At 41.5% G+C, this 57,671-nt stretch carries 44 protein-coding genes and 2 tRNA genes (2 of these 46 running past the window's edge); 16 read left to right on the top strand and 30 right to left on the bottom strand.

Going from position 1 to position 57,671, the window contains the following annotated elements:
* Positions 1-28, bottom strand: the 5' end (the start) of a protein-coding gene (locus AB669_RS10035; protein ID WP_047799178.1) for an ABC transporter ATP-binding protein. Its footprint begins 1,733 nt before the window's first position; the window shows 28 of its 1,761 coding nt (coding positions 1-28); it begins with the start codon at positions 26-28; its stop codon lies off the left edge, out of view.
* Entirely contained in the window at positions 12-1,748 is a 1,737-nt protein-coding gene (locus tag AB669_RS10040; RefSeq protein ID WP_047799179.1) for an ABC transporter ATP-binding protein, read from the bottom strand. Before AB669_RS10040 ends, AB669_RS10035 begins: the two co-directional genes overlap by 17 nt.
* A 144-nt stretch (positions 1,749-1,892) precedes the next feature.
* Between AB669_RS10040 and AB669_RS10045 the strand changes: the two genes are divergently transcribed.
* On the top strand, positions 1,893-2,738 hold the full coding sequence (locus tag AB669_RS10045) for a S1 RNA-binding domain-containing protein (protein WP_047799180.1): 846 nt from the start codon (positions 1,893-1,895) through the stop codon (positions 2,736-2,738).
* 135 nt (positions 2,739-2,873) lie between these two features.
* Here AB669_RS10045 and AB669_RS10050 read toward each other — a convergent pair whose 3' ends face one another.
* The 4 genes from AB669_RS10050 to guaB all read right to left on the bottom strand — a co-directional run bounded on the left by AB669_RS10050 (position 2,874) and on the right by guaB (position 8,582).
* Positions 2,874-3,341, bottom strand: coding sequence for a MaoC family dehydratase (locus AB669_RS10050; RefSeq protein WP_047799181.1), 468 nt, complete (start codon positions 3,339-3,341; stop codon positions 2,874-2,876).
* Positions 3,342-3,413: 72 nt separating this feature from the next.
* Complete coding sequence (locus AB669_RS10055; protein ID WP_047799182.1) at positions 3,414-4,007, bottom strand: TIGR00730 family Rossman fold protein; 594 nt, start codon at positions 4,005-4,007, stop codon at positions 3,414-3,416.
* 167 nt (positions 4,008-4,174) lie between these two features.
* Positions 4,175-6,754 carry a TonB-dependent receptor gene (locus tag AB669_RS10060; protein ID WP_047799183.1) on the bottom strand — a complete coding sequence of 860 codons (2,580 nt, stop codon included), beginning with the start codon at positions 6,752-6,754 and terminating at the stop codon, positions 4,175-4,177.
* A 358-nt stretch (positions 6,755-7,112) separates the two neighbouring features.
* Complete coding sequence (gene guaB, locus AB669_RS10065) at positions 7,113-8,582, bottom strand: IMP dehydrogenase (RefSeq protein ID WP_047799184.1); 1,470 nt, start codon at positions 8,580-8,582, stop codon at positions 7,113-7,115.
* Positions 8,583-8,806: 224 nt separating this feature from the next.
* Between guaB and AB669_RS10070 the strand changes: the two genes are divergently transcribed.
* Genes AB669_RS10070 through AB669_RS10080 form a run of 3 tightly spaced genes read left to right on the top strand, consistent with a single transcriptional unit; the run spans position 8,807 to position 13,001 of the window.
* Positions 8,807-10,816, top strand: coding sequence for a DUF3857 domain-containing protein (locus AB669_RS10070; protein WP_047799185.1), 2,010 nt, complete (start codon positions 8,807-8,809; stop codon positions 10,814-10,816).
* Complete coding sequence (locus tag AB669_RS10075) at positions 10,816-12,708, top strand: DUF3857 domain-containing protein (RefSeq protein ID WP_047799186.1); 1,893 nt, start codon at positions 10,816-10,818, stop codon at positions 12,706-12,708. The genes AB669_RS10070 and AB669_RS10075 overlap by 1 nt, the downstream gene beginning before the upstream one ends.
* A gap of 5 nt (positions 12,709-12,713) precedes the next feature.
* A complete protein-coding gene (locus AB669_RS10080; protein ID WP_047799187.1) occupies positions 12,714-13,001 on the top strand; it encodes a pyrimidine/purine nucleoside phosphorylase in 288 nt (95 codons plus the stop codon).
* A 56-nt stretch (positions 13,002-13,057) separates the two neighbouring features.
* Here AB669_RS10080 and AB669_RS10085 read toward each other — a convergent pair whose 3' ends face one another.
* Together AB669_RS10085 and AB669_RS10090 are read right to left on the bottom strand one after the other, a co-directional pair.
* Complete coding sequence (locus tag AB669_RS10085) at positions 13,058-14,329, bottom strand: pitrilysin family protein (RefSeq protein ID WP_047799188.1); 1,272 nt, start codon at positions 14,327-14,329, stop codon at positions 13,058-13,060.
* Positions 14,322-15,566: a pitrilysin family protein gene (locus AB669_RS10090; RefSeq protein ID WP_047799189.1), complete on the bottom strand. Its 1,245-nt coding sequence runs from the start codon at positions 15,564-15,566 to the stop codon at positions 14,322-14,324. Before AB669_RS10090 ends, AB669_RS10085 begins: the two co-directional genes overlap by 8 nt.
* Positions 15,567-15,696: 130 nt before the next feature.
* On the opposite strand from AB669_RS10090, the gene AB669_RS10095 reads away from it, so the two are divergent.
* Entirely contained in the window at positions 15,697-16,821 is a 1,125-nt protein-coding gene (locus AB669_RS10095) for a CofH family radical SAM protein (RefSeq protein ID WP_047799190.1), read from the top strand.
* A gap of 85 nt (positions 16,822-16,906) precedes the next feature.
* On the opposite strand, the gene AB669_RS10100 is transcribed toward AB669_RS10095, so the two are convergent.
* Entirely contained in the window at positions 16,907-18,562 is a 1,656-nt protein-coding gene (locus tag AB669_RS10100; protein WP_047799191.1) for an FMN-binding glutamate synthase family protein, read from the bottom strand.
* A gap of 83 nt (positions 18,563-18,645) precedes the next feature.
* Here AB669_RS10100 and AB669_RS10105 point away from each other — a divergent pair, with 83 nt between their 5' ends.
* The 4 genes from AB669_RS10105 (at position 18,646) to nhaA (ending at position 27,090) form a co-directional block, all read left to right on the top strand.
* Positions 18,646-19,266 (top strand): L-threonylcarbamoyladenylate synthase, encoded by a 621-nt coding sequence (locus AB669_RS10105; protein WP_047799192.1) that lies wholly within the window; start codon positions 18,646-18,648, stop codon positions 19,264-19,266.
* Between the two features lie 430 nt (positions 19,267-19,696).
* Positions 19,697-24,889 carry a CehA/McbA family metallohydrolase gene (locus AB669_RS10110; RefSeq protein WP_047799193.1) on the top strand — a complete coding sequence of 1,731 codons (5,193 nt, stop codon included), beginning with the start codon at positions 19,697-19,699 and terminating at the stop codon, positions 24,887-24,889.
* 8 nt (positions 24,890-24,897) lie between these two features.
* Positions 24,898-25,818 (top strand): type IX secretion system membrane protein PorP/SprF, encoded by a 921-nt coding sequence (locus tag AB669_RS10115; protein WP_053058361.1) that lies wholly within the window; start codon positions 24,898-24,900, stop codon positions 25,816-25,818.
* A 120-nt stretch (positions 25,819-25,938) separates the two neighbouring features.
* Positions 25,939-27,090, top strand: coding sequence for a Na+/H+ antiporter NhaA (nhaA, locus tag AB669_RS10120; RefSeq protein WP_047799194.1), 1,152 nt, complete (start codon positions 25,939-25,941; stop codon positions 27,088-27,090).
* A 53-nt stretch (positions 27,091-27,143) separates the two neighbouring features.
* On the opposite strand, the gene AB669_RS10125 is transcribed toward nhaA, so the two are convergent.
* From AB669_RS10125 to trpD, 9 genes are all read right to left on the bottom strand, one after another.
* Positions 27,144-27,968 (bottom strand): hypothetical protein, encoded by an 825-nt coding sequence (locus AB669_RS10125; protein WP_047799195.1) that lies wholly within the window; start codon positions 27,966-27,968, stop codon positions 27,144-27,146.
* A gap of 247 nt (positions 27,969-28,215) precedes the next feature.
* Positions 28,216-29,622: a TolC family protein gene (locus AB669_RS10130; protein WP_047799196.1), complete on the bottom strand. Its 1,407-nt coding sequence runs from the start codon at positions 29,620-29,622 to the stop codon at positions 28,216-28,218.
* The gene (locus AB669_RS10135) at positions 29,609-32,803 is read right to left on the bottom strand and encodes an efflux RND transporter permease subunit (protein WP_047799197.1); all 3,195 of its coding nucleotides are present in this window, start codon (positions 32,801-32,803) and stop codon (positions 29,609-29,611) included. Before AB669_RS10135 ends, AB669_RS10130 begins: the two co-directional genes overlap by 14 nt.
* Positions 32,804-32,895: 92 nt before the next feature.
* Entirely contained in the window at positions 32,896-34,068 is a 1,173-nt protein-coding gene (locus tag AB669_RS10140) for an efflux RND transporter periplasmic adaptor subunit (RefSeq protein WP_231582660.1), read from the bottom strand.
* Positions 34,069-34,164: 96 nt separating this feature from the next.
* Positions 34,165-34,770 carry a TetR/AcrR family transcriptional regulator gene (locus AB669_RS10145; protein WP_047799199.1) on the bottom strand — a complete coding sequence of 202 codons (606 nt, stop codon included), beginning with the start codon at positions 34,768-34,770 and terminating at the stop codon, positions 34,165-34,167.
* Between the two features lie 286 nt (positions 34,771-35,056).
* Positions 35,057-35,824: a tryptophan synthase subunit alpha gene (gene trpA / locus AB669_RS10150; protein ID WP_047799551.1), complete on the bottom strand. Its 768-nt coding sequence runs from the start codon at positions 35,822-35,824 to the stop codon at positions 35,057-35,059.
* Positions 35,825-35,894: 70 nt separating this feature from the next.
* Positions 35,895-37,076 carry a tryptophan synthase subunit beta gene (gene trpB / locus AB669_RS10155; protein WP_047799200.1) on the bottom strand — a complete coding sequence of 394 codons (1,182 nt, stop codon included), beginning with the start codon at positions 37,074-37,076 and terminating at the stop codon, positions 35,895-35,897.
* Positions 37,077-37,168: 92 nt separating this feature from the next.
* Positions 37,169-37,801 (bottom strand): phosphoribosylanthranilate isomerase, encoded by a 633-nt coding sequence (locus tag AB669_RS10160; RefSeq protein WP_047799201.1) that lies wholly within the window; start codon positions 37,799-37,801, stop codon positions 37,169-37,171.
* Positions 37,801-38,787 carry an anthranilate phosphoribosyltransferase gene (gene trpD / locus AB669_RS10165; protein ID WP_047799202.1) on the bottom strand — a complete coding sequence of 329 codons (987 nt, stop codon included), beginning with the start codon at positions 38,785-38,787 and terminating at the stop codon, positions 37,801-37,803. The genes AB669_RS10160 and trpD overlap by 1 nt, the downstream gene beginning before the upstream one ends.
* Positions 38,788-39,069: 282 nt before the next feature.
* Between trpD and AB669_RS10170 the strand changes: the two genes are divergently transcribed.
* Complete coding sequence (locus AB669_RS10170; RefSeq protein WP_047799203.1) at positions 39,070-40,020, top strand: ion channel; 951 nt, start codon at positions 39,070-39,072, stop codon at positions 40,018-40,020.
* On the opposite strand, the gene AB669_RS10175 is transcribed toward AB669_RS10170, so the two are convergent.
* The 3 genes from AB669_RS10175 to recR all read right to left on the bottom strand — a co-directional run bounded on the left by AB669_RS10175 (position 40,004) and on the right by recR (position 42,460).
* Positions 40,004-40,840, bottom strand: a complete 837-nt coding sequence (locus AB669_RS10175; protein ID WP_047799204.1) for an alpha/beta hydrolase — start codon at positions 40,838-40,840, stop codon at positions 40,004-40,006. The two genes, AB669_RS10170 and AB669_RS10175, sit on opposite strands and share 17 nt — an antisense overlap.
* 142 nt (positions 40,841-40,982) lie before the next feature.
* Positions 40,983-41,789 (bottom strand): SDR family oxidoreductase, encoded by an 807-nt coding sequence (locus AB669_RS10180; protein ID WP_047799205.1) that lies wholly within the window; start codon positions 41,787-41,789, stop codon positions 40,983-40,985.
* Between the two features lie 53 nt (positions 41,790-41,842).
* A complete protein-coding gene (gene recR, locus AB669_RS10185) occupies positions 41,843-42,460 on the bottom strand; it encodes a recombination mediator RecR (RefSeq protein WP_047799206.1) in 618 nt (205 codons plus the stop codon).
* A gap of 174 nt (positions 42,461-42,634) precedes the next feature.
* On the opposite strand from recR, the gene AB669_RS10190 reads away from it, so the two are divergent.
* From AB669_RS10190 to AB669_RS10200, 3 genes are all read left to right on the top strand, one after another.
* A complete protein-coding gene (locus AB669_RS10190; protein WP_047799207.1) occupies positions 42,635-44,143 on the top strand; it encodes a sodium:solute symporter in 1,509 nt (502 codons plus the stop codon).
* Positions 44,144-44,161: 18 nt separating this feature from the next.
* The gene (locus AB669_RS10195) at positions 44,162-44,869 is read left to right on the top strand and encodes a TIGR00730 family Rossman fold protein (RefSeq protein ID WP_047799208.1); all 708 of its coding nucleotides are present in this window, start codon (positions 44,162-44,164) and stop codon (positions 44,867-44,869) included.
* Between the two features lie 156 nt (positions 44,870-45,025).
* Positions 45,026-45,520, top strand: coding sequence for a hypothetical protein (locus tag AB669_RS10200; RefSeq protein ID WP_047799209.1), 495 nt, complete (start codon positions 45,026-45,028; stop codon positions 45,518-45,520).
* On the opposite strand, the gene AB669_RS10205 is transcribed toward AB669_RS10200, so the two are convergent.
* Both AB669_RS10205 and AB669_RS10210 read right to left on the bottom strand, forming a co-directional pair.
* Entirely contained in the window at positions 45,517-46,107 is a 591-nt protein-coding gene (locus AB669_RS10205; RefSeq protein WP_047799210.1) for a DUF502 domain-containing protein, read from the bottom strand. The two genes, AB669_RS10200 and AB669_RS10205, sit on opposite strands and share 4 nt — an antisense overlap.
* Positions 46,108-46,170: 63 nt before the next feature.
* Positions 46,171-48,630, bottom strand: coding sequence for a bifunctional UDP-N-acetylmuramoyl-tripeptide:D-alanyl-D-alanine ligase/alanine racemase (locus tag AB669_RS10210; protein WP_047799211.1), 2,460 nt, complete (start codon positions 48,628-48,630; stop codon positions 46,171-46,173).
* Positions 48,631-48,691: 61 nt separating this feature from the next.
* On the opposite strand from AB669_RS10210, the gene AB669_RS10215 reads away from it, so the two are divergent.
* The 3 genes from AB669_RS10215 to AB669_RS10225 all read left to right on the top strand — a co-directional run bounded on the left by AB669_RS10215 (position 48,692) and on the right by AB669_RS10225 (position 49,498).
* On the top strand, positions 48,692-49,180 hold the full coding sequence (locus tag AB669_RS10215; RefSeq protein WP_047799212.1) for a regulatory protein RecX: 489 nt from the start codon (positions 48,692-48,694) through the stop codon (positions 49,178-49,180).
* A 93-nt stretch (positions 49,181-49,273) separates the two neighbouring features.
* A tRNA-Gly gene (locus tag AB669_RS10220) sits at positions 49,274-49,346 on the top strand.
* Positions 49,347-49,413: 67 nt separating this feature from the next.
* A tRNA-Leu gene (locus AB669_RS10225) sits at positions 49,414-49,498 on the top strand.
* A 54-nt stretch (positions 49,499-49,552) separates the two neighbouring features.
* On the opposite strand, the gene AB669_RS10230 is transcribed toward AB669_RS10225, so the two are convergent.
* The 7 genes from AB669_RS10230 to AB669_RS10260 all read right to left on the bottom strand — a co-directional run.
* Positions 49,553-50,104 (bottom strand): hypothetical protein, encoded by a 552-nt coding sequence (locus tag AB669_RS10230; RefSeq protein ID WP_047799213.1) that lies wholly within the window; start codon positions 50,102-50,104, stop codon positions 49,553-49,555.
* 290 nt (positions 50,105-50,394) lie between these two features.
* Positions 50,395-52,770 (bottom strand): glycoside hydrolase family 3 N-terminal domain-containing protein, encoded by a 2,376-nt coding sequence (locus AB669_RS10235; protein WP_047799214.1) that lies wholly within the window; start codon positions 52,768-52,770, stop codon positions 50,395-50,397.
* 12 nt (positions 52,771-52,782) lie between these two features.
* On the bottom strand, positions 52,783-53,853 hold the full coding sequence (locus AB669_RS10240; RefSeq protein ID WP_047799215.1) for a dipeptidase: 1,071 nt from the start codon (positions 53,851-53,853) through the stop codon (positions 52,783-52,785).
* 9 nt (positions 53,854-53,862) lie between these two features.
* Entirely contained in the window at positions 53,863-54,978 is a 1,116-nt protein-coding gene (locus tag AB669_RS10245; RefSeq protein WP_047799216.1) for a D-TA family PLP-dependent enzyme, read from the bottom strand.
* A 2-nt stretch (positions 54,979-54,980) separates the two neighbouring features.
* Complete coding sequence (locus tag AB669_RS10250; RefSeq protein ID WP_047799217.1) at positions 54,981-55,451, bottom strand: RidA family protein; 471 nt, start codon at positions 55,449-55,451, stop codon at positions 54,981-54,983.
* A gap of 19 nt (positions 55,452-55,470) precedes the next feature.
* Positions 55,471-56,787: a gluconate:H+ symporter gene (locus AB669_RS10255; protein ID WP_047799218.1), complete on the bottom strand. Its 1,317-nt coding sequence runs from the start codon at positions 56,785-56,787 to the stop codon at positions 55,471-55,473.
* A protein-coding gene (locus tag AB669_RS10260; RefSeq protein ID WP_197082393.1) for a glycoside hydrolase family 20 protein crosses the window boundary here: on the bottom strand, positions 56,788-57,671 show its end. Its footprint extends 1,417 nt past the window's final position; 884 of the gene's 2,301 nt are visible here — the last part of the coding sequence; its start codon lies off the right edge, out of view; its stop codon occupies positions 56,788-56,790. It lies immediately after the preceding gene.

The following is a 57,671-nucleotide window of genomic DNA, read 5'->3' on the forward strand; positions in this document are numbered from 1 at the left end:
GATTAAGCTGATTAAGATTGTAGTTCATAATTGCTGGTACTCTGTTGTGAATTGTAAATCTGGACGTATTCCGGACTGCTCTTAAGCAACTGCTGATGGGTTCCTGAAGCAATGACCTCACCCTGCATCAGCAGGATTACATTTTCGTAATGTTCAACTGAAGCTATTTTTTGAGTTACCGATAACAAGGTAAGATCAGGATAATTCTTCTGGATATTTTCCAGGATTCGTTTTTCCGTATTGGTATCAACGCGGGCAGTAAAATCGTCCAGTATTAAGATTTTAGGATTGATGGCTAAAGCTCTTGCCAGCATAATCCGTTGCTTCTGCCCCCCTGAAAGACTGTTTCCTCTTTCAGAAATAATGGTATTCAATTTCCCGGGCAAAGCATCGACAAAGTCTTTCAGTTCTGCAGTTTGAATGGCTTTCGCTAACGATTCATCTGTTACCGTATCACTAAAAGCAATATTTTCCCGGATACTCATATTAAATATAATGCTGTCCTGAAAAACAAATCCAACCTGTTTATGGAAACTTTCCTGATTGTACATATTAATTTCTTTCCCATCAAAAAGTATAACACCTGAGTCAGGACTTGTTAAGCCTGTAAGGATGTAAAGCAGTTGTGTTTTCCCTGCAGCCGTGGGGCCGATGATTGCAGTTCTTGAGCCACTCTTAGCACTTAAAGATATATTTTTGAGTATTGGTTTTTGTCCAAGAGATAAAGAAACATCTTCAATATTGATTTCACCCGTCAATTCATTAGTTAACATTCCCGGGTGTGCTACCGGTGGGGCATTTAACACCCCTTCAATTCTCTGGTAAGATGCGGTTGCCTGCGCAATAACATTGCTCATAAAACCAATCACCAGAATTGGGAAAATAATCAGCGACAGGTAACTGTTAAAGGCTGCAAACTCTCCCAGAGTCATCTTATCGGTAATTACGAAATGGCCGCCGAGCACCAGGATGGTTAAGCCTGATAAGTTAGCTACAAATACAATGATTGGAATCAAACTGGCAAACAGACGAAGAATAGAAAGCCCCAGATCACGGGCTTTCCCATTGGGATCGAGAAACTTGTTGTATTCCAGTTGTTGTGAATTAATTACCCGGATTAAAGCCGATCCAAGGATACTCTCGCTGATTACTTTGTTTAACCAATCAATTACCTCCCTGCTTTTAATAAACAATACCCTAACCTTTTTCAAAACATAGTAAAATGCTCCACCAATAACCGGCACTATAGCAATCACACACAAGGCCAGTTTCCAGTTTGTCATAAGCAATAATATACTGGCGCCAACAATCAGGAAAAGGGACGATGCCAGAGAAACAATAGCCTGCGATACAAACATTTTAATTGAATCGGCATCGGACGTGAGATTGGTCAGTAGCTTTGCCGGATTCGCTTTAGTAATATAGGCATGGCTTTGTTTTGAAATCTGATCGGATAGTTTGCTACGCAGATCTTTTGCTACTTTCTCCGAAGCGTAGGTTTGAACGATGCTTTGCAGATAGGTAAAAATGAAAACCAGCACTATGGCCGCAACAAACTGGTAAAGGATTTCATCTACATTGAAGGTTTTGTTTGTATAGGAGTCAATTCCACGGGCAATAATTTTAGGAAGTAATAAATTGATACCGTTGCTTAACAGGGCAAATAAAATCAATAGAAAAATTAAGCCTTTATACGCTGCAAGCAAACTAAAAACACCGGGTTTCTTAGCTTCTTTGGGTTTTGCCATGTTGTAGAATATACTTTGTAAAAATCAAATTTAACCCATTTATCTGAATAGTTTGTGGTTTAGTTTATTTTATAAAAATGCTATTCCAGCTAAACATTGCTAACTTTGCATTAAAACCATTGAAGAAAATGGTTAACCCATAATATGATAGAAATAGGAAAATACAATGAATTAAGAGTTTTAAGCAAAACTGAGGCTGGTTTAAACTTAACAGATGGTGATAAACTGGTCATCTTACCTTACCAGTACGTACCCGCCGGACTGGAAATAGGCGACAATGTCAGCGTTTTCGTTTACATCCAGAAAGATGGCCGTTTAACCGGCACTACTCAGAAAGCTTATGCTGAAGTGGGCGATTTTGCTTTTTTAAAAGTAGTTTCTGATGGTGAGGATGGTGTCTTTATGGATCTGGGGATTGATAAAGATGTTTACGTACCGAGCAGAGAACAGAAAAGGCCGATGCAAAAAGGCTATAAATATGTTGTTTATGTATACCTGGATGAAAATAACGACCGCTTACTCGCATCCTCGAAACTATATGATTTTGTTGAAGAAGAAGACTTCGATTTTGAAGAAGGTGATGAGGTGAGTTTATTAATTACGGAAGAAACAGACTTAGGTTTCAATGCCATCATCAACAATACCTATATCGGATTGCTTTACCATAACGAAGTTTTTGACAATATTCAAATCGGTGAACAACGTAAAGGATGGATCAAAAAGATCCGTGTAGAGGGCAAAATAGATTTGACCTTGCAGCCAAGCGGCTACGGACATATTCTTGATTCTAAAGAGATGATTCTGGCTGCCCTCAAAAAAAGCGGAGGCCTAATCGAACTCGGAGATAAAAGTTCACCAGAAGAGATTTATCACCGTTTTCAGATTAGTAAAAGTGCTTTCAAGAAAACCATTGGCTCGCTTTATAAAGAACGTTTGATTATGCTCTCTGATGATTCGATCAGGTTAATCACAGATGAGGAAGCAGATTAGTTTAAAGTAGCGTTAACCGGGTTGGTTAGCAAATACCGGGACCGGATGACGTAGAGCATATTATAAAGTATCAAGTATCAGGCAACAAATACACTGCATATCGCTTACTTGATACTTTATACTCAGTACCTGATTTTAGGAAATAGTAATAAAGTGATATAAAAATACCACTTCTCCGGTAAAAGCAGGTTTCTTCTGACCCTCTATTTCCATTTCGATACCCATATGTACCTTGGTTACACCACGTAAGTTCACGATTGAAGCAAGCTTCGCTTTTAACCTGATTTTACTGTTCACCAGAACGGGCTGTGCAAATCTTAAGTTTTCGATACCATAATTGATTTCCATTTTAAGGTTTTGAATATCAACAATTTCTTTCCATAAATAAGGAATTAAAGAAAGGGTAAGGTAACCGTGTGCGATGGTTCCACCAAAAGGTCCTTCATTTTTGGCTTTTTCCTCGTCACAATGAATCCATTGATGATCTAAAGTGGCATCTGCAAATTTATTGATCTGCTCCTGGCTTATGGTATGCCATGAAGAGATTCCGAGCTCCTTGCCCAGGTGTTGTTCAAATTCTGCGTGCGATGTAATGATTTGCATTGTGGTTATATTTTATCACCTGCACATGATGCATGGTGGTTTGAAAATTATTTGTTACTAATTGAAGGTTTTTTAGGTTAGATTCCGGTCCCTGAACCATACCTCATCCGGCACTGCCGAAAAGCTATCCATTTTGTTGATTAACTCAACAGCATCTTCTTCATTAAATACGAGGTCGCGGTTAGCCGGTTTTAGAAATTTACTTTGGACCATCATTTCCATCTGCGCAAATAAGGGATCGTAAAAACCATTTACATTTAAAACACCAATGGGCTTATTATGTAGTCCGAGCTGCAACCACGTTAACACTTCAAAAAACTCTTCTAATGTTCCGAACCCACCTGGTAAAATCACAAATCCATCGCTCAAATCGGCCATTTTTTGCTTTCGCTGATGCATATTTTCAGTTACGATCATTTCCGTAACACCTTTATGTCCAACTTCCTTATCAATTAAAAACTGAGGAATCACCCCCGTTACGGTACCGCCGGATGCTAACACGTCGTTAGCCAAAATCCCCATTACTCCAACACTCCCACCGCCGTAAACCAAACTGATGTCTTGTTTCACAAGTGTTTCTGCAAGTTGCTTAATGGCTGAACGCAATTGCTCGTCACCATTAAAATTAGAACCACAGTAAACACAAACTGCTTTAAGCTTATTCATTCAATAAAAATTTACCGAAGTTAATACTTTATCGCATTACTATAAATTTTAATTCTGAACAATACACCGCAAAAATTAACACGGTGTAAATGTCCTGTCAACAAAAAAGCGCCGGATAAACCGACGCCTTTAAACCAAATATAAGAGAAAAAAGATCCCGGCCTTTATTAGAAATTGTATCGGAAAGTAGCGCCATAAGTTCTTGGATCGCCAAGAACGCCTGCGTATAAGCCTGAGTTACCTGCAGCTGCCTGTAACTGCTCATAGTAGGTTCTGTTGCCAATGTTCCGGCTCCAGACAAATACAGAGAATTTATCAGATTTGAATCCCAATCTGCTGTTAAATAAAGCGTAACCCTGAACATTTAAAACACTTGATGGCGTTGGGTTCGAAGAGTATTCTGAACGGTAACTGAAATCACCGGCAATAAAATAACGACCTGGTTTAGTTGCCAGGTTTCCTGGAGTACTTAACTCTGTTCCTCCTGAAATATTCCATTTCGAAATCCCTGGCAAACGGCCGCCTGAAGCATCTTTAAATGCCACCTGTGTAGCCACGCCATTCACAGTTTCGGTGTGCCCGGTTTCTTCCAGCGGAAGTGGTGCATTGGTAAACTTTACATATTTACCGTCAAGATAAGCAACAGCTGCATTTAATGTTAAAAATCTTTCCAGCTGATAAGTTCCGTCAATCTCCAAACCTTTAACATTTACTTTTTCTGCATTAGCCAGATAACCCCTGTTTACGCCTAACTGTGGCGATTGTACGTTGGTTTGATAGTCTTTAATATCGGTATTAAATGCGGTGATATTTAATATAGCACCTTTAAACGGTTTGGTTTTAGCTCCCAGTTCATAATGTTCCACATACTCTGGTTTCACTACTGCCACTGATAAATCTGCCTGGCCGTTTGAAGTAGTTGGTAAACCACCAACGTTTACACCAACCGGTTTGTATGCTGTAGAAAATGTTCCGAAAACATTTAAACTGTGTGTCGGACGATAGGATACGGTAAAGTTTCCTGAAAGATTTTTATTGTCGGTACTGGTTACAAATTGCTGGTTGCTATATACTGCTGCTTTTAAAGCCAGTAGTGCTGCATCAGTTGTTTGCAAACCGCCATAAGTTACACGATTGTAGTCAACATCTTTTTTATCATAGGTAAACCTCAATCCGGGAAGCACGTGTAAGTGCTCCAGTACTTCCCAATCAACCTGACCAAAAATAGCCGTACTTAAAGATTTAATCACTGAATTGGTTTTTATGCCAAATCCGTCTAATAATCCTGGAGTAGAGTAAAGTGCTTGCGAACCGGTATTACTGGTTTGGACAAATCTCCACTGGTCTTTACCTACCTCTTCAGTTTGGTCCAAACCTTTCAGATTCTGGCTGAGGGCATATACTCCGATTACTCCGCTTAGCTTTTCGGTAATGTTACCGGCATACCTGATTTCCTGTGAATATTGGTCGTGGCGGGAGTTACCTTGCGATTTGGTCAATGCTGCCAATTCAGAAAAGTCACGGTCATTTGTCGGATCCCAGTTCCAGAATCTCCATGCTGTTGTTGAGGTTAATGTTCCGTTTCCGATTTTATAATCCACGTTCAATGAAATTCCCCCAATGGACTGGTTATGCCTCCATGCAGTGTTAGTATTAATTTCCCTTGCCGCAGGATCTACTTTTGGCTGCTGATATCCAAGATCAGAAACTATTCTCGCATACTGACGGTACGCACTTCTTTCTGTTGTAGTCACCCCGGCAATTACAAGTGGATAACCTGCAGGATGCTGAACACTTACATCACCGCTCAATAAAATTTTAAGCTTATCTGATGGGGTGTAGTACAGCTGACCTTTAAAGCCCAGGTTGTTCTGACCGCTGTATAGTCTTTCTTCCCTCGTGTTCCAGATCGTACCATCACGTTGGGTTCCTGAAATGGAAATTTTCGCTGCAAGATTTTTTGCAACACCACCTGATACCGAGGTTTTGGCCTGAATAAAATTGTAATTACCTACACTTACCTCAACTTTTGCAGTAGGTGTTTGCGTAGGTTTCGTTGTGGTGATGTTAAATGCACCAGCCGTTGTATTTTTTCCAAACAGCGTACCCTGAGGGCCACGCAGTACTTCAATTTGCTCAATATCAAGAAAATCGGTTGAAGTTGCTGCCGGACGGGCATGGTATACACCATCTACATAAAATCCAACTCCCGGATCAATACCATCATTGGTTAATCCAAAGGTAGAACCAAGGCCCCTGATGTTCAGGGTAGTGTTTCTGGCATTGGAAGCATATAGTTGTACCGATGGAACCAGCTCCTTCAACCGGTTAACGTTAAAGGCTCCTGAATTCTCAGCAGCCTGACCCCCTATTACCGTAATGGGGATAGGCACATCCTGCAACACCTCCGAACGTCTGCGGGAGGTTACCACAATTTCATCGAGTTGCGTATCTTCCAGAAGAACCAGTTCAATTGGTGTTTCCTGAAACTTCAAAACCTGAAAATCCTGTGCCTTATAACCAACAGAGCTAATCTGGATATAAAATGGTGGCTGCTGTTTTGCATCAATGGTAAAAGCACCATTGGCATCTGCACTTGTGGTAATATTTGTACCCCTGATTTTCACCGTTGCATTCGGGATGGTAATGCCATTGGCAGCTTTAATGATTCCCTTAATGGGCGTTTGTGCCGCAGCAATCCCTGCCGACAGTAAAAATATTAGAAGCGTTAGTATGTTTTTATTCATGATTGTTAAAATATGTTCGGTTTAGATATTTAATTATTGGCCCGTTCGTAAACGGATGTTAAGCACGCCTGAGCAGCAACAACAACGATTTGCAGGGAAGTAAATGTATTGGTTCATATTGGTTTAGATAAACTCTATGGATTTAGTCGACAAATATATTAAAAAAACACAATTGCCAAATTTTATTTTGCAAATATTTAATCAACAGGCATGGTAAGATGTTAATGGAAGCCAGGGATAGCGGACACTGGCGGGTAAATGGTGATCAAAAAAAAACGGAGACATCATCATGACGCTCCGTTCTTTATAACTATGATTATCCCGCTAAAGGACAATGAAACACTTTTTATGCTTTAAACTACCTCGTATAGTTTGGAGCCTCTTTAGTGATGGTAATATCGTGTGGGTGACTTTCACGCATCCCTGCAGCCGTAATCTGAACAAACTGAGCTTCTTGTAAAGCGTCAATACTTGCAGCACCACAGTAGCCCATACTGGCACGTAAACCACCGATATATTGATACATTACTTCTGCCAGCGTTCCTTTGAAAGGCACGCGTCCAACAATTCCTTCCGGTACCAATTTTTTAATATCGTCTTCCACATCCTGGAAATACCGGTCTTTAGAACCTTGCTCCATGGCTTCGATTGATCCCATTCCGCGATATGACTTAAATTTACGTCCCTCGTAGATGATCGTTTCACCTGGCGATTCCTCTACCCCTGCGAATAACGAGCCGGCCATAACCGTACTTGCTCCGGAGGCAATAGCCTTTGCAATATCACCCGTATGCTTGATACCACCATCGGCAATAACCGGAACACCAGTACCTTTTAATGCTTTAGCACATTCGTAAACAGCATACAATTGTGGAACCCCAACACCTGCAATAATTCTGGTGGTACAAATTGAACCCGGTCCGATACCTACCTTAACGGCATCAGCACCCGCTTCTGCTAAAAATCTGGCAGCAGCGCCGGTTGCAATGTTTCCAACAATAACCTGCAGGTCTGGATATTTTCCTTTAACTTCTTTTAATTTATCTACTACCCCTTTCGAATGACCGTGAGCGGTATCGATCGTAATGACATCTACACCTGCAGCTACCAGAGCGTCTACACGCTGTAAGGTATCAGCAGTTACACCAACCGCAGCGCCTACACGAAGGCGGCCACGTTCATCTTTGCAGGCAACGGGGTAATTTTTAACTTTTGAAATATCTTTGAAGGTAATTAAGCCGCTTAAATACCCGTCTTTACTCACTACCGGAAGTTTCTCGATTTTGTAATTCTGAAGAATCTCCTCAGCCTGCACAAGATTCGTTCCTTCTGGGGCAGTGATCAGGTTCTCTTTTGTCATTACCTCTGCAATTGGTCTCGACATATTTTTTTGAAAACGTAAATCACGGTTGGTAATAATCCCCACCAGCTTATTGTCGCTGCTTACCACCGGAATACCACCAATTTTATGTTCTTTCATAATTTTGAAAGCATCGGCAACTACGGCAGATTCAAGTAAAGTAACCGGATCCTGAATCATTCCACTTTCTGAGCGTTTTACTTTTCTAACTTCATCCGCCTGTCTGTCAATCGTCATGTTTTTGTGTAACATACCAATTCCGCCATTTTGTGCAATAGCGATAGCCAGTTCAGCTTCAGTTACCGTATCCATAGCTGCAGAAATCAATGGAACATTTAACTTGATTTTTTTTGTTAAAAAAGTGGATGTATTTACGTCGCGGGGCAGAATTTCAGAATATGCCGGTACCAGAAGTACGTCGTCATATGTTAAACCTGTAGCAATAAATTTTGTGGAGTCGAGTTGCATAGCAAATAAATTACGATTTATTATTTGCCAGGCAAAGATACGAAAAAACCAGGAAAATCAAAGTGTGGCAGTAAATATGGATAAATATTAGCGTCGGCTGACAATTCTGAATTATTCCTTATGGATTTACTACAAAACCGGAATCTAACCGAATAAAATGTCAAAACGCTATAAATCCTTAATAATGTTTTCTATAATTGTACTAACCATTCAAACTAATTAAAATGCAGAAAACCGCTCTCAAAGTTCTGATTCTACTGCTATGCGCCGGAATCAGTTACAGTAGCTTTGCGCAAACCGCAGCGCCAGTAAAACGCGAATTTAAATTCGGAAAATTATTACCTTCCGAATTCGATACCAAATCCACGGGAATAGATTCCGCAGCATCAGCCATCAAGTTGTTCGACGTTGGCGATTGTTATTTTGAATTGAGCTCTTCATCCGGCCAGTTTGTTTATGTATTTGAGCGCCATGTACGCTACAAAATCCTGAATAAAAACGGCTACGACCTCGCTAATTTTAACATTAACCTTTACAAAAGCAGCAGCTCAGCTAAAGAAGACTTAAGCTACATGGATGCCGCAACCTACAACATGGTCGACGGAAAAATGGTGACAAGTAAGCTGAATAAAGACGCAAAATTCACAGAAGCCTTCGATAAAAACCACGTGATCAAAAAGTTTACGCTTCCAAATGTAAAAGAAGGCTCGGTTATAGAATTTAAATACCGCATCAAATCCGATTTTATTTTTACACTCAGAGGATGGAAATTTCAGTCTGATGTACCTACCCTGTATACCGAATACAATGTACGGATACCTGAATATTTTAGTTATAAGCATAACTTCAGTGGTTACTATATGGTCGATCACCCGGTGCACCAAACTATTAATGCTAGTTATGCAGCCGGAGTATCATCCAATTCCACACTTGATAAATACAGCCTGAGCAATGTACCAGCGCTGAAAGACGAGCCTTATGTAACTACGATGGATGATTATATTCCCAAAGTCGAGTTCGAACTGAATGCCACAAATTTCCCTGGCCAGATGTATAAAGACTACACAGGTTCATGGTCAAAAATCATCACCGAGCTTGGTACCGACGAAAACTTTGGTGGCTATATTGACAAAAACTCCTATGCCAAATCGGTTCTCCCAGGTATACTTAAAGGTGAAAAAGATACCGTCGCCATGGTGAAACTAATTACCAATTATGTCAAATCAAACCTCAAATGGAATAAGGATTATTCAAAATACTCCACTGTAACCAACCCAAAATTAATATTCGAAAAGAAAACAGGAAACTCTGCCGACATTAACCTGGCACTTTTTAACCTTTTAAAAGAAGCAAAAATAGAAGCATATCCCGTACTGGTTAGTACCAGGGAAAATGGCGCACACCCAGGTTACCCGATCATCACTGCATTTGATAATGTAATTGCCGTAGCACAAATAAACAACAAACTTTGCTTTCTCGATGCAACAGATACCGACCTTCCGGTAGGCATGATCGATTATGAGAACCTTAATCATAAAGGATTTTACATAGATCTGGAGAAAAAGGGCGGTAATTGGCTGTCAACTGAGCCGGAAGCATCAAGCGAGAAGACATTTGCATATAGCTTCACACTTGATAAAGAAAACAAATTATCGGGCAAGATCAATCAGTATTCTAAGGGCTATTCGGCGCTTAGCCTCCGTAACCGATACCGCAAAACCAACAATCAGGAGGAATTTGTAAAGAATTTTAAAAAGGATAAAACAGGTTTGGAAATTACCAAATATGAAATCTTAAACCTTGATAATCTGGACGAACTGCTCACCGAATCAATGGATGTGGTAATTGAAGACAATGTTGAGGAAGCAGGCAACCTGGTTTATTTCAGTCCTTTGCTTTTCGAAAGGACCAAAGAAAACCTATTCAAGCATGAGGAACGAAAATTCCCGGTAGATTTTGCCTACCCTTTTAAAGAAAATTACAGAATCACATTGAACTTTCCTGAAGAGTACGAAGTAGAGAAACTGCCAAAAGGTGGCATTTACAAGCTGGCCGATAATAAGGGAACTTTTACAATTACCTATATCGCAGAAGGGAAAAGCCTAATGGTAAAAAGTGTCATCAACATGAACAAATCCCTATATAGCTCAGAAGATTATTTCGACCTGAAAGAACTGTTCAAGGCTATTGTAGAAAAACAAGCAGAGCAAATCGTATTCAAAAAGAAAGTATAATGAAAAAGATCATCAGCACTTTACTCGGCATTGCCTGCTTTAACGCAGTGTTGGCACAGGATTACGATGCAGCTAAAATCCCAGAAGAACTTAAGAAAGATGCCATTGCGGTAATCAGGAACGAGGAACAGTTTTTCGACATTAAAAGCTTGTCGTCAGGTCAGTATGATTATAAAGTTGCCATTACCATATTAACCAAAGCTGGAGATCAGTGGGCCGAAATGGATGAAGTATATGATAAGTTCTCAGAAATTTCGAATGTAAGAGCAACACTTTATGATGGCAATGGTAAGAAAGTTAAGGATTATAAATCTTCAGATATCAAAGATCAGAGCCTGCTTTCTGATTTTTCAATTTTTGAAGACAACCGAATCAAGAAACTCAAATTTGTTAGTTTGACTTACCCATACACCATTGAGTATAGCTATACGCAAAATTTTAAAGGGCTGCTCTATTTTCCGTCATGGCGTGACTTAAAAGGCTTTAACGTCTCCGTAGAAAGATCGGCTTACACCCTGCAAAAGAACAAAGGTTATGCGCTTCGTTACCTTACCGGATCGAATACCAAAACCGACTCAGCAACGGTGGGCGATAAGGTGCTGTATAAATGGAAAAGCGTGAATGTTCCGGCAATAACCAGCGAACCTTTAAGTACCGGTATTGATAACATTTGCCAATGGGTAAAAGCCTCGCCCGATCAGTTTGAATACGATGGATCGAGTGGTAACTTTAACAACTGGAAAAGCTTTGGCGCCTGGATTTACGGGCTGAATACAGGCGGTAATAAACTTCCTGAAGCTACCCGCGGAATGGTTCAAAACCTCATCAAAGATGCTAAAACACAACAGGAAAAAGTTAGGATTTTGTACAATCACCTGCAACAGAATACCCGCTATGTGAGTGTACAGCTGGGTATTGGGGGTTTCAGGCCGATTGTAGCTGAAAAAGTAGCTCAGGTGAATTACGGTGATTGTAAAGCACTTTCCAACTACATGAAAGCCATGCTGAATGAAGCAGGTATCGCGTCTAACCTGATCATGATCGGCAACGATATGCCAAGTTTAAACAAAAACTACTCCAGCATGGGGCAAGCCAACCACATGATTTTATGCATTCCTTCAGCTAAAGATACCACTTTCCTGGAGTGCACCAGCCAGTATAACCCAATGGGATTTATTGGCTACAGCAACGCAGACAGAAACGTGCTGATGATTACTGATGATGGCGGAAAAATTGTTCATACACCAATCTACACAGAAAAGGACAATTATCAGATCAGAAAGACCAAAATCAACCTTCAGGAAGACGGCTCTGCCATGCTCGAACTCAAATCAACTTATGGCAATGCCCAGTTTGAAGATAATTTCAGCTATACATTGATGGAGCCTGTAGAACTGAGGAAAAGACTTATTGAAAACAGTCCTGTTCCGGTGGCTGAGCTCGTTAGCTTCAGATATCTTCAACCTGATAAAAACCTGCCCGTACTTAATGAAGAAATGAGCATGAAAACCAATTCGCTAATTACCAGAGGTGGAGACAAAATGTTTCTGGTATTGAATCAGATCAATAGGAAAGAAAGTATACCGTTGAAAGTAGAAAACAGGAAAACGCCTTTTGCTGTACCTTTCAGCTACAATGATGAAGATGAAATTACCTATACCCTGCCTGCAGGTTATAAAGTAGAATTTATGCCTAAAGATATTGTAATCACCTCAGAATTCGGAACATATACGGCTAAATTCCTGACAAAAGATAATACGATCGTTTACACCCGCACACAAACCATGAGCGATAAGAAATACCCGGCTGAGAAGTACAATGAATATGTAGACTTCAATAAAAAAATATACCAGGCCGATAAACAAAAAGCAGTATTAGCTAAAGCACTATAAAGAATATGAGCAATATTAAAGAAAATCAATATTTCGACGGTAACGTGAAATCATTGGGATATGAATCTGCGGAAGGCAGATCTACAGTAGGCGTGATTAACCCGGGCGAATATGAATTTGGAACTGCACAAAAGGAAATGATGCACGTCATTGAAGGTGAGTTGACAGCACTTCTTCCGGAAAGCAACGATTGGAAAACTTTCAATGCAGGAACTCGTTTCGAAGTTCCTGCAAATTCATCCTTCAAAGTAAAAGCAACTACGCCAACGGCATATTTATGCCAGTATAGATAACTACTGTTTTTCAGCTAGTTTGCCTGATCTCCCGGCAAACTAGCTGATAAGCAAATCTATTTCTTTCCGATTACAACTTCGACAAAATCTTCAGTTGTAAGGTATTTATTGGCCAGTGCTTTGATTTCTTCGGCAGTAATGTTTTTTACAATTTGAATGTACCTGCTGTAATAATCGTAATCTAAGCCTGCAAAGTAGATATTTTTAAACTTATCTGCATGTGAAAACACATTTTCAAGACTCCCCAGCATTGAACCAAGCATATAATTTTTCACCAGATTAAGCTCTTCCTCCCCTACTAGTTCATTTTTCAGCAGGTCTATTTCCTTATAGATTTCAGTCAAAGCAGCTGCGCAAACATCTGCACCAACTTCAGTTGCGATAAACAGATAGCCGGCATCGCTCAAAGATGAAATCCCGGATCCGATACCATAGGTGTAACCCTTATCTTCACGAATGTTGTTCATCAGCCTGGATCCGAAATAGCCACCCAGAACCGTGTTCACAATCTGTAATCCCGGAAAATCTTCATGCTTGCGGTTAATGGCAATTTTTCCCATTCTAATGGCCGATTGTAATGCTTCCGGTCGTTCTCTGTAAACAAACTGTTTTTCAGAACTGGTAAAGCTAAAACTGTTTTTAACCGCAGTGCTCGGTGCCCAGTTGCTTCCAAACTCAGCATTTAAAAGTTTAAAACTTTCCGGTTCAAACTTTCCTGATACGATAATCGTACAGTTATTTGGCGCATAAGCTTCCTTGAAATAGTCAACCAGATCATCCCGTTTCAAAGCATCATAATCCCTGGCCTGAATGTCTACACCATAAGCGGTATCGCCAAACAAGGCATGTGCAAACTCTTTTCGCGACAAAACATCATTCTTTTTTAAATTCACCTGAAGCTTTTGTTTCTGGTTCTGAATATAAATGTCCAGTTCATGCTGGGGAAACTGACTTTCAGAAATAACTTGTTTAACAATTGGCAATACAGATGCCAGGTGTTTATTCAGGGTATATAGGGTTACGCTGGATTGATCCTGAAAATATTCAGTCTGGAAAAAAGCGCCATAAAAATCGATTTTCTCTGCGATCTCCTTAGAGGTTAATTTTTTAGTGCCGTTGTTAAGCATGGCGCTAACCGCAATAGCCTGCAGTGGCTTATCAATACTCCAGTTTACATTGTTAAAAATGAATTCAATCCTGACTAAATCCTGCTCTCCGGAATATACTGTAAAAACAGGGACGCCATTATCCAGCTGTTGTTTCTCAGGATGAATGAAATTTATAGTTGAAACCTGTTTAAAGTCAGGCGCTTGTTGTCGGTTAAGCATGCTCTTCTGTTAAATAGTACAAGGTTGATGATGAATTTTGATCAAAAGTATCCTTAGAAATTCTTTTGATGTCTTCTGCGGTAACTTGCAGAAAAGCCTCTGTTTCCTGGTTTAACAAGCTGGCATCACCAAGCAGTTCGTAATAGGCAAGGTTCATAGCTTTATCCAGCAAACCCATTTCAGAAAACACCAGAACTGATTCTACCTTATTTTTAACTTTAGTAAGTTCATTATCCGATACCAATTCTGATTTTAGTTTATCAAGTTCGGCCCAGATTGCCTTTTCTGCCGCCTCAACAGCTACACCTTCTACCAGTTTGCCTTCCACAATAAACAGTCCGGCATCCAGGCTGCTCGAAATATACGCATTGATATCACTGAACAGTTGTTGCTCTTTTAATAAACTCGTGTACAAACGTGACGATTGTCCGCGTGATAAAATATCCGACAGGAGGTCGAAAGCGTAGTAATCCTTGCTTAAACGCTCTGGCATTTTAAAAGCAATGTAAATGGCATTCAGCGGAACATTTGCCCTTACCGTTTCTGTTCTGGCTTCAGTCTGCACATCTTCCTGAATCAGGTTGCGCACATACTGGTTGCCTGCCGGGATAGGCTCAAACCACTTCTCCGCAAGCTTTTTAACATCCTCCGTTTTCACATTTCCCCCTACAACCAGAATAGCATTCTGTGGGGTGTAATGCTTTTTAAAGAATGCCTTTACATCTTCCATTGTTGCATTTTCAATATGCGATAGCTCCTTCCCGATAGTAGCCCAGCGATAAGCATGTTTTTTATAGGCCAATGGTCTCAATTTCAACCAAACATCTCCATAAGGCTGGTTGAGGTAACGCTGTTTAAATTCTTCGGAAACTACATTCCGTTGCGTTTCTAAACTTTTCTCCGAGAAGGCCAGACTTAACATCCTGTCGCTCTCCAGCCAGAATGCCGTTTCAATGTTCTCCGCAGGAAGGGTGATGTAATAATTGGTGATATCATTGCTGGTAAAAGCATTGTTCTCACCACCTACTCTTTGCAAAGGTTCGTCGTAATTTGGAATATTCACCGAACCACCAAACATCAGGTGCTCAAATAAATGTGCAAATCCGGTTTTTTCCGGATCCTCATCCCTCGCACCAACATCATATAAAATATTTAAAACTGCCATGGGCGTAGTGGCATCTTCATGCACTAAAACCTTTAATCCATTGGTGAGTGTAAAACGATTAAAATCTACCATATTATTTTTTAGAACCGTAAAGATATTATTTTAAGGCAAAACGAAACAGCTAAATGTGGCTAACCGTTTTTTTTACAAACCGCCAACCATACACCTTCCGCCTTCAAGCCCTTTTAACTATCTTTGTACCATGAATACAGCCGATTTACTACAGCGGGCACTACATTTTGAATTCCTGAGCCTTGAAGAAGGTGTACATTTATACCACCATGCCGACACAGCCTCTCTGATGTTCGTAGCTAACGAACTTAGAAAAATACAGGTTCCAGGCGGTAAAGTAACCTGGCAAATCGACCGGAATGTAAACACGACCAATGTTTGCATTGCAAACTGTAAATTCTGTAATTTTTTTCGCCGCCCGGGTCACGATGAAAGTTATATTACCGACATCGAAACCTATAAAGTGAAAATTGAAGAGACTTTTCGCTTGGGCGGTGATCAGTTATTATTGCAGGGCGGCCATCACCCCGATTTGGGCCTGGCATTTTATGCCGACTTGTTTAAAAAACTGAAAGAACTTTATCCCGATTTAAAACTTCATGCTTTAGGCCCTCCGGAAATTGCACACGTGGCTAAACTGGAAGGCATCAGTCATACCGAAGTGCTAAAAGTTTTAAAAGAAGCTGGCATGGATTCTTTACCAGGCGCCGGTGCCGAAATATTAAACGACCGTGTAAGGAGGTTAATTTCTAAAGGAAAATGTGGTGGTCAGGAATGGCTCGATGTAATGCGGGCTTGTCATCAGTTAGACATCACTACATCTGCTACCATGATGTTCGGCCATGTCGAAACCATTGAAGAACGCTTCGAACATTTAGTTTGGATCCGTCAGGTGCAAAGTGAAAAGCCTGCTGATGCTAATGGCTTCCTTGCCTTTATTCCATGGCCTTTCCAGGACGATGGCACATTATTGAAGAGATTACGTGGCATCAGCAATACGGTTACAGCCGATGAATATATCCGTATGATTGCGCTGAGCAGAATCATGCTTCCAAACATTAAAAACATACAGGCAAGCTGGCTAACTGTTGGTAAAACGACCGCGCAACTATGCTTACATGCCGGTGCCAACGATTTCGGTTCCATTATGATTGAAGAAAACGTGGTATCTGCAGCCGGAGCCCCACACCGCTTCACAGCAAACGGTATCCAGCAGTCCATAAAGGCCGCCGGCTTCCAACCACAGTTACGCGGACAGAAATACAATTACCGCGATTTACCGGAACATCTGGAAGAACAGGTTATTACTTACTAAGATATCTACATACAACAAGGCCCCTGAATTTAGCAATTCAGGGGCCTTATGATTTTCTAACAGCTCAACTCTAGTGTCTGAAATCTCAATTCTCACTCATCGTATCCCCATAAGGATTTGCGTGTGAATAATCAACAGCAGAAACCTTGTAATCCGTTGGCGCAAAGCTTTTTGAGCTACTTAAGGCCATACCTAACTCGAAACGAGTCGGATAAGGCGTTTGCAGTAAACTTCCTGCAGGAATATAAGGATAGGTTTCCAGATAGCTTTGCATCACACTCGAACTTACTCTTCTGTTGATATAAGCCCTGCTGAGCTGATGTGGCTCGCGCAATCCTGCAGCACCCAGCAATTCAACAGCACTGGCTACAGTTAAATTATGGAAGTTTTTAACCCTTACCTTTTTATCTTCTACCACAAGTCCCTTCATTAAACTCTGGTCTTGCGTGGCAACTCCTGTTGGGCAGGTATTGCTGTTGCATTCCAGGGCCTGAATACACCCCAGGGCAAACATCATTCCTCTTGCTGCATTACACATATCCGCACCTAAGGCAATATTTTTAACCAGGTCAAAACCCGTAGCCACTTTTCCTGAAGCAATAATTTTGATGTGTTTTTTAAGGTCAAAGCCATTTAAAACATCATAAACAAAAACAACTCCCTCACGTAAAGGCATACCCACAGAGTTTGAGAATTCCTGCGGTGCTGCACCTGTTCCGCCTTCCCCTCCGTCTACAGTAATAAAATCAGGATAAATTCCGGTTTCAATCATTGCTTTACATATTGCATAGAACTCGCTTTTACGGCCAATGCATAATTTAAAGCCAACAGGTTTTCCTCCGGATAAATCACGCAGGCGCTTTACAAATTCCAAAAGTCCGATAGGTGTGCTAAACGCAGAGTGTGCAGGCGGGGATAATACGTCTTTTCCTTCCGGCACCAAACGAATCCTGGCAACTTCGGCCGTAACTTTTTTGGCTGGCAACATACCTCCGTGGCCCGGTTTTGCACCCTGCGAAAGCTTAATCTCAATCATTTTTACCTGATCTGAGTGTGCACGTTCCGAGTAAGCTTCGTAGTTAAATGTACCATCATCATTCCTGCAACCAAAATACCCTGTACCAATTTGCCAGATTAAGTCGCCAGCTGGCTGACGATGATAATCACTGATACCACCCTCTCCCGTGTTATGGGCAAAATTGCCCAGTTTAGCTCCACCGTTTAAGGCTAAAATGGCGTTCTGACTTAACGAACCGAAACTCATGGCCGAAATATTATAAATGCTGGCAGAATAAGGTTGCTTACAATCTGGTCCTCCAACAATCACCCTCGGATCGGAGTTTAACTCATGGTGCGAAATCGCAGCGATGCTGTGACTCAACCACTCATAGTTGTTTTCATAAACGTTTAATTGCGTTCCGAAAGGAATCGTATCATTATCCGTTTTTGCCCGCTGATAAATCAGCGACCTGTTCAAACGGTTATAAGGCGTACCGTTTGTATCGCTTTCTACAAAATACTGGTATACTTTCGGGCGCAGTTCTTCCATAAAATAACGCAAACGGCCAAATACCGGATAGTTGCGCACAATACTATGCTTAGGCTGGTATAAATCATAGATTCCAAGGATCACGAAAGGACCTGTGAAGATGAATGTCCACCATAAAAAAGGATGGTATAAGCCCAGCATAATGGTAAGGGCGATTAGAAATGCGGCAATCGCGACGAAAGCTTTTCTCATAATGACAGATTAGCGTATGTTTTGTTAATACAAAGATTAGGATTATTAAACAACCAACACCATTAAATTGTTATTTTTACGCTATGCTTATTAAAATCTATCCGGAAAATCCAAATGAAAGGGCCATTGAACAGGTGGTAGACGTATTGAAAAAAGGTGGAATCATTATCTATCCTACCGATACCGTTTACGGTTTAGGTTGCGACATCACTAATCCCAAAGCCATTGAAAAGATTGCCCGCATCCGGGGAATTAAGCCGGAAAAAGCAAATTTCTCATTCATCTGCCATGATTTGAAACACATATCAGATTTTATTAAGCCTATCGACAACACCACATTCAGAGTACTAAAAAAAGCTTTACCAGGCCCCTTCACGTTCATTTTTAATGCAAATAATAACGTACCGAAGTTACTCAGCTCAAATAAGAAAACGGTTGGTATACGTGTTCCCGACAACAATATAGCGCGATGCATTGTAAAGGAACTGGGCAATCCAATCCTATCTACCTCCATTAAAGATGATGATGAATTGATCGAATATTCTACAGATCCGGAATTGATTCATGAAAAATATGAGAACCTGGTGGATTTGGTAATTGACGGAGGGTACGGCGACAATGAAGCCTCTACGGTGATAGATTGTACTACCGGAGAATTCGAAGTGATTCGTGAAGGAAAAGGAAATATTGAAGATTTTCTGTAATCCAGTCAGCTGTATTAGGATAAGTTATCAACACCATAAGGAAACACCAATAAAATAGCTAAATTTAGTCTTGAAAACAAGCATCATTGCCAAACTAACTGAAAATACCTATCATTAATACAATGTTAATACCCATTTAACAATCAAGACCTATTTTCACATCCTAATCATTCCCTATGGTAAAAAATAAGATCTAAAACCTAATCCAATACCGAAACATTTGCAGTATTAAGGCAAATTTATTTCAATATTTTTAAGATTTTATTCGGTGCTAAATGGAATGAAATCTGAATCGTCTAATAGTCACTTTAACACGCTTAATGGTAAAACTTTACTCCCTAAGTTAATCAAAGCCTGAGTTTTCTTTGGTGCATTCCATTTGCACCTTAAACTGATTTATCAAAACATTTGATATCCCTATAAAAATTGTATGAAAAAAATTTTACTTCTATTCTTAATTATTGTCTTTTATTTCCCAACGGTAACTATTGCGCAAATAGCTTCCTGGGATTTCACTGGACAAACTATGGTTGCGACCTCAACCGCTAACAAATTTGATGCAGGCTTAACAGCAGCTCCGGTTTTAACCAGAGGAACAACAGCTCCTGCAAGCGCAGGAAATAACTCTTTTAGAACTCAGGGATTTCAGAACAACGGAATCTCTACTACAAATACAGATTACTTCCAGGTTACCCTAACCGCTGCTGCTGGCAAACAAATTTCTTTATCGTCGCTTGATGCGCTTTTTGCAGGTACAGCAACTTATTATGCCAGTCCCGGTGTAAGCACTCAATATGCTTATAGTCTCAACGGCACCAGTTTTACGTTAATTGGAAGTCCAATCAGCATTACCGCAGCAACAGTAGCACCTGCAGCCTCACCAACCGTAAATCTTTCAGGCATTGCGGCCCTTCAAAATGTACAGGCAGGAACTACAATTACAATCCGTTACTATGCCAGTGGACAAACGTCTACAGGTGGCTGGGGATTTAATTCGCCAGCTGCCGACAGAGCCGGTTTCAGTATTGGCGGAACCATTACAGCATCTGGTACGGTTGATACGACCCCTCCGACTTATGCATCCGGATACCCGAAAACCTCTTTGATTAGCAGTACTACGGTTAACTTAACTTCTAACATTAATGAGGCCGGAAAAACGTACTACGTTCTCATTCCTGCTACAGGAACAGCTCCAACAACCTCTGCGCAGATTAAGGCTGGAAAAGATGGCAATAACAATGATGCATTCAAATCAGGCTCTTTTGCGAATACTCTTGGTGTCGATGCTTCCACAACAATCGCGGGCTTAACGCTTTCTACTGCCTACAGAATTTATGTTACTGCAGAAGACGCAGCCGCTACAGCTAACCTGCAAACCAGCTTTTCAACTTTAAGTTTTAGCACTTTGGGGGCTGCCGACGTAACACCACCAGTTACCGCAGCAACCTACCCTAAAACCAGCAACGTTACCACTACATCGGTTGATTTCACCAATAACATCAATGAAGCCGGGACGACTTACTATGTTTTGGCCTTAACAACAACCACTGCCCCGACTGCTGCCCAGGTGAAAGCCGGACAGGATGGAACAGGCGCAACGGCTTTAAAATCTGGAAGCTTCACCAACACAGCCAACACAGATGCTTCAGCATCCATCACAGGTCTTAGTGTCGGCACTTCTTATACCCTATACGTTGTGGCGCAGGATGCGGCTGCAAATTTACAAACCGTTGTTTCCAGTGTAGATGCTACAACAGCAAACCCTCCGCTGGTTAGTGCCCCGGTTATCATCAGTCAGTATTACGAAGGTACCTCAGTAAATAAATGGATTGAACTGACCAACCTGAGTAATGCACCTGTCAATACTGCTTCACCACTGCTAAAACTTGCTTTATATAACATTTCGGGAGACGCTGGAAACATTAACATCACCGGTACGCCATCTCAGATTGTCAACCTGAATTTCACGATACCTGCACAAGGTTCTGTCCTCCTGGGTAACACAGGCAATGGGACTGAAGTTACCTATTTAACTTCATCAAGTGCAATATTGAACAGCAACACGGTCATTAACTTTAATGGTAATGATGGTGTAGCTTTACTTGATGCCAATAACAATATTATTGATGCTTTTGGCCAGGGTGTTAACGCGAAGGATGTTTCCTACGTTAGAAGTTTAAATGTTACTGCTCCGGCACCTGTATTTTTAGAAAGTGATTGGACCAGAACACCAATAGCAACAGTTCAGAATGCAATTGACGATGACGATGCAGATCGCCTGGGCGTGCATTTTCCGCCAAATTTACCCGTTTGTTCGGCACCAACGGTGGCAGCCACTTCATTAGTTTTTACTGGTGTAACCACAGGAAGCATCACCGGAACTTTCGTAAAATCAACCGACGCAAATGAATACCTGATTATCAGGAGCCTGAATACCACATTAACTGCCCTGCCAGTAGATGGAACAGCTTATGCCATTGGCTCATCCTTTGGTGGTGGCATAGTGGTAAATAAAATTGTAGCCAATACCTTCACTGATAATAACCTTACAAGTTCAACGAACTATACCTATTTTATTATTCCGTTAAATAACCTCTCATGTACTGGAGGACCGAAATATCTGACCTCAAATATCCTTTCGGGTACGCAAACAACCAGAACATTATTGCCTTGTACAACACCAGCAGCTCAGCCAACTAATTTCACCATCACCTCATCCAATTACAATTTCATACAGGCAGCTTTTACGCCAAACAGCGCAAGCGATGAGTACCTGGTGGTAATGAGCACGGTTAATTCGTTATCAGCAAACCCTGTAAACCAAACCGTTTATAATGTTGGCGACATGATCGGTGGCGGTGTTGTTGTAAAACGTGGCGCAGGTGGCACATTTATCAGGAATGGTTTAACACAAAATACCAATTATTATTTTTTCGTTTATGCTGTAAACAGCGCATGCGCAGGTGGCCCGTTTTATTTAACTAGTCAACCTTTACAGGGAACCTTTAAAACGGGCATACTCGATGTAAATAAACTAAACTTCTACTACGGTAACTTACATAGCCACAGTAGCTATTCGGATGGAAATAAAGACGATTTAACTAAAAAACCGGAAGATGATTATGCCTTCGCAAAGAACTCAATGAACCTTGATTTCCTGGGGATATCAGAACATAATCATACACAGGCCGGAATGTCATTAGCAAACTGGCAGCCAGGAATTGACGCAGCTAAAAAGGCTACCACATCCAATTTTGTGGCATTACATGGTATGGAATGGGGTGTCATCAGTGGTGGTGGTCACGTCATCGTTTATGGTATCGACTCTTTGATCGGTTGGGAATCTGGAGAAAACCAGATATATGTGCCTAAAAGTGTTTATACGGGTAGTACCGGGCTGTTCAGAATTATCAACAGGCACGGCTTAAACGCAGTGGCAACATTGGCTCACCCGAATACAACAGATTTCAACAATATTTCAGCTACTTACGATTTGAGTGCCGACAGTGCAATCGTTGGAACCGCTTTGGAAAGCGGCCCTGCATTTTCCACCAATACTACCTACTCGGATCCGGCCAGCTCAATGAGTTACCTGAGCTATTATAACCGCATGCTGGCCAGAGGCTATCACCTGGGAGCAAGTATCGATCACGATAATCATAACTTAACATTTGGCCGGCATACCAGAGCCCGCCTGGTGGTGCTGGCGCCCGCCCTTACGGAGAATGATTTATTAGATGCTATTAAAAAAATGCGTTTCTATGCATCACAGGATTCGGCTGCTAAAATCGTTTTCACAATCAATAAACAACCGGTTGGAAGTGTATTCAAAACGGCAGGCGCACCTTTAATTGAAGTGAATTCCATTACAACCAGTCCGGTAACCAGCATTAAAATTCTTTATGGCACACCAGGCAGTGGTGTAAACCCGGTAGAATTAACAACAAGCTCTTCTACAAACTTGACCTACACGGACAATGCACTGGCAAATTTAGCTACAGGATATTATTACGCAGATATAGTAGAAGCCGATGGTAGTAGGATCATTACCTCACCAATCTGGTATTCTCGCGATGATGCCACAGTAAAGAAAAATCAGAATATCACTTTCACAGCTACTAAAACGGTAACCTATGGTGATCCCGATTTTGCTGCTGGTGCAACAAGTGATAACACGGCCATTAATATCACGTATACGAGTAGTGATACTAATATTGCAACGATAACCAACAGTGATGTGCATATTTTGAAAGCCGGTACAGTAACCATTACTGCCAATCAGCCTGGCGATACCTTTTTTAATCCTGCATTAGCAAAACAACAAATATTAACCATATCGCCAAAAACGATTACGGTAACTGCTGATGCAAAAACGAAAGTCGAATCGACCGTTGACCCGGCTTTCACCTTCACCTCAACCCCAACATTAGTTGGTGCCGATACCTTTACAGGTAACTTGACCCGGATTGGTGGAGAAACAGCGGGTGATTATGCGATTACACAAGGTACACTGGGGTTAAATACAAACTATGCCATTAATTACAGACCTGCAAATCTGCATATTTATGCTAAACCGGCTGCAACTTTGAGTGCCAGCGTTTCAGCTCCTTTGAACGGAACTGCGCCTGTAATCACCTTTACAGCTGCTGCTGGTACTGCACCCTTCACTTTTACCTATAACATAAATAACGGAAGCAGCAGAACGTTGACATCAACAACCAATACAGCAACCGTAACTGCACCCACCACAGCAGTGGGAACATTTGTTTATACCATAACCAGCATTCGTGATGCGTATAGTACCCAGGTACAAAATGTCTCTACTACAGTAACCATCCGTCCCTTGCCATTGGCAGCAGTTTCCGGAACTTCCTCCGTATGTAATTTCAGTTCTTCCCCACAAGTTACCTTTACAGGTTCAAACGGAACAGCTCCGTACACTTTCACTTATACAGTGAATGGCAGTAGCAACAGAACGGTAACTGCAAGTGGCACCACTGCAACAGTAAGTGTGCCGACAGGCTCAGCAGGAACATTTGTGTACAGCCTGGTAAGCGTTACCGATGCCTATGCATCCCAGACCCAAACGGGCACGGCCACAGTGGTGGTAAATCCATTGCCCGTGATTACCATTAACAGCAACAAAGGTATTTCAATTTCTAAAGGAGATGCCATCGTATTAACGGCAACAGGAGGAACACAATACAGCTGGACAGGTGCCGATGTGGTGAGTGGCCAGAATACCGCAGCATTAACCATCCGCCCCAAACAAAGCGGTACTTATAGAGTGGTGGTTACCAATGCAAGCGGTTGCATTTCCGATCAAAGCATTTCAATTACCGTAATCGATGACTATAAGCTGGAAGCCAGTACGCTGGTTACCCCTAACGGGGATGGCTATAACGATAAGTTCATCATTAAAAATATCGATTACTATCCAAACAATAAGGTAACCATTTTTGATAAAACCGGACGTGTACTGTACACCAAACAAACCTATGCCAACGATTGGGATGGAACAGTAAACGGAAGCCCGCTCGCCGAAGGAACCTATTACTACATAGTCGACCTCGGAACAGGTGTAGGCACATTTAAAGGATTCATCAACATTATCAGAAACTAATTACAGACATGAAAGCAATTACTCAAAACATAAAGCAAATAAGTCGCGTAACATTTCTATTTGCAGCAGGCACATTATTTTGTAACAGCGTAAAAGCACAGATCCTCCCTTTAAACGCACAATATTTCCAGAACCGTTACCTTATTAACCCATCTATGGCGGGTATAAATGAAGGTTTCAATATCAATGGGAGTTTCCGTAAGCAATGGTCTAACATTCCAGGGGCACCGCTTACCCAGAGTGTAACACTCGATGAGCAGGTAGGTAAAGTTGGCTGGGGAGCAAACTTCTACAATGAAAAAGCAGGTGGTATTCAACGCACTAAAATGGTTGGAACATTCGCCTATCACCTCCCTCTGAGTAATGAAGATCAAAAGCTGAACTTTGGTATTTCGTTTGGGGCCAGCCAGGACAGGCTGGATTTAAGCAGCGTTCGCAATAGCGATATCAATGATCCCTCCATAGCCCGTTTCAACGACAGAGGTTATTATTTCGATGGTGATTTTGGTGTATCCTACACCTCAAAAGGTTTAACCGTTGAAGGGGCTATTCCTAACATGCGTTCTGTTTTCAGGAACGACGACTTAAACATTGCGGATAAGCCTACATTTTATTCTGCAGTAGGCTATAAGTTTGGTCTAGGGACTGGAATCAATGGAATCAGTTTAGAACCCAAAGCTGTTTTCAGAGGCATTAAGAACTACAAAAATCTGTGGGATGCAGGATTGAACGCCAACTTCGCTAACGATAAACTGTATGTAATGGCGATGTACCACAACACGCAGAACGCAACAGTTGGGTTTGGAATGAACTATAAATCTGCTTTATATTTCATGGCTTACTATAATACGGCAACATCAGCAATTAGTGGTTATACCGATGGGGATTTTGAAGTGAATATCAGAGTAAATATAGGGAAAAAACCGTAGTCAACCTGATTATCCTAAAGCCGCAGATTCTCAGATTTTTAATCTATGGGTCTGCGGCTTTTTCATAAATAATCTTCCAATCTGCAGTCCGCACCTTAAATTTTGCCTATTTTTACGTCCATGGCAAAAGGGATTAACTTCGAGATATTCAGACGTTTTTTTAAATCAGGACAGGTTGGCGGTTTGCTGCTTTTGTTTTGTGTCGCCCTCTCCCTCCTGATCGCCAATAGTCCTCTACATGAAAGTTTTGAACAATTCCTGGCAAACCAAATAGGTTATGGAGCTATAAAGTTTAGTATTCTGGCCTGGATCAACGACGCCTTAATGGCTATATTTTTTCTCCTCGTCGGACTGGAAATCAAACGGGAACTCATCGGAGGTGAGCTCTCTTCTGTTAAAAGTGCAACATTGCCGGTAATTGCTGCTTTAGGTGGCATGATTGTACCTGCCCTGATTTATATGTTATTTAACCAGGGTACCCCATCTTCAGGAGGCTGGGGCATTCCCATGGCAACAGATATTGCTTTCGCCCTGGCAATTATAGCATTATTAGGGAAAAGTGTACCATCCGGTTTAAAAATATTTCTTGCTGCATTGGCCATTGTAGATGATTTGGGCGCTATTGTGGTTATTGCTGTTTTCTACACCAGTGAGATCCATTTCCTTTATCTGGCCATGGCTGGAGGAGTTTTGGTGATATTGATGCTGATGAATTATTTCGGAATTAAGCATTTAGTTTTTTACCTCCTGCCCGGCATATTTCTTTGGTATTTTATTCACCATTCCGGAATCCATGCTACCATCGCCGGTGTACTTTTGGCCTTCACCATACCCACAAACGACACAACGGAATTATCCCCTTTAGAGCAGCTGGAACATGCATTAACGGTTCCTGTAAATTACCTGATTATGCCTGTTTTTGCCCTGGCTAATACTAATATTACCTTTGTAAAAGGAATGCTTTCAGGTTTAATTTCTCCGCTGGGAGCAGGTATTCTAGCTGGCCTTTTCTTAGGAAAAACAATTGGCGTGACCACATTTAGCTGGTTAGTGGTAAAGTTAAAATGGGCAATTTTACCCCACCAGACAAACTGGAAACACCTGATCGGATTAGGAATGCTGGCTGGTATCGGCTTCACCATGTCGATATTTATTGCAATGCTATCTTTTGATGATGCTTTGCAAATTTCAGAGGCGAAATTTGCCATCCTAACTGCTTCGGTTTTATCAGGCACGGCCGGATTTTTATTTCTGAAACTATTAAGGAAATAAATTTTCGCGGTCTGCCTGTCTGCAATGTTCTGTATTAGACAATCTATTGGACCTCATTCCAAATTCAGCGAACTACCCCATGTCCCAACCCCTGTTTCTTCCGGGCTTTTCATTTTCTCCTCCTTCGCTTCAACAAAAGGTACTTCCACCCCTTCCTTCAAATGCAACGCGTGGGTGATCATACAACCGAAGTAACGCTTATCGTAACTTCGGGTACCTTTGGTATCGTGATAAATCCCGGCAGCAACAATTAAGGCCTTTTCGCCCTTGAGATCGACTTCCAGTTTTAAACTTATTTTCGGATCAATAGGTTTACCTGGCTCAATCACCAGATCATTCAGACGAATACATTCATACTGCCCGCCATCGTCCAGGTCATATTGAAATACCATCATCTGGATGTAAGTCCTTGTAGCATTTGGAACAAGTCTAAAAAAGTGCTCATCTTTTGGTTTCTCCCAAGTAAATGTAATAAAATTTGCCGGATCGATATTAACACCCAATCGCGCATAACAGAGCGAAGCAAACTTTCTGCCGGTATTAAATTGAAATCCTTCAAGCAACTTCAGGTTTCCCTGATTTAAATGCTTGTTGCCGAGCATTTCAGAAGGAATACTGTTGAATACGCGCGTAAAATTTTTGTTGAGCCGGTTGTGGAAGTCGTCGTTACCGTAATGTTTTACCAGGCTTTTGAAAGCCTTGCGTAGGTAGGAGGAATTGCGTGTAGCCTCACCAAAATCACGACCGCTTTTGATCGTGTTTTCAGAAAGCTTATAACTGGTGGCTTTTTTCCTCACCACCTGTTTCTTGCCCCTTGTGTAAAATACAAAATCGCTGAGTGATCCGCGAAATCTGTTCATCCCGTTTGCTATTGCCATATATTTTTTTGTAACTTAGCTTGAGTCAGTGGGATGATATTCTAATTTACCACTTCCTTCTCAAAATTCAAAAAAATATCACAGTTCTTTTACCGAAGAAAGACCGGACATGGTATAGCTATGGTTCCCGGAAAACATTCGGCTGCCTCCAAAAAAACAGCCGAACGTAACCCGAATATTTCCATAAGTTGGTAATATGTTTTCTGCCAGTTAAGTCAATACCCGCTGGAACAGCTAACAAGTAATCCTAATTCCAACCGCCACCTAAAGAGCGATACAAGCCTACAACAGCATTAAGCTGTTCAGTTTTGATGGAAGCCAGTTCCAGCTCACTTTGTAGTAAATTACCTTGTGCAGTAATTACTTCCAGATAATTTGCCATGCCGCTTTTAAATAGCAAGCTTGCATTTTTCGAAGCCTGTTGTAAAGTACGTGCACGCTTTTCAGCAATACTGTATTGAGATTTCAGCTTCTCCACTTTAGTCAGTTCATCCGATACCTCTCCTACTGCATTTAAAACAGATTGGCGAAATTGAATAACTGATTTCTCGCGGTCTATTTTAGCCAGCGCTAAATTAGATTTTAACTGTCCTCGCTGGAAAACAGGCTGAGTGATCCCGCCTGAAACCAATCCAAACAATGAAGCCGGCATACTAAACCAATTGCTGGCTTTAAATGAATTTACCCCACCGCTGGCTGTAATCACAAGTGATGGGTACAAGCTTGCTTTTGCTACACCAACTTTTGCATTGGCAACATTCAGTGCCAATTCGGCCGATTTGATATCTGGCCTGCGGCTTAACAATGACGAAGGAAATCCAGCGTTTAGTTCCTGAGGAATCAACATTTTATCCAGTCGGCTGGTACGGGTAATGGACTGCGGCAATGTACCTATTAAAACGCTCAGCGCATTTTCCTGCAAGGTTAAATTCTGCTCCAAACGGGGAATTAACTGTGCTGCAATCAATTGTTGCGCTTCAGCTTGCTGAATAGCAAGAGAAGTCACCTGCCCGGCATCAAATTGTAAATTGATGATCCTAAGGGTACTGTCACTCAGCTTCAGGTTCTTCTGCGCAATCTCCAGTTGAGCATCAAGCATCAACAAATTATAGTAGCCTTGGGCTACGTTGGCAACCAAACGCGTTTGAACAGCTTTGCGTGCTTCCTCGGTTTGCAAAAAACTGGCCAAAGCGCCAGCTTTTTGATTACGGATTTTACCCCAGATATCCGCCTCCCAAATCAGTCCTAAATTAGCACTGTAATCTTCAATATGGGTTGATCCGGTAAATTGGTTCAAACTTAACCCGTTTAAGCTGTTATCAGATGGGCGACTCGAACTCGCTGCAACCTGCAACTTTAATTCTGGTAAATAACCCAGTTTTGATTGCTTGAACAACACTTCGGCAGCATCGATATTTTTTAACGCAATCTGCATATCGTAGTTTTTAGCCAAAGCCGTATCGATTAAATGCTGAACCGTTAAATCATTAATGAAGCTCTTAAAAGGCAAATCGCCCACACTTGAAGAATCTTTTTGAATGGTGTTTCTGAATAGTCCCGGCACCACATTTGGCAGGGATACATCTTTAGAAACTGAACAGCCGCTCCAGATTATTGCAAGGAGCAAAATGGCAATAATATTAAACCGTTTCATAAACAACTTGATTTATAGGTGATTCCTGATGGTCATGAATTACCTCTTGTGATTTTTTTGAAAATTTCTCCTGGATAGCCTGGAAGATGACGAAGAGTACCGGAATAATGAACAGTCCCAGGATAACACCCGAAATCATCCCTCCGGCAGCCCCGATGCTAATGGAGTGGTTACCCTGAGCTGATGGCCCTGTGGCGCCCATCATGGGAACCAGGCCCACAATGAAGGCAAGCGAAGTCATGATGATCGGACGCAACCTCGATTTTGCTGCTTCTAAAGCCGAGGCAACTAAAGGCTGACCGCCTCTTCGCCGCTGCACCGCAAATTCAACAATCAGGATGGCGTTTTTAGCGAGTAAGCCGATGAGCATAATCAGTGCCACCTGAACATAAATGTTGTTCTCAATACCCGTTAATCCAATGGCAATGAATACACCAAATATTCCGGCAGGGATAGATAATATAACGGCTAAGGGAAGAATATAACTCTCATATTGTGCTGAAAGTAAGAAATAAATAAATACCAGACACAACAGGAAAATCACTGTCGACTGACCGCCTGAGGCGATTTCTTCACGTGTTTGTCCGGAAAACTCATAGCTGTATCCTGCCGGAAGTTGTTTCTCCGCAGTCTCTTCGATTGCCTTAATCGCATCACCCGAACTAAAACCTGGTTTTGGAATCGCATTAATCGAGATAGAGTTGAAAAGGTTGTAGCGAGAGGCGGTTTCTGAACCATAAACTCTGCTCAGTTTTACCAAAGTGTTAATGGGTACCATTTCTCCCCTGCTACTCTTTACAAAAACATGATCGATAGTGGACGGGTCTGCCCGGTCCTGAACATCAGCCTGTACAACAACACGGTAATATTTACCAAACCTGTTGAAATCAGATGCCTGCGCGCTACCGAAATACGTCTGCATGGTTTGCAAAATGTCTTTCACATTCACGCCCAGCTGATCAGCCTTTTCATCGTTGATATCCAGTTGCAATTGCGGATAATCCGCTTTGAAACTGGTAAAGGCCACAGCAATTTCCGGACGTTTCATCAATTCCCCGATAAACTGCTGAGAAATACCACTGAATTTATCCAGCTTACCCCCTGTTTTATCTTGAAGAACCATATCCAAAGCTTCCACATTACTAAAGCCTGGTACGGTTGGAAAACTAAATACAAAGAAACTGCCTCCCGAAATGGCACCAAGCTTACCACGAACCTGGTTCATAATTTCGTCGATATTCTTCACCGCCCCGCGTTCCTTGTTTGGCTTAAGCAAAACAAATACTACAGCAGATGAAGGGCTGGTTGAATTGGTTAAGAGATTAAATCCAGAAACTGCAGTCACATCTCTCGAAGCATCCAGTTTGCTTAATACATCCTCCGCTTGAGTCATTACTTTTTGTGTTCCATCCAATGATGTTCCGGACGGCGTATTCACTGCAATGGCAATAAAACCCTGATCTTCCGTCGGGATAAATCCTGCGGGAGTCGTTTTAACCATAAAAATGGTAACCAGGGTAATTAAAGCCAATCCACCCATACTTAACCACTTATGGCGAACTAGAAACTTTAATCCTCCAACATAACGATTGGTTAATGAATTGAAACTGTGATTAAATCCGTTGAAAAAACGCTGCTTAAAGTTTGGTTTTTCCTCAGGTTTATCACTATGGGTAGAATGATTATCTTTCAAAAACAAAGCTGCTAATGCCGGACTCAACGTCAATGCATTCACTGCAGAAATCACAATCGCAATCGCCATCGTAAACGCAAACTGTCGGTAGAAAACGCCTGTTGACCCTTCCATAAATCCAACTGGCAGGAATACCGCAGCCATTACCAGGGTGATGGAAATGATTGCCCCGGTAATTTCGTGCATAGCCTCGTGCGTTGCTGCTTTCGGACCTAAATGTTTATGTTCCATTTTGGCGTGTACGGCTTCCACAACTACAATTGCGTCATCCACCACAATACCAATAGCCAGAATTAGCGCAAACAGGGTTAACAGATTGATAGAAAATCCAAACAACTGCATAAAGAAGAATGTACCCAGAATGGCTACCGGAACAGCGATCGCCGGAATCAAGGTAGACCTGAAATCCTGCAAGAAGAGAAACACCACAATGAAAACAAGTATAAAGGCTTCAACCAATGTATGTTCAACCTGCTCTATAGACTGATCAAGAGAAACTTTGGTACTATAGAAGATATTCTTTTTAATACCTGCCGGAAAGGTTTTCTCCGACTTTTCCATGAGCTTGTTTATCGCCACCTGGATATCATTCGAGTTGGAACCGGCCAGTTGAATGATCCCGATTACAATCGCTTTTTTACCGTTGATTCTGGTAATACTATTGTAAGAGTAAGCACCAAGTTCAATTCTTGCAACATCTTTCAGATGCAGTATCGAACCATCAGCATTAGCACGGATAGCAATGTTTTCATACTCTTCAGGTTTAGTTAATTTGCCTTTATATTTGATTACGTATTCGAAAACTTCTTTACTTTTCTCCCCAAACTTACCCGGGGCAGCCTCTAAACTTTTATCCTGAATGGCTCTCATAATTTCATTTGGCGTAACCTGATAAGTTGCCATCTGCGATGGGTTTAACCAAACACGCATTGAATAATCTTTTACTCCGCCAAAAATCGCTGCAGAACCTACACCCGGGATACGCTTGATTTCTGGTATAATATTAATCTGAGCATAGTTGGCTACGAAAGTCTGGTCGTATTTTGACTCATCGTCTGTGTACATTCCAATAGCCATAATGAAACTATTTTGCTGTTTGGCAGTGGTTACACCCTGCTGTACAACCTCCGCCGGCAACTGGCTGGTTGCCTGCGCAACCCTGTTTTGAACGTTAACAGCAGCCTGGTCAGCATTGGTTCCCAGTTTAAAGAAAACCGTAATCGCCAGTGAACCGTCATTACTGGCTGTAGAACTCATGTAAGTCATATTTTCCACACCATTTATCGATTCTTCGAGAGATGGTGCTACTGAACGTAGAACCGTTTCAGCATTCGCTCCAGGGTATACTGCCGTTACCAAAACGGATGGTGGGGCAATATCGGGAAACTGTTGAAGGGGTAGTTTCGCCAGACCAAGTACCCCCAGTATCACCAATAAAATGGAGATTACGGTTGCCAGTACCGGTCTTTGTATAAATATCTTGAACATTATTTATTTGTTTAGTATTTGTTCTTGTAATTTGTTCGTGCATCAGGCTTTCCACCGATTTGATTTCGCCTTTAGCAATTCGCACTGGTTTATCAGCGCTTTAGTTTTGCCGCTTTATCTGTTGCTTTTTCCGGTGTGATCACCTGTCCTTCCTGTAAACGGTCCAGGCCGCTCAACACAATCTGGTCGCCTGGTTTCACACCATCCTTTACCAGGTAATTATTACCGCTTTTACCAACAACTGTAATTGGCATTTTACTTACTTTATTACCTTTGTTTAGTGCAAAAACAAAAACCTTATCCTGCATTTCTACGGTGGCCGATTGAGGAATGAGAATGGCGTCGTCGTGTTTCAACCCTAAACGGAGTTTACCTGTATTGCCAGAACGAAGACTGCCGCTTGCATTAGGAAAACTTGCCCTCAGCGTAATTGCTCCGGTATTTTTGTCAAACTGACCGTCAATCATGTCTATTTTACCTTTTATAGGATAGATGGAGTTATCTGCCAAAACCAATTCAACCGCCGGAAGGTGCTTGATCCTGTCGGCTGGATTATTACCAGGATAATTCGCATTGAAGCTATTGAAATCGTTTTCAGCTAAAGCGAAATAGACATGCACTTCATGGATATCAGACAACTGGGTTAACGCAACCTGGTCGGACGGAGAAACTAAACTACCTTGTTTCTTAGGAATTCTGCCGATGTAGCCACTCACTGTGGCTTTCACATTGGTATAGCCTAAATTAATCTGTGCCGATGCTACGCTTGCTTTGGCTTGCTCAGCATTGGCCTGCGCAATTTTGTAAGCTGTTTTTGCGGTTTTCAGTTGAAATTCAGAAACTACCTTGTTTTGTACCAGCGGGGTTAACTTATCAACTTCCAGCTGAGCATTTAATATTGCTGCTTCGGCAGCGTGTAAACTTGCCTTTGCATTATTTAAAGCCTCGCGGTAAGGGTTTTCATTAATTTTAAAAAGTGTTTGTCCGGCCGTTACATAAGCCCCCTCATTAACTAAAACACTTTGTAAATAACCACTTACCTGAGGACGAACCTCAATATCTACTGCACCCTGAATAGCAGCTGGATATTCAATGAAAGTGGTTTCAGTACTCTCGTTAACAAGGCTAACTGGTAAAACCGGCGGTGGCGGAGCCGCTGCAGTCTGATCGGGAGCAGATTTACAGCTCACCAAAATGATTGAGAGCGATGAAATAATAATTAGAGCCTTAACCTGATTAAACTGTTTAACACTGTTAAGTAACATGAAAAGACGATGGATAGCATTCATATGATTAAAAATTATAGTGGATTTATGGTATATAAATAATCTAACAGCGTTAGATTAGCGGGTAAAAAAAAATTAACTATTAATAGAAAGTGTAATACCTTTAATGGCATCTTTCAATATTTGCTGGTTTAGTTCGTCTGTGGTTCTTCCATTCGGGCGAACCAGGTTAATAGAAATCAATCCATGGATAATCGACCAATAGGTGTAATATTTCATGCAAATGTCGTTTTCAGAGACAGGTTGCTTGATAAATAAAGATTCAATCACATCACCTAGCATTGCAGAAACCTGCTCCGCTTCAGTCATAGAGTTCTTCACCGTACAACAAACCATATCAACACCATACATCAGCTGATAAAATTCTTTGTGGGTAAATGCAAAGTTCCAATAGGCAATCCACATGGCTTCCATTTGGTCTGCAGCTGATTCATATTTGTCTCTGGCTTCACGAATATCCTTACCTAAAATCTGGTAACCCCTTCTGGTCAGTTCCAGTAAAATCCCTTCCTTGTTTGGAAAGTATTCATAAATTATAGGCGCTGTATATTCAATCTGATCAGCAATTTTACGCATACTCAAAGCCTGCCATCCCTCAGTTTGAACAATGTTCAGGGCTGCATCCAGAATACTGGTTCTGGTTTCTTCTTTTAAACGTAAAATTCTTTCCTTACTTCCCATGACTGGAATTGCTTAGTGATAAATAATCTAGCACTGTTAAGCAAAGGTAAAACCATTTCAGAGATTCACAATCATTGAATTGTCAAATCGTTTTCTAAACGTTAAAGATGGATGAAATGATAAATAGACGCTTGTTCAATCACGGAACCGGCTACTTGAATTTAGTTCTTGAGTTAACTAACCATATAAGGAATGTAAGTTTCTAATAAGCCAATCTGCTTAAATATACCTTACATTCCTTTTATGGGTCAAAAATAGAAACATTATAATTTAATTGCAGGGTAACCTAAGGCTTAAATTGCTTCATAAAATCATCAACATTCTCCTCGATATTTCCATCCGCTATCGCTTTCACGAATGCTGTACCAATGATTGCACCATTAGCGTATGAACACGCTTTATCGAAAGTTTGCTTGTCGCTGATTCCGAAACCAATCATCGCAGGGTTTTTCAGCTTCATATTTTGAATTCTGCTGAAATAAGTTTCTGTGGTATCCCCTACCTCAAGGTTTTTCCCTGTAGTTGCTGAAGACGATAAAAGATAAATAAAGCCATTGGTTAATCCATCAATCTTGTGAATTCGTTCTTCAGCAGTTTGCGGTGTGATCAAAAACACATTACTTAGATTGTGCTCTTCAAAACAACCTTTGTAAAACTCCTCGTATTCAACCATTGGCAAATCAGGAACAATACACCCGTCTACCCCCACTTCTGCACAGGCTTTACAAAAATTTTCTACACCAAATTGCAACACCGGATTTACATAGCCCATTAGCAAAACAGGTATAGTTACACTTTTACGTAGATCTTTTAACTGCTCGAAAAGAAGTTTGAGCGTCATTCCCTGGTCTAACGACTGCTTGCTGCTTGCCTGAATAACTGGTCCGTCTGCAACCGGATCGGAGTATGGGAAACCAATTTCAAGCATATCTGCACCTGATTTCTCCAATGCTTCAGCAATTCGTATGGTATCGCCGGTATTAGGATAACCAGCTGTATAGTAAATTGATAAGATATTTTTCTTCTCTTCGAAGAGTTGTTTAATTCTGTTCATAACCCCAACCCCCAAGGGGGCTTTTATTTGTTTAAAGATTAACCTCATAGTCCCCTTAAGGGATTTAGGGTTATAAATTGAAATATTTAATGTAAGTATCTAAATCCTTATCGCCTCTTCCTGAAAGGCAAACGACAACATTTTCCCCACCCTTGAATTCCATTTTTTCGAGGTAAGCCAATGCATGTGCACTTTCAATCGCAGGAATAATTCCTTCCAGTTGCGTACACAATAAACCCGCATCTAAACTTTCCTCATCGGTAATCGAAACATATTGCCCGCGACCTGTTTTAAACAGGTGTGCGTGCTGAGGGCCGATTCCCGGATAATCTAAACCCGCAGAAACCGAATGCGGTTCTACTACCTGACCATCTGCTGTTTGCATTAAAATACTTCTGCTGCCGTGTAAAACACCTTCCTTACCCAGGTAGGTTGTCGCAGCAGATAATCCGCTTGAAACACCCTTGCCAGCTGCTTCAACAGCAATTAACTTTACATCTTCGTCATCCATGAAATGATAAAACATACCCATTGCGTTACTTCCCCCTCCAACGCAAGCCAATACATAATCTGGTTGTTCGCTGCCGGTTTGTTCCAGTAACTGTTTTTTAGTCTCCTCAGAGATAATCGATTGAAAAATAGCTACCATATCCGGGTATGGATGCGGACCAACAACCGAGCCGATGATGTAATGGGTATCCACCGGGTTGTTGATCCAATCGCGCATCGCCTCATTAGTGGCATCCTTTAAGGTTTTGCTTCCAGAACTTGCCGGAACTACCTTTGCACCTAACATTTTCATGCGGGCAACATTAGGTGCCTGGCGCTCGATATCCACTTCGCCCATATAAATGACGCATTCTAAATTACGTAAAGCACATACAGTAGCTGTAGCAACGCCATGCTGACCCGCGCCTGTTTCGGCAATAATTCTTTTTTTACCAAGCTTCTCTGCGAGAAGAATCTGCCCTACAGTATTGTTAATTTTATGTGCGCCCGTGTGGTTTAAATCCTCCCTTTTAAGGAAAATATTCGCACCGAACCGCTCGGAATATCTTTTAGCCAGATATAGCGGAGAAGGCCTACCCACATAGTCTCTCAACAATTGATGAAATTCTTTCTGAAAATCAGCATCATCAATAATCTTTAAATAATTTTGACGCAATTCCTCTACGTTTGGATAAAGCATTTCAGGAATATATGCGCCCCCAAAATCTCCGTAATATCCTTTTTCGTTTACTTTGTATTTCATATCTGTAAATTTTGTTAGCCTGAAAAGCGAAGATTTAATGTGAACAGTTATTTTAAATGCTCTCTGATAGTCGCGAATCAGTATAAACTTGCTTATTTTACTGCTGTTATAAATTCTTTTATTTTACCGGCATTCTTGATGCCCGGCTCCACTTCAAACAGGCTATTAATATCAAGGGCATATAATCGTACATCTTCTATTTTAGCTATTGCCGCCGCATGTTCCAGGTCAATTCCTCCACTTAAAAAGTAAGGTTGATCAAGGGTATAGTGCTCCAGAATCTTCCAGTCAAAAGTTTTACCAGATCCGCCATGAGCTTTGGTTTTAGTATCGAACAGAAAATAATCTGTTACTTTCTGATAACCGTTTAAAACCCTAAAGTCGAAGTGCACATCCACTCCAAATGCTTTGATCACCTCCAGTTGGTTAAAACTGTTTTTTAAGTCTTCGCAGTACTCCACAGTTTCCTGACCATGCAACTGAACTGCTTTTAACTGATAATCCTGAATCTTCTTCTTCACCACCGCCAGTTCCTCATTAACAAAAACACCAACACTCTTGATTTCGGAAGGGATGTATTTAATCAGCTCGGCAGATACATCGGTAATCATTCTTGGCGATTGCTTATAGAAAATAAATCCCATGTAATCCGGACGCAAACTGGCTACTGCGGCAATATTTGCGGCCAGTGTCATTCCACAAACCTTTAACTTAACTTCTTTCATTACGCTACCAGCTTTTTGAAACTCTCCAGGGCTTTTTTGCTGGCTAACGATTCTTCCGCTTCATAATAACAATCGGCGAAAGAGCATGTCGGCTTAATGGTTCTGATGGCCAGTGCCGAGTTGCATAAAACCACATTGTTCTGAACATCCGTTGCTGTTCCGTTTAAAACATCCATGAATATTCTGGCTGATGATTCAACGGTATCTCCTCCTTTAATCGCATTTACCGGAACTTTTTCAAAACCCATATCATTAAGCGTTAAAATCTGTTCCCCCTTATTCGTAAACGTTTTTACATCACAGGTAAGCGAGACTTCATCGTAGCCTTCCAGTGCATGTACAATGGTATAGTTTTTCGTGGTATCCTGATACAAATAGGCATATAACCTAGCCAGTTCCAGGCTAAAAACCCCAACCATCTGATATTTGGGCTGTGAGGGATTAACCATTGGTCCAAGCATATTAAAAAAGGTTTTTACACCTAATTCCTTACGGATAGGGGCTACAATTTTCATCGCCGGGTTAAATAAAGGAGCATGCAGAAAACAAATGCCTGCCGCATCCAGGTTCCTTTTCAGCGTATCCTGGTCGTTAGTAAAATTATAGCCCAGATATTCCATCACATTTGACGAACCACAACCCGATGATACACCATAATTACCATGCTTAGCCACCTTGTGACCTGCACCTGCAACCACAAAAGAAGACAGGGTGGAAATATTGAAGGTATCTTTTCCATCGCCACCTGTACCACATAAATCAATGAGTTCATAATCAGAAAAGTCAGCTTTGATCCCTAAATCGAGCATCGCATCCCGAAACCCCTGTAACTCATCAACTGTAATGTTACGCATGGCATAGGCAGTAATAAACGCGGCAATCTGTGAAGAATTAAATTCACCCTGTGTAATCGAGATCAGGATATTCTTCGCCTCTTCCCTGCTGAAACTTTTATTCTCAAATAAATGGTTTAATATTCTTTTCATATTAATGTTTTCAAGCGCTGGTTCGTATTTCTCAAACCGTTTATTAATTTATTCCTTGATTGCAGAACCCTAGGCCTGTAAAAAAATCGCATAAAAAAAGGATTGCTTTTTGGGCAATCCTCTTCGTTTTTTGTAAAATATTTTGAAATATATAACAATAGAATGTGCCTAACGAATTTCGTTATGCCACCACCAATTGTTATTTAAGTTTTTAATTATCATGTTTGTATAAAGCAAATATTGACATACTTTTTTATAATTCCAAAATCTTTCTAAAAATATATGGCTTTTTTCAAGAGAAAAGTACAATTCAATGATGATCTGGGTTTCGGCTCAAGTCCGGTTATTAAAAATCAACGCGTTCTAAATACCGATGGAACGCCTAATATCGAGCGTACAGGTTTACCGTGGTTCAAATTTGATGATACGTATACGCGCCTTGTTACCATGAGCTGGTCAAGATTTTTCCTGGTTATTCTGGTTACTTACCTCATAGTAAATACCTTTTTTGCCTTTGCCTATAATGTTGTAGGCATCGAAAACTTAGATGGCGCCAAGGGTACAACATTGCGCGACCAGTTTTTCGATGCATTCTTCTTCTCTGCGCAAACCATTTCCACAGTGGGTTACGGACACATCTCACCTCAGGGTTTTATTACCAGTATTTTAGCGGCGTTTGAAAGCATGCTCGGTTTGCTGGCCTTTGCATTGGCTACAGGCTTACTGTATGGACGGTTCAGCCGACCGACATCAAAAGTCATCTTCAGCAAGAAAATGGTTGTTGCACCATACCAAGGTAAAACCGGACTCATGTGCCGTTTGGCTAATCTCAGGAAAAATGCCCTGATTGATGTAGAAGCACAAATGTTCATGACCTATAATGAGACTGTTGATGGAAAACTCAAAAGGAGTTTTTATCCGTTGGAACTGGAGCGTAGCAAAATCAGCGTACTCTCCCTGAACTGGACATTAGTGCATCCGGTTAATGAAGACAGTCCGGTTTTTGAAAAAAGTTTAGACGAACTCAAAATTGCGGAGGTGGAGATCTTTGTGATTTTAAGGGCGTTCGATGATACCTTTGCACAAACAATACATACCCGGACAAGCTATCAGGATGAAGACATAGAATGGAACGCGATATTTAGAATTATGCATTACCACAATGAAGAAGGGAAAACAGTAATGGACTACAGCTTATTCGACAGTACAGAAAAGCTTAGGATTGATGGTTGATAAACGTTACAATGTCTTTGTACAAATCGTTCCCACCAAATATCATCTGACTAATCATAGGCACATGACTTTTACCTTTAATTTCCCTGATTTCCACAGGAACCTTATTCGCTTTTAATTTTTCATACAGCCTCGGGGTTTGCAGCTTAATTGCACCGTAGGTTTTACTGCCATAAAAAAGCAAATGTGGATTTTTGATCTGATTAACATATTCCAGTGGAGACGCTGTTTTCCAAACCGCTGGCTGGTTGGTAAAAGTTCTTAAGAAATCGTAATAATAGTCATCCTTTTCAGCTTCAGTCAAATATTCGTGAATATCCAAACCAAAAGGGTCATTTAAAATCACTCCTTTAATTGGGTTTTTGATCCCGGCATGCTGAAAATATTTCGGATCACTGTTGATGAGTTCTGCTAAATGCGCGCCTGCAGAATGACCCATTACAAAAAGCATATTTGCATTGGCCTGATATCCGGAAATGTTCTCCTTTACCCACTTTACAGCTAAAGCACAATCATCGGCCATTTTACCATATTGAGCATCTGGAGCCAGAGGATAATTAATGATTACTGTGACAATTCCTTTTCTGGCAAAATTACGCCCCAGCCACCAGTAAGTCTCTTTTTTTCCGCTACTCCATGAACCGCCATGTATAAAAATCAAAACAGGCTTATCCGCTACGCCGTCGTTTTTATAGAAGATGTTGAGCGTATTTTTCTCGGCAGTAGTGCCCGCGTAATTGATATTTTTAACTGTTTTTACTTGTGCTGAGGATATAATGGTTTGGAATAAGAGCATTACTAAAACTAGTTTTTGAAGCATATTGATTTTTTTTCAGTCAACACTTAACAAACGAAAAAGTTCGGCAAACGGATTGCAATAATCAGGTTGCCCCAACTTTTAAAATACAGGAATCATTTTTGGCTAGACGCCCAAAACCCACATCTAACACTTCAACTTTAATCTAGATCAATGGGTTTTTCTCCTTTGAAAATAAATCAAAAACCTTTTTGTCTACAAAAGCAGGAAACAGCTTGTTCATCCAAACGGCTAGCTTACCCTGACCTGTCATCACCAAAGTGCGTTTGCGTTTTTCAACACCATCTGCTATAATACCTGCAACCTCTTCAGATGTCATCATTTTTCCTTCGTCCATGCTAGTTTCTCCGTGCGCAGCGCCATCTTTTGATAAAGCTGTAACTCGGATATTCGAGGCCGTAAATCCCGGACAGGCCACCAATACGTTCACGCCGGTTTTCAAAAGCTCAGTCCTCAGCGATTCAAGAAAGCCGTTCATCGCAAATTTCGATGCTGAATAACCCGTACGTCCTGGCAATCCCCTGAAACCGGCAATCGATGAAACCCCGACAACAGTACCCTTTGCTTTCAATATCTCCGGTAAAGCATATTTTGTACAATAAACCGTGCCCCAGAAATTAACATCCATTAAATTCTTTAGTACTGATAAATCCAGATCGTTAAACAAAGCACGCATAGATAATCCTGCGTTATTAACGAGAATATCTATTTTTTGAAATGAAACAAGTGCTTGTTTGATGATCAGTTCGCAATCCTCCTCTTTGCTCACATCCGCCTGAACAGCAACAGCCCTTATACCGTATCGTTTTTCCAGATCAGCGGTAATTTCACATAACGTAACATATTGACGGGCAGCCAAAACAAGATTTGCGCCACGTTTAGCAAATTCCTCGGCACAAGCTTTTCCAATTCCGCTTGATGCACCGGTGATGATGATAACTTTATCTTTCATTAAATGGTTGTTGTTTAGTTTTTACTTGCTGCATTTACCGCTGATCGTCAACACTACTTCATCATCGCGTTTTCGTAAGGCACACGGGTAACAATCGAACGTCCAAGGGTAATTTCATCGGTATATTCCAATTCTCCGCCAAAGGCAATTCCTCTGGCGATGGTGGTAATCGGAACATTAAATTCCTTCAATCTTTTATACAGGTAAAACAAGGTAGTATCACCTTCCATATTAGGGCTCAAGGCCAGGATTACTTCTTTAACATCACCGGTTCCAACACGTTGAACGAGCGAATCAATGTACAAATCAGCAGGACCAACGCCATCCATCGGAGAGATTAACCCGCCCAAAACATGGTACACCCCAAAATATTGCCCGGTATTTTCAATAGCCATTACATCGCGCGTATCTTCAACCACACAAATGGTTTCCTTATCCCGCTTATGTGAAGTGCAAATCTCGCAAATCGTGTGATCTGAGATATTGTAGCAAATGCTACAATTTTTAATCTGCTGCTTTAACTTAATCAGCGTATTTCCAAACTGGTTCACCTCCTCCTGTTCCTTATTTAAAAGATGTAAAACTAACCTCAACGCCGTCTTCTGTCCCACACCAGGTAATTTCGAGAATTCGTTTACTGCATCTTCAAGCAGTTTGGATGAAAAATTCATATCGCAAAAATATGTAAAAATGTTTATTAGTTCATTGATCGAACAGGCATTAGTTTGCCGGCTAGATGCTTAATGAAATATTGAACAAATTGCTGATGAGCAATTGAATTAATGAACTATCTAACTATTGATTTTATTAGTAATTTCATACATTTATCTTCTTAAAACAAATCTATGTCGCCAACCATACTGTTATGCTTCCTGATCGGTTACTTTTTACTGCTCATTATCATTTCCTTTGTCACCTCTAAAGATTCTTCGGATAACAATTCATTTTTCGTTGCCAACAGAAACTCAAAATGGTATCTGGTTGCATTTGGAATGATTGGAACTGCACTTTCAGGGGTAACTTTTATCTCCGTTCCCGGTGAAGTGGGTGCCCCCGCAGGCAATCAGTTTCAGTATTTTCAGTTCGTACTGGGAAATGCCGTTGGCTTTATCATCATCTGTACAGTGTTATTGCCGCTGTATTACAGAATGAATTTAACCTCCATTTACAGTTATATAGAGCAGCGATTAGGCCATTACAGTTACAAAACCGCAGCATCCATCTTCCTGTTAAGCCGTACGCTTGGTTCTGCTACCAGATTGTATCTGGTAGTAATCGTGCTCCAGCGCTTCATCTTCGACAATTATCACGTTCCATTTTGGTTAACAGTGCTGATTTCCCTGTCGCTCATCTGGTCATACACCTTTAAGGGCGGATTAAAAACCATTATCATCACCGATACCCTGCAAACATTTTTCCTGGTTTTATCGGTTTTCTTAACCATCTATTTCATTTGCAATAGCCTTGATTTCAATATCCCACAGGCATTTGAAACGGTAAAAAACAGCAGCTATTCAAAAATATTTTTTCTGGAAGATTTCCTGACCAACAAGTTTTATTTTGGTAAACAGTTTATAGGTGGCATTTTCGTTACTATCGCCATGACAGGCTTGGATCAGGATTTAATGCAGAAAAACCTGAGCATGGGAACCATTAAAGAAGCACAAAAGAACATGTTCACCTTTACAGGTGTATTCGTAATTTTAAATGTCTTCTTCCTGAGCGTTGGTGCACTACTGTATATTTTCGCTGCTAAAAACGGAATAGATATTCCCCTTGATCACATCACCGGGAAGCCCAGAACAGATTTATTATTTCCGGAGATAGCCCTGAACAACCTCGGGGCGATACCCGCCATTATATTTATGCTGGGGTTAACGGCCGCTACCTTTGCCACAACAGACTCGGCCCTTACCGCATTAACAACATCATTTTGTGTCGACTTCCTGGGAATGGCAAAAAAAGATAACATCAATGCGAAAGATGCAGTGAAGAAACGTCATACTGTACACGTTGCTTTCTCCGTACTCATGTTTCTGGTGATAATAGTAATCAATGCCGTAAACAGTTCGTCGGTAGTTAGTTTAATTTTCACCATCGCTTCCTATACCTACGGGCCACTTTTGGGCTTATACAGCTTCGGACTTTTCGTAAAAAAAAGAGGTTTGCACGATAAAATAGTACCAATTGTTTGCATATTATCGCCTTTTTTATGTTACTTGCTTTCAAGCTACTCCAAAGAGTTATTTGGTGGCTACGTTTTCAGTGTTGAACTGATCTTAATCAACGGTTTAATCACATTTATTGGTTTGCTTTTCATCAGTAAAAAAACAGACACGCAAACCAGATTTTAATATTAGAATACAGAATTTATGACGAGTGAAGAAAAAATAAGAAGTGCTTTTGAAAATAAAGATTGGCAGGAAATTAAAGTAACAGATTCATGGCAGATTTTTAAAATCATGGCCGAATTTGTAGATGGATTCGAGAAATTGGCCAAGATAGGCCCCTGTGTTACTATATATGGTTCTGCACGGACCGCGCAAACAAACAGGTATTATCAACTGGCGGAACAGTGCGGTAAGTTATTAACCGATCGTGGATATGGGGTGATTACCGGAGGTGGCCCGGGAATTATGGAAGCCGGAAATAAAGGTGCACATACCAATGGTGGCAAGTCAGTGGGTCTGAATATAGAACTTCCTTTCGAGCAGTTCCATAACAAATATATCGATCACAATAAACTATTGGAATTTGATTACTTCTTTGTCCGCAAGGTAATGTTCATGAAATACAGCCAGGGCTTTGTGGTTCTTCCGGGTGGATTTGGTACTATGGATGAACTCTTTGAAGCCTTAACTTTAATTCAGACCGGTAAAATTGCCCGCTTTCCAATCGTATTGCTTGGAAAAGATTATTGGAGCGGATTAATCGACTGGATTAAAAATACCATGCTCGAGAAAGAACATAACATACACGAAGAAGATTTAAACCTCTTCCGTTTAGTAGACACTGCTGAAGAAGCTGCCGAACATATTTTCAGGTTCTACGACAAATATGTCCTTAAACCTAACTTCTAATCAGGAAAATAAACTGGAATGTTCCTGATGTAAAAGGCTAATCGATATAAAGCTCCCACAAAGTCAGACACTTTATGGGGGCTTTTTTATTTAACAAACAATTTCTGTAACGATTCGTTTATTCCGCAGTCTTAACAATAAAGGCACGGTAAGTTGATGGAGCAAATATTAAATTGGAGAAAAGGTTTATTCGACAGCCATTATCAGGTGTTTGATCATGCTACGCCTAAATTTTCAATCAACTTTAACTCGCTAAAAAATTCAGCATTTGCCACTACACAAAAGGAAATTTATCTTTTGAGAAGCCAGGGTTATTCAAATCCTGAAACACAGATTCTAAACAACCAGAACGAGATCATCGCGACTATCCGCTATGACTGGTTAAATTTTAAAGCCAAAGTACAGTTCCCCTCCGGCGAAGTATTTGACTGGGGTTTTCAAAACAGTTGGTTAAGCAGGTGGTCATTGAACAACCATACAGATAAACAGATTATCTACAACTCATCGTCAGGAAGCGGTTTAATTCATAGCAATATCGATGATGACTTGCTGGTTTTAACCGGCTTATTTATCCGTGAATACTACACCAGGATTTTACTTGCTTTTCTCATCATCACGATCCTCCTGTTTAGTGGACGGAATATTTTTTAAAGTCCGCTTACACCGCCGCTCACCACCAGTTTCATTGCATCAGCAGCACTCATATTCAAATCTTTAACCCGCTCTTTATTTACAATACAAAGCTGGCCGGCAAAAGAATATGACAGCGGAAAATAAACAGCTACCTCATCGGGCAAATCCAGTTTTTCAAGATGTGGCTGTGTTAGAAATCCGATTTTCTTCAAACCGCCTTCTACTTCAACCAAAACCGGGTGATTAAACTTCTTTTCGTCACCAACAAATGCTTCAGTTAAATCTTTTATGGAAGAATAAATAAAATTAAACAGCGGCATTCGTTGCATCATCCGCTGAAACCAGTTGTACATCGGCTCAGTAACCAGATTCGTTACAAAAATACCAGCCATTAAAATAATGGTCAAAACAGTAAGTAAACCTAAACCAGGAATATTCCGGCTTTCCCCTGTTTTAGGGTTCACACCCAGAATATTATTCACATTTAACCAGCTATCTACGGTTGTAACTGCCCACACCACGATAAAAATACTCACAGCAATGGGGACAACAATTAATAAACCTTTTATGATATAGTTTAAAATAGCTTTCCCGATCTTATTCATGCTGCAAACTTATTCAAAATTCTTTACAAACTGAATTGGTTCATTACTCATCAGCCCAACCACTTATTCATAAAAGTAAACCCGCTTCACACGTTGGGAAATACTGGTTAGTATTTCATATGGAATCGTATTAATTTCCTCAGCAAGTGTCATGATATTGTGCTCATGATTAAAAACAATCGCTTCGTCACCAGGCTTTACATCAATGCCGGTTACATCAAGCATAGTCATATCCATACAAATCGAACCAATAGTAGGTACCAGCTGACCGTTGATTAACATTTTACCCGTCCCATTTCCAAATGCGCGGGTATAACCATCAGCATACCCAATTTTTACAGTAGCAATTTTCCCCCCATCCGGCATTACCCCTCTCCTGCTATACCCAACTGTTTCTCCTGCAGTAAGTTCCTTTACCTGGGTCACTGTAGTTTTAAGTACCATAGTGGTTTGCAAGCCTTTATTCGCTAAAATACCTGAATCGAAACCATACAAACCTATTCCCAAACGAACCATATCCAGTTGTGCATCGGGCCAGCGGCTAATACCCGAGGTATTCGAAATATGCAGCAAAGGCCTGTAGCCCAAACTATCAATAAGTTTTGCAGCAGTAACTCCAAAACGATCAATCTGCAGTTGCGTAAAACCATCATGCTCCGCTTCTGCACTTGCTACCAGGTGAGAGAAGATACTCTTTACCTTTATCCGCTGAGAATCTTTAATTGAGATCAGGAGCTGATCAATTTCACGCTCGTCAAAGCCCAATCTATGCATACCGCTATCTATTTTGATGTGTACCGGATAATCAAAGTCATAATCAGATAGTGCATTAAGGAAGCTGTTCAGTATCCCGATGCTGTAGATTTCAGGCTCCAGATTGTATTTGACTATCGCTTCAAACGCTGATTCCTCAGGACTCATTACCATAATAGGTAAGCTAATCCCGGCTTTTCTCAGTGCTATCCCTTCATCTGCATAGGCCACGGCCAGATAATCCACCTTGTGAAATTGTAGCAAATTGGCAATCTCAAAACTTCCGCTTCCATAAGAGAAGGCCTTAACCATCGCCATAATTTTTACTCCTGATTTTAATTTAGAACGATAAAACTGCAGATTGCCAACCATGGCATTTAAATCAATCTCTAAAACCGTGTCGTGGATTTTTTGCGTTAGCAATTTACTGATCCGCCCAAATTCAAAACGGCGGGCTCCTTTAACCAAAACCGTTTCGTGATTAAATACTAAACCCGGAAACGCCTCTATAAATGCTGAAGTATTCTCAAAAAACTGTGTCTCCATTTCAAAAAGTGTCGAAAACTGCGTAATCTGCGTTCCGATACCTATCAGCCGATTCACATTTTTCTGTGCCAGTAAACCGGCAATTTCACCATACAAATCCTCATCCTCTCTGCCCGTTTCAAATAAGTCAGAAAGAATAACAGTTTTCTTCGCATGCTGATTCTGCTGATTGAGAAAGTCGAGCGCTATGGCCAGCGAAGAAATGTCAGCACTATAAGAATCATCGATGATCGAACATTGGTTAATACCGTTTTTGAGTTCAAGCCGCATACTTACATGACTTAGCTTTTCCAAACGCGAATCTGCCTGCTGTGCGCTATAACCCATAGCTAATAAAGTAGCCCAGCAGATCATGCCATTCTCTATTGAAGCCTTATCTTTAAAAGGAAGCATACACTCAATCTCCCTATCCTCAAATATAGCCCTCAGGTAACAGTTGCTTTCAATAGGTTCAATCGCAATGATACGAAGATCGGCTTCAGCCTTAGTGCTCCAGCTAAACTTTCGTTTGCCCGGCAGCGCCTTAAAGTTCACCTCATTTACATAATCAGGCGAATAAATAAAGAGGTCACTGTTTTCAAACAGCTTCAATTTCTCTTTTAACTTTTGTTTCTTTGAAGCAAAGCCTTCTGCATGTGCCTCCCCAATATTGGTTAAAATTCCAATCTTTGGCTGAATGATATCGGCCAGCAACTCCATTTCATTAATGGCAGATATGCCTGCTTCAAAAATTCCAAGTGTATGATCAGTATCAATCTGCCAAACCGAAAATGGTACACCGATTTGAGAATTATAGCTCTTCGGACTCCTTACAATATTATAATCGGCAGCCAGCAGCTGATAGAGCCACTCCTTAACAATTGTCTTACCGTTGCTCCCAGTGATACCAATAGTATCGAGTTTAAAAAAATTCCGGTGAGCAATGGCCAGCTTTTGAAGAGCACGTAACACATCGTCAACTAAAATAAAATTACAATCTGGGTATTGATCAATATAATGTGGACTACTGATCACGAAATTTCTAATGTCCTTACTATAGGCATCCGCTATAAATTCATGTCCGTTGCGGTGAGAAACCAACGCGAAAAACAAAGCAGATTCAGGCATAAATACCGAACGGCTATCGATAATCAGGTATTGAATAACCACTTCTCCATCAAGTAACCGGGTATCGGAATTTAAAATCCCGGCGATGGTAGAGAGGGTATATATTGGGTCCAGCATGTGATTATATTAAGAAAAATATGCTAAAGGTTTTTATTTTTACGAATTTCAGTAAATAATTATGAAAAGCGGTAAAGAAGAGACAGCAATATTAGATAAAAAACAGGCATCAGCCAAGGCTGAAAGTTTTTGTGTATATCAGGAACGGTCTCAAAAAGAAGTCAGGTACAAACTGGTGGAATGGGGAATGCGTGGCGATGAGCTGGAAGAAATTCTTTCTGATCTGATTACCAATAACTTTTTGAACGAGGAACGCTTTGCATTGCAATATGCTTCAGGAAAATTCCGCATCAAAAAATGGGGCCGTACAAAAATCAAACAGGGATTAAAACTTAAAGGTGTCCCCGAGCGGATTCTTCAAAAAGCGCTATACAGTATGAACGATGATGAATATCTCGAAACCCTGATACAGTTGGCTGAGAAAAAAGCGGCTTCTCTAAACGAAACAAACCCCTTAAAAAGAAAAATGAAACTCATCAGCTACCTTCAGGGAAGAGGATTTGAAAATGATTTAATTTTTGTTGCCCTGAAAGCCAGCAATTTAAATTAAATATTAAATTTTTAATAAAAAATCCCTTGACAGAAATATAAATCTCTCTATATTTGCATCACCAAAACGAAACAGCATATCGGTTTTGTTCATGCGAAAGTAGCTCAGTTGGTAGAGCACGACCTTGCCAAGGTCGGGGTCGCGAGTTCGAATCTCGTCTTTCGCTCTAAATGCCTTCCTACCAGGAGGCATTTATTTTTAAATTTGGCTTCCGGTTTCGGAATCAACCAAATGCTCAGATGGTGGAACTGGTAGACACGCAGGACTTAAAATCCTGTGCCCTTAACAGGCGTGCGGGTTCGATTCCCGCTCTGAGTACATCAAAAATCAAATTTAAATCCCTTACATTTCTGTAAGGGATTTTTTTATACCCTACTGGCCCCAGTTCACCTGAATACCATGTTCCTGCGCATATGCTTTGCCCTTCTCCATCAAACGATTATAATTTTGCTCAAAACGCATTCCATACTTCTGATCAATATCTTTGATCAATACTTCTTTAGCCGATTGGCTGCCTTTAGCATCACAAAGTTTCGCATAAGCCATGTACTCATTTTTATAGACCGGGATAACCAGTTCGTACAATGATGTGGACAACGCTTTGATTTCCTGTTCTTCATCGCCGGAAACAGATAGCTTCTTCACTTTGTCGAGCGACTGCTCCAGATATAAAATCTTATTGGTGATGTTGGTAACGGCTTCATTGCCCTTCTTTTTACTTGATGGGATGTCAGGGAATTCTTTGGTTTCGTCATTAATGTGCCTTGCAAGATCTGGACTGGCAAAATCATTGATCATATTCGTGTTCAATATGGCAATATCAAAAAATCGTTCCGGCGTCTCTGAACATGCAGAAAAGAAAAGCACAGCTAAAATGAGAAAATAAGAGAATGTTTTACGGGATAGGGCTTGAAATTTGTTCATCTTCTGGATATAAAATAGGTTTAAATATTAAGTCATACCCTTAACAAAGATTAAGCCGAAATCACGTTTCTGAGGCGAAATCTGAGCAGAAAGAGAAATAGGCACATCGGCTAATTCTCATTTAAAAGTAATACTAATCATACAAAATTTAATATTTTTGCATAATTCAAAATTAATTGTACCTTTGTTCCGAGAGCGTTAATTTAAGGGCGGTCAGCTGTAATGGTTGATCGCCCTATTTTTTTGCTACGCCCCCTGGATTAAGATCAAATGAACCGTCGCCAAATGGCCTACTGAATCACAAAGTCGCCCTCCAGCTTAATTTCATCTGACGAACCACCCACCATTAAGTGATAAGCACCCGGTTCTACCACCCATTGCATTTTTTGATTATAAATTTCAAGATCCGATTTATTCAAAGTAAAACTCAGCGTCTTTTGTTCCCCCGCCTTCAAAGCAACTCTTTGAAACTTTATCAGTTGTTTACCAGGCAATACAACCGACGATTTTTTATGCTGTAGATAAAGCTGTACCACCTCATCGCCATCAATAGATCCGGTATTTTTTACATCAATTTTAACACTCACCGTTTTTTGTCCCGTATTCGCAACCATATGAAGATTTTGGTAGCCAAAAGTGGTATAGCTTAAACCAAATCCAAAAGAATATAAGGGTTTAGCATCCATTTCAATGTAATCATGTTTCTCAGGATAGCGCGCATTATAATAAACCGGTAGCTGTCCAACAGATTTAGGTACCGAAATCGTTAACCTTCCTGCAGGATTGTAGTCGCCGAAAAGGACATCAGCAATGGCATTACCACCTTCTTGCCCCGGATACCAGGCATCAAGTATCGAAGGGACATGTTCAGCAGCCCAGTTTAAGTTTAAAGGCCTGCCTTTAATCAATACCAGCACAACAGGTTTCCCTGTTTTCATAACTGCTTTCAGCAACTTCATCTGGTCGCCCATTAAATCAAGTGTTGCACGGTCATAACCTTCACCACTTTCCATATCACTAACCGTTTGTGCTTTTGCATCCACTTTCGCAGCACCGGTTTCAATATATTCCGTTTTAAAATCCCGCGCGCTCGAACCACCCAGTACAATCACCACCGCATCAGATTTCTTCGCTGCCGATACCGCGTCATCGATATTACTTGACATCGTATCACGGATGCCACAACCTTTTATATAGTTGATTTTCGTTGTTTCGCCTAGCTTATTTTTAATACCCTGCAAAACGGTAACTACATTTCCATCTGCCTGTGGCGCAGTATAGTCGCCTAACTGGTTATACACATTGTCGGCATTAGGGCCTATAACCGCAATACTTTTTAATTTTTTACTCAGTGGAAGCAGTTGATTCTGGTTCTTTAATAGAATTACCGATTCACGCGCAACCTCGCGGGCAATCCCGATTTTCCCGGCATCCCTTACCTTTTGTTTAGCCACCTGTGGATCAACATAAGGATTTTCAAATAAACCCATCCTGAACTTAATCCGCAGCACCCTGCTCACGGCAGTATCCAGTACCTGACCAGAAACTTTACCCTGTTTGATGGCATCCAGCAGGGATTTTCCATAACCTATCCCACTTAAATCAGCATCCAACCCCGCATTAATGGCCAATGAAGCCGCATCGGCATCGGTTGCCGCAACATGATGGTTGGCTTTTAGCCCTGAAATGCTGTTTAAGTCTGAAACCACGAAACCTTTAAAGCCCCAGTCCTGACGCAGGATATCTTTCATCAAAACCGAATTAGAAGAGCAGGGAACACCGTCAATAGAATTATAAGAAGTCATTACCGACAGTACGCCCGCTTTTACAGCAGCCTTAAACTGGGGTAAATAAAACTGATGTAACGTCCGCAAGCCAAGGTTGATGCTGCTTCCATTATGCCCACCCTCCGGAGCACCATAAGCAGCCAGGTGTTTTAAGGTCGCCACTACATTCACACCGCTGTTAACCGACTTCCCCTGTAAGCCACGGACCATACCCTCACCCATCCGGCTGATCAGTACATGGTCTTCACCATAGGTTTCTTCCACCCTCGACCACCGCGGTTCGCGAGCCAGATCCAGCACCGGGCCATAACCAATATGTCCGCCTTGCACCCGTGTTTCTTCAGCAATTGCAGCAGCCATTTTCTCAATTAACTCAGGATCAAATGTACTGCTCTGCCCTATTGAAGTTGGAAAAACGGTTGTGCCAATGGCCATATGACCATGGGGAGCCTCCTCAGAAAGCAATACAGGGATACCTAAACGCGTGTTTTCAATCGCATATTTCTGGATGGCATTCGTTGCTTTTGCCGCAAGTTCAGGATTTAATCCATTTGCCAGGGTCTTTTTAGTCCAGGGATCTGCACGCAATGTTGCCCACAACATTCCCGTATACGATTCCTTTAACGATTTTTTAAAGGCCTCACTTACTTCAACCTCATTACCATTCTTGGTATACATAGGCCAGCCCAATGGCATGGAAATCTGTCCCACTTTTTCCTCAACAGTCATCCGAGAAAGTAAATCCTTAATCCGGCTTTCTACAGGTGCTTTTGCATTCTTATATAAGGGAAGCGTGCCTTTCGTTTGTGCAAAGCCCGGAATGTTAAATGTTGAAAATGCCAGACTCAGGCATAGGGTAATTTGTAGTTTTTTATTCATATCAGCTAAATATTATGCCCAGGCCTTCCTCAGGAAACGTAGCCAGTTTCCATGCATCAGGTTTTCGACATCAGTATCGGTGTAACCTCGTTTTTTAAATAAATCCGGCACTTTCTGTAAGTCAGCAATGGTTTCCAGGTCGTAAGGACACTGCTCTCTGCCAAAGGCGCCGTCCAGGTCTGAACCTATGCCCACGTGCAATGCGTTGCCTGCAAGCTGGCATATGTGATCAATATGATCAATCATCACCTCCAGATTACAGTTCATCGCTCTTGGTTGCGAAATTCCCCTTTGCCAATCCGGTACCATCATCCAGGCATCAAGCGCTGCACCAATCACGGCACCTCTGTCAACAAGCGCTTTAATCTGTTCATCGCTGTACTGCCGGTTATGGTTAACCAGACTACGGCAGTTGTTGTGCGAAGCCCAGATATGTCCGCTAAAACGGCCCAATGCATCCCAGAAACTGTCGTCACATAAGTGCGTCGCGTCTAAGATAACATTTAATCTCTCCATTTCCTTCAGTAATTCATGCCCCAATGGGGTCATCTTACCTGTAGCATCTGTCCCCTGCGCGTACCTGCCGGGGCCATAATGCGCCGGACCAACAGCCCGCAGACCATTCTCCCATGCCCGTTCCAGATGTTGCGGCGTAACATAAGAATCAGCACCTTCCAGACTCAAAATGTAGCCCACTGGTTTTTCAGTTGCAGGCTGATCATTCCGCCACAACGAAAGGTGTTTCTCAAGCGTCTCCAGGTTATAAACCTGAAACATTTCACCCGCATCTTCCATGGCTTTATACCAGGCCAGCTGACCCTGTGTTTGGGCCCAGGCCTGCTCCGGCGAGTGCCAGCCAGGCAGATGATTATCGGGGGCCACATATCTCGCAATCTGGGTAGCTACCACCAAACCAATATTTCCTTTTCGCAACTCCGGAAGCGACACCGTTGCCAATGCCCGGTCGGGCTTATCAGTTAAACCCTCTTCCCGCTTATTGATCGATGAAACCTCCTGTGTTAAATCACGGTTCCACTCCAAAGCATTCATGCTCAAATCCAAATGGGCGTCTATTGTAAACATGCTTATTTCTTAAATGGTAATTTTTCTTTTTCGGGAAATGATATCCCAGTAATCAAGGGATCGATCTGTTCTCAGGCAAATTGCACTTTCGTGCAGCGCCACTGTTGGACAAACATGATAAGGTAATCCATATAGCATGTCGCCAGGCAAGTAGGCCTCAGGTTCGGCAGTACTTAATACCAGATGCTCTTCACTCTGACTTTGAACCTCAAGCAACGGTGCATTAATAAAAAACACGCGGTTCCTCAATTCCTTTTCTGCTGCAACCGCTTTGTGACCGAGGTCAGTACATACCAACCCCTCATCCGGAAGTGATACTACTCTGCTCGCTACCAGTGCAGCGGTTTGAAAAGGCTGTTCCGGATAAGCATCCTGGTAGCCTTTATCCCAAAGGATAAAAGTACCGGGACTACACTCAAAATCTGTTTCTGCAGCGTAGATGGGGAAAGTAGGCGTACCGCCGGCAACAATGGTAATGCCATAGCCTAAATGCGCTTCAACCTTTTCCCGCAAATCCAGTAACTGTTTGATAACAGGTGCCGATTTCTCGATCCTTGCCTCCAGCGCTGCATCATGGATATGACCATCATAAGCATGCAATCCAACAACAGTTATACCCGGAAGATGCTGAAGGTTTTCCAATAAACTTAAAGCCATTCCGGGAAGTAGGCCTGTTCGGTTCATACCCACATTCAAATCGATATACACATCCAATTCAGCGCGCTCTTCTACAGCCTTTGCAGAAAGTTGCCGGGCTATTTCCAGGCTATCTGCGAGGCAGCTGAATGCCGTATCAGGGTACCGACATTTAAGCTTAAACAACCGGCTCATATTTTCAGCCACAGGCTGATAGGCAAGCAAAACATCAGGTACCCTATCTAAAGCCAGCATTTCTGCCTCAGCGATGGTAGCACACTTAAACTTATTGATGCCTGCCGATAACAGCAGCCTGGTAATTTCCCTGCACTTATAAGTCTTCATATGCGGCCGTAACCGCTCAATCCGGTTAATCATGCTTTTCAGCAAACCGATGTTGGCCGTTAAACGCTCCTCATAAAAAATAAGGGATGGCGTTTCAATATGCGCTTCATCAGGCAGCAGGTACCAGGCTTGCTCCTTTTCCATGTTTAAAACAATTCGAATAAAGCCTCAATCTCTACCGGGATATTGTCTGGCAAAGAGCCAAATCCTACTGCACTTCGTACACCAATCCCGTTTTCCTCACCCCATACTTTTGCAAAAAGCTCACTGCATCCGTTAATGATGAATGGGTGTTTTTCGAAGTCGGGTGTGCAGTTTACCATACCCAATACTTTAATTACCCGTTTAACTTTGTTCAGGCTGCCTAAATTGGCTTTAATAGTCGATAACATGGTTAAACCTACCTGCAAAGCTGCAAGCTTACCCTCGTCCTGATTTAAATCTGACCCGATACGGCCGATAATTAATGATTTGTCGTCCTGAACTGGTCCATGTCCGCTCAGATACAAATATTTTCCATCAACCAAACAAGGCTTATAAACACCCAGTGGTGCAGGTGCTGGTGGCAGGTTTAATTTTAATTGTTCGAAGCGTTCGTCGGGAGTTAAATTTTCCATTTTTATATAGGTGTTATAATTAAGCTATAATCAGGTGTAGTAAAAGTATGGCAAGTAAACCAACAATGCCAACTATTGATTCCATTAATGCCCATGATTTAAAAGTGTCTTTTAAACTTAAGCCAAAATATTCTTTAAACATCCAGAAGCCGGCATCATTTACGTGCGAGAACATCAGGCTCCCGGCACCTACCGCCAATACCATGAGGTTTGGATTGGTATGTGTTTGCTCCATCAGTGGCACAATAATCCCTGCAGTGGTTAAACCCGCAACGGTGGCAGAACCCACACAAAAGCGGATAACCGCAGCAATCAGCCAGGCCAGGAAAAGTGGTTCCAGTTCAACATGCTGGAGATAACCCGCAATCTGGTTGCTTACGCCACTCTGTGTCAAAACCTGTTTTAAAGCGCCGGAACCGGCAATAATCAATAAAATCAGGGCAATGTCTTTCACCGCATCACCGTAAATCCCCATAATCGCAGTAATCTTTTTCCCTTGAGATAAACCCAGCAACCAGGTGGCCACAATCAATACAATCAGCATCACCACAGATGGGTGGCCGGCAAATAAGATATAGGGCAAAATGGCTGAATCAGCACTTAGTAGAAGCGGAAAGAAAGATGCTGCAGCCAGTAAAATAACCGGCAGTAAGGCGGTGAAAAAACTTTTAAATCCGCTCGGCAGGTCCTGATCAGCGATTTCAACAGCGCTGAAAGAAGCGATAGGAACAGCATTGATATTTTTCAACGTACGCGAAAATATGGGGCCGCCAATAATAATCGCCGGAATGGAAACCGCCAGACCGTACAACAATGTCAGCCCCATATCGGATTTAAATTGCACAACCAAAGCCGCCGGAGAGGGATGCGGGGGCAAAAAACCATGGGTAACTGATAGCGCAGCCAGCATGGGTAAACCGATGTACAAGGCAGGTAATTTATACCGATACACTACCGAAAAAATCAGCGGTACCATTAGCACAAAGCCTATACCGTAGTAAAGCGGAATACCAATCAGAAATCCCGTCAGCACCATAGCCCATTGAATGTACTTTTGCCCGAATACCTGCATACTTACCTGAGCAATCTTTTGCGCAGCACCACTCTCAGCCACCAGTTTACCCAGCATAGCTCCTGCAGTAATGATAATGGCCAATGATCCCAGTACGTCGCCGATCCCCTTTTCTATGCTACCAGGGATTTTTGCGGGCGGTAAACCCAGCGCCAGCCCGGCAAGAAACGACACCAGCAAAAAAGAAATAAAAGCATTGACCTTAAAAACCGAGATCAGTACGATTAACAGCGCAATGCAAAGCAAAACGATTAGTATAGTCATTTAATTTACGATAATTTCGTCCAACATTAACCAGGCTTTTGTTCCGGCACCATAAAAACCATCAGGTATAACGCCAACATTACTGGCTTTGATGCGTACGTAACGGGCTTGAACAGGATGAAGCTGGTGCAGAATACTGTTAATTCCTTCCTGGCTAAAAACCGTTTGCCTCGATACTTCTTTAAACGATTGCTCATTTGTAGAAACCTCCACCACCAGCAATTTAGGCGGATGCATCTTTTGCCACTGATAATTCAATGTATTGATGCCCACCTCACGCACGGTCTTTTCTTCACCTAAATCAACTATCGCCTCAAAGTCACCTCCGCTTAATCCCAGCCACTCTCCACTATTATATAAATAAGAACCCTGAATACCATTGGTTAAGCGCTGGGGATCAATATTATAATTGCCCTGCCCCGCAGTGTTAAGTATAACTTTTTTACCTGAAGCCATACTTTTAACTATCGCCTGTTCAAACAACTTCCCGTTGGGTTTACCGGCCTTAAAAAGCTGAGCTTTCAATGTTCCGGTTTTGTCAATTACAATCAAACTGCGATATATTTGACTGGTCGTACCTGGATTTTTACCGTTTAAAGTATAACGGATTTCGGCATTGGGCAAATCAGTACTGAGCTTAAACCCCTTCGCAGCGTCCACACTTTCACAAGCGATGTCATAATAAGCGGTCGAATAGTTCAGTTTTTTCAAAAACCGCCCATTCGCCAGTAAGCGAGCCAGAAAATCAGGATAGTCCTTCTGCGCTTTTGCCGACCAGGCCGTTTCCGCAAGGGCAATCACACGCGGAAATATCATATACTCCGCTTTGGATGCATCGCTAAGATATTCGCTCCACACATTCGCCTGCACCCCTTTGATGTATT

It is taken from the genome of Pedobacter sp. BMA (assembly GCF_001027745.1).
Classification (GTDB): Bacteria; Bacteroidota; Bacteroidia; order Sphingobacteriales; family Sphingobacteriaceae; genus Pedobacter.

Excerpts from the sequence above, each read along its gene's own strand:
- AB669_RS10095 (WP_047799190.1), top strand. The coding sequence starts at position 15,697 with ATGAATACAGCCGATTTACTACAGCGGGCACTACATTTTGAATTCCTG.
- AB669_RS10175 (WP_047799204.1), bottom strand. The coding sequence starts at position 40,840 with ATGCTTCAAAAACTAGTTTTAGTAATGCTCTTATTCCAAACCATTATA.
- AB669_RS10235 (WP_047799214.1), bottom strand. The coding sequence starts at position 52,770 with ATGAATAAAAAACTACAAATTACCCTATGCCTGAGTCTGGCATTTTCA.
- AB669_RS10100 (WP_047799191.1), bottom strand. The coding sequence starts at position 18,562 with ATGAGAAAAGCTTTCGTCGCGATTGCCGCATTTCTAATCGCCCTTACC.
- trpA (WP_047799551.1), bottom strand. The coding sequence starts at position 35,824 with ATGAACAGAATTAAACAACTCTTCGAAGAGAAGAAAAATATCTTATCA.
- AB669_RS10090 (WP_047799189.1), bottom strand. The coding sequence starts at position 15,566 with ATGGTAGATTTTAATCGTTTTACACTCACCAATGGATTAAAGGTTTTA.
- AB669_RS10080 (WP_047799187.1), top strand. The coding sequence starts at position 12,714 with ATGAGCAATATTAAAGAAAATCAATATTTCGACGGTAACGTGAAATCA.
- AB669_RS10240 (WP_047799215.1), bottom strand. The coding sequence starts at position 53,853 with ATGTTTACAATAGACGCCCATTTGGATTTGAGCATGAATGCTTTGGAG.
- AB669_RS10135 (WP_047799197.1), bottom strand. The coding sequence starts at position 32,803 with ATGTTCAAGATATTTATACAAAGACCGGTACTGGCAACCGTAATCTCC.
- AB669_RS10045 (WP_047799180.1), top strand. The coding sequence starts at position 1,893 with ATGATAGAAATAGGAAAATACAATGAATTAAGAGTTTTAAGCAAAACT.
- AB669_RS10195 (WP_047799208.1), top strand. The coding sequence starts at position 44,162 with ATGACGAGTGAAGAAAAAATAAGAAGTGCTTTTGAAAATAAAGATTGG.
- AB669_RS10115 (WP_053058361.1), top strand. The coding sequence starts at position 24,898 with ATGAAAGCAATTACTCAAAACATAAAGCAAATAAGTCGCGTAACATTT.
- AB669_RS10250 (WP_047799217.1), bottom strand. The coding sequence starts at position 55,451 with ATGGAAAATTTAACTCCCGACGAACGCTTCGAACAATTAAAATTAAAC.
- AB669_RS10140 (WP_231582660.1), bottom strand. The coding sequence starts at position 34,068 with ATGTTACTTAACAGTGTTAAACAGTTTAATCAGGTTAAGGCTCTAATT.
- AB669_RS10040 (WP_047799179.1), bottom strand. The coding sequence starts at position 1,748 with ATGGCAAAACCCAAAGAAGCTAAGAAACCCGGTGTTTTTAGTTTGCTT.
- AB669_RS10085 (WP_047799188.1), bottom strand. The coding sequence starts at position 14,329 with ATGCTTAACCGACAACAAGCGCCTGACTTTAAACAGGTTTCAACTATA.
- AB669_RS10130 (WP_047799196.1), bottom strand. The coding sequence starts at position 29,622 with ATGAAACGGTTTAATATTATTGCCATTTTGCTCCTTGCAATAATCTGG.
- AB669_RS10160 (WP_047799201.1), bottom strand. The coding sequence starts at position 37,801 with ATGAAAGAAGTTAAGTTAAAGGTTTGTGGAATGACACTGGCCGCAAAT.
- guaB (WP_047799184.1), bottom strand. The coding sequence starts at position 8,582 with ATGCAACTCGACTCCACAAAATTTATTGCTACAGGTTTAACATATGAC.
- nhaA (WP_047799194.1), top strand. The coding sequence starts at position 25,939 with ATGGCAAAAGGGATTAACTTCGAGATATTCAGACGTTTTTTTAAATCA.
- AB669_RS10125 (WP_047799195.1), bottom strand. The coding sequence starts at position 27,968 with ATGGCAATAGCAAACGGGATGAACAGATTTCGCGGATCACTCAGCGAT.
- AB669_RS10105 (WP_047799192.1), top strand. The coding sequence starts at position 18,646 with ATGCTTATTAAAATCTATCCGGAAAATCCAAATGAAAGGGCCATTGAA.
- trpD (WP_047799202.1), bottom strand. The coding sequence starts at position 38,787 with ATGAAAAGAATATTAAACCATTTATTTGAGAATAAAAGTTTCAGCAGG.
- AB669_RS10180 (WP_047799205.1), bottom strand. The coding sequence starts at position 41,789 with ATGAAAGATAAAGTTATCATCATCACCGGTGCATCAAGCGGAATTGGA.
- AB669_RS10190 (WP_047799207.1), top strand. The coding sequence starts at position 42,635 with ATGTCGCCAACCATACTGTTATGCTTCCTGATCGGTTACTTTTTACTG.
- AB669_RS10070 (WP_047799185.1), top strand. The coding sequence starts at position 8,807 with ATGCAGAAAACCGCTCTCAAAGTTCTGATTCTACTGCTATGCGCCGGA.
- AB669_RS10255 (WP_047799218.1), bottom strand. The coding sequence starts at position 56,787 with ATGACTATACTAATCGTTTTGCTTTGCATTGCGCTGTTAATCGTACTG.
- AB669_RS10110 (WP_047799193.1), top strand. The coding sequence starts at position 19,697 with ATGAAAAAAATTTTACTTCTATTCTTAATTATTGTCTTTTATTTCCCA.
- AB669_RS10050 (WP_047799181.1), bottom strand. The coding sequence starts at position 3,341 with ATGCAAATCATTACATCGCACGCAGAATTTGAACAACACCTGGGCAAG.
- AB669_RS10075 (WP_047799186.1), top strand. The coding sequence starts at position 10,816 with ATGAAAAAGATCATCAGCACTTTACTCGGCATTGCCTGCTTTAACGCA.
- AB669_RS10145 (WP_047799199.1), bottom strand. The coding sequence starts at position 34,770 with ATGGGAAGTAAGGAAAGAATTTTACGTTTAAAAGAAGAAACCAGAACC.
- AB669_RS10205 (WP_047799210.1), bottom strand. The coding sequence starts at position 46,107 with ATGAATAAGATCGGGAAAGCTATTTTAAACTATATCATAAAAGGTTTA.
- AB669_RS10230 (WP_047799213.1), bottom strand. The coding sequence starts at position 50,104 with ATGAACAAATTTCAAGCCCTATCCCGTAAAACATTCTCTTATTTTCTC.
- AB669_RS10245 (WP_047799216.1), bottom strand. The coding sequence starts at position 54,978 with ATGGAAAAGGAGCAAGCCTGGTACCTGCTGCCTGATGAAGCGCATATT.
- AB669_RS10200 (WP_047799209.1), top strand. The coding sequence starts at position 45,026 with ATGGAGCAAATATTAAATTGGAGAAAAGGTTTATTCGACAGCCATTAT.
- AB669_RS10210 (WP_047799211.1), bottom strand. The coding sequence starts at position 48,630 with ATGCTGGACCCAATATATACCCTCTCTACCATCGCCGGGATTTTAAAT.
- AB669_RS10060 (WP_047799183.1), bottom strand. The coding sequence starts at position 6,754 with ATGAATAAAAACATACTAACGCTTCTAATATTTTTACTGTCGGCAGGG.
- recR (WP_047799206.1), bottom strand. The coding sequence starts at position 42,460 with ATGAATTTTTCATCCAAACTGCTTGAAGATGCAGTAAACGAATTCTCG.
- AB669_RS10170 (WP_047799203.1), top strand. The coding sequence starts at position 39,070 with ATGGCTTTTTTCAAGAGAAAAGTACAATTCAATGATGATCTGGGTTTC.
- AB669_RS10215 (WP_047799212.1), top strand. The coding sequence starts at position 48,692 with ATGAAAAGCGGTAAAGAAGAGACAGCAATATTAGATAAAAAACAGGCA.
- AB669_RS10055 (WP_047799182.1), bottom strand. The coding sequence starts at position 4,007 with ATGAATAAGCTTAAAGCAGTTTGTGTTTACTGTGGTTCTAATTTTAAT.
- trpB (WP_047799200.1), bottom strand. The coding sequence starts at position 37,076 with ATGAAATACAAAGTAAACGAAAAAGGATATTACGGAGATTTTGGGGGC.